Origin of the sequence: Corynebacterium glutamicum ATCC 13032, assembly GCF_000011325.1 — a bacterium.
Taxonomy (GTDB): Bacteria; Actinomycetota; Actinomycetes; order Mycobacteriales; family Mycobacteriaceae; genus Corynebacterium; species Corynebacterium glutamicum.
The window spans coordinates 2,592,891-2,650,561 of the sequence record NC_003450.3; the positions used below are offsets into that span (position 1 = coordinate 2,592,891).

The 57,671-nt window shown below is 55.0% G+C and carries 50 protein-coding genes, 5 tRNA genes and 2 pseudogenes (2 of these 57 cut by a window edge); 25 read left to right on the top strand and 32 right to left on the bottom strand.

From position 1 onward, the window contains the following. A protein-coding gene (gene chrA, locus CGL_RS12125; protein ID WP_011015130.1) for a chromate efflux transporter crosses the window boundary here: on the top strand, nt 1-1,079 show its 3' portion. The gene continues 52 nt to the left of window position 1, outside the view; 1,079 of the gene's 1,131 nt are visible here — the last part of the coding sequence; the start codon falls outside the window, past its left edge; its stop codon occupies nt 1,077-1,079. Here chrA and CGL_RS12130 read toward each other — a convergent pair. The 6 genes from CGL_RS12130 to CGL_RS12160 form a co-directional block, all read right to left on the bottom strand. Beyond that, complete coding sequence (locus CGL_RS12130) at nt 1,076-1,705, bottom strand: hypothetical protein (RefSeq protein ID WP_004567537.1); 630 nt, start codon at nt 1,703-1,705, stop codon at nt 1,076-1,078. The genes chrA and CGL_RS12130 overlap by 4 nt on opposite strands. Then, entirely contained in the window at nt 1,705-2,172 is a 468-nt protein-coding gene (locus tag CGL_RS12135; protein ID WP_004567531.1) for an acyl-CoA thioesterase, read from the bottom strand. The genes CGL_RS12130 and CGL_RS12135 overlap by 1 nt, the downstream gene beginning before the upstream one ends. A gap of 123 nt (nt 2,173-2,295) precedes the next feature. Next, complete coding sequence (locus tag CGL_RS12140; RefSeq protein ID WP_011265941.1) at nt 2,296-2,919, bottom strand: alkaline phosphatase family protein; 624 nt, start codon at nt 2,917-2,919, stop codon at nt 2,296-2,298. A gap of 236 nt (nt 2,920-3,155) precedes the next feature. After that, complete coding sequence (gene ettA / locus CGL_RS12150; RefSeq protein ID WP_011015133.1) at nt 3,156-4,826, bottom strand: energy-dependent translational throttle protein EttA; 1,671 nt, start codon at nt 4,824-4,826, stop codon at nt 3,156-3,158. 150 nt (nt 4,827-4,976) lie between these two features. Then, nucleotides 4,977-5,594 carry a single-stranded DNA-binding protein gene (locus tag CGL_RS12155; protein ID WP_011015134.1) on the bottom strand — a complete coding sequence of 206 codons (618 nt, stop codon included), beginning with the start codon at nt 5,592-5,594 and terminating at the stop codon, nt 4,977-4,979. Between the two features lie 175 nt (nt 5,595-5,769). Beyond that, a complete protein-coding gene (locus tag CGL_RS12160; protein ID WP_011015135.1) occupies nt 5,770-7,923 on the bottom strand; it encodes a cytochrome c oxidase assembly protein in 2,154 nt (717 codons plus the stop codon). A 208-nt stretch (nt 7,924-8,131) separates the two neighbouring features. Between CGL_RS12160 and CGL_RS12165 the strand changes: the two genes are divergently transcribed. The 3 genes from CGL_RS12165 to CGL_RS12175 all read left to right on the top strand — a co-directional run bounded on the left by CGL_RS12165 (nt 8,132) and on the right by CGL_RS12175 (nt 10,141). Then, nucleotides 8,132-8,205: transfer RNA gene (locus tag CGL_RS12165), tRNA-Arg, on the top strand. 366 nt (nt 8,206-8,571) lie between these two features. Then, nucleotides 8,572-9,993 carry an alkaline phosphatase gene (locus CGL_RS12170; protein WP_011015136.1) on the top strand — a complete coding sequence of 474 codons (1,422 nt, stop codon included), beginning with the start codon at nt 8,572-8,574 and terminating at the stop codon, nt 9,991-9,993. A gap of 75 nt (nt 9,994-10,068) precedes the next feature. After that, nucleotides 10,069-10,141: transfer RNA gene (locus CGL_RS12175), tRNA-His, on the top strand. A gap of 911 nt (nt 10,142-11,052) precedes the next feature. Here the strand turns inward: CGL_RS12175 and musI are convergent. From musI to CGL_RS12210, 8 genes and pseudogenes are all read right to left on the bottom strand, one after another. Next, on the bottom strand, nt 11,053-11,694 hold the full coding sequence (musI, locus tag CGL_RS12180; RefSeq protein ID WP_003860887.1) for an ABC transport system MusEFGK2I component MusI: 642 nt from the start codon (nt 11,692-11,694) through the stop codon (nt 11,053-11,055). Nucleotides 11,695-11,716: 22 nt separating this feature from the next. Continuing rightward, nucleotides 11,717-12,631: a carbohydrate ABC transporter permease gene (locus tag CGL_RS12185; RefSeq protein ID WP_011015137.1), complete on the bottom strand. Its 915-nt coding sequence runs from the start codon at nt 12,629-12,631 to the stop codon at nt 11,717-11,719. Nucleotides 12,632-12,634: 3 nt separating this feature from the next. Further along, on the bottom strand, nt 12,635-13,480 hold the full coding sequence (locus CGL_RS12190; RefSeq protein WP_004567523.1) for a carbohydrate ABC transporter permease: 846 nt from the start codon (nt 13,478-13,480) through the stop codon (nt 12,635-12,637). A 188-nt stretch (nt 13,481-13,668) separates the two neighbouring features. After that, nucleotides 13,669-15,000 carry an ABC transporter substrate-binding protein gene (locus tag CGL_RS12195; RefSeq protein WP_011015138.1) on the bottom strand — a complete coding sequence of 444 codons (1,332 nt, stop codon included), beginning with the start codon at nt 14,998-15,000 and terminating at the stop codon, nt 13,669-13,671. A 292-nt stretch (nt 15,001-15,292) separates the two neighbouring features. After that, the gene (locus tag CGL_RS12200; RefSeq protein WP_227747732.1) at nt 15,293-16,492 is read right to left on the bottom strand and encodes a DUF4032 domain-containing protein; all 1,200 of its coding nucleotides are present in this window, start codon (nt 16,490-16,492) and stop codon (nt 15,293-15,295) included. After that, on the bottom strand, nt 16,446-16,589 hold the full coding sequence (locus CGL_RS15730; RefSeq protein WP_227747733.1) for a hypothetical protein: 144 nt from the start codon (nt 16,587-16,589) through the stop codon (nt 16,446-16,448). The genes CGL_RS12200 and CGL_RS15730 overlap by 47 nt, the downstream gene beginning before the upstream one ends. Nucleotides 16,590-16,619: 30 nt before the next feature. Then, on the bottom strand, nt 16,620-17,750 hold the full coding sequence (locus CGL_RS12205) for an ABC transporter ATP-binding protein (RefSeq protein ID WP_011015140.1): 1,131 nt from the start codon (nt 17,748-17,750) through the stop codon (nt 16,620-16,622). A 205-nt stretch (nt 17,751-17,955) separates the two neighbouring features. Further along, nucleotides 17,956-18,705: pseudogene (locus tag CGL_RS12210) on the bottom strand (glycosyltransferase); the annotation flags it as partial. On the opposite strand from CGL_RS12210, the gene CGL_RS12215 reads away from it, so the two are divergent. Continuing rightward, complete coding sequence (locus CGL_RS12215; RefSeq protein WP_227747730.1) at nt 18,634-19,386, top strand: tyrosine-type recombinase/integrase; 753 nt, start codon at nt 18,634-18,636, stop codon at nt 19,384-19,386. The pseudogene CGL_RS12210 and the gene CGL_RS12215 sit on opposite strands and share 72 nt — an antisense overlap. Before the next feature lie 179 nt (nt 19,387-19,565). Here the strand turns inward: CGL_RS12215 and CGL_RS12220 are convergent, their stop codons facing one another. The 3 genes from CGL_RS12220 to CGL_RS12230 form a co-directional block, all read right to left on the bottom strand. Further along, nucleotides 19,566-19,703, bottom strand: a complete 138-nt coding sequence (locus CGL_RS12220) for a hypothetical protein (RefSeq protein WP_158024313.1) — start codon at nt 19,701-19,703, stop codon at nt 19,566-19,568. A gap of 34 nt (nt 19,704-19,737) precedes the next feature. Then, nucleotides 19,738-20,007: a hypothetical protein gene (locus tag CGL_RS12225; RefSeq protein ID WP_003860878.1), complete on the bottom strand. Its 270-nt coding sequence runs from the start codon at nt 20,005-20,007 to the stop codon at nt 19,738-19,740. A 176-nt stretch (nt 20,008-20,183) separates the two neighbouring features. Beyond that, nucleotides 20,184-20,747 carry a helix-turn-helix transcriptional regulator gene (locus CGL_RS12230; protein ID WP_011015143.1) on the bottom strand — a complete coding sequence of 188 codons (564 nt, stop codon included), beginning with the start codon at nt 20,745-20,747 and terminating at the stop codon, nt 20,184-20,186. Nucleotides 20,748-20,990: 243 nt separating this feature from the next. Between CGL_RS12230 and CGL_RS12235 the strand changes: the two are divergent. Then, nucleotides 20,991-21,614, top strand: a pseudogene (locus tag CGL_RS12235) (aldehyde dehydrogenase family protein); the annotation flags it as partial. A gap of 31 nt (nt 21,615-21,645) precedes the next feature. After that, complete coding sequence (gene larB / locus CGL_RS12240; protein ID WP_011015145.1) at nt 21,646-22,524, top strand: nickel pincer cofactor biosynthesis protein LarB; 879 nt, start codon at nt 21,646-21,648, stop codon at nt 22,522-22,524. A gap of 522 nt (nt 22,525-23,046) precedes the next feature. Here the strand turns inward: larB and larC are convergent. Continuing rightward, nucleotides 23,047-24,231 (bottom strand): nickel pincer cofactor biosynthesis protein LarC, encoded by a 1,185-nt coding sequence (larC, locus tag CGL_RS12245; RefSeq protein WP_011015146.1) that lies wholly within the window; start codon nt 24,229-24,231, stop codon nt 23,047-23,049. Nucleotides 24,232-24,356: 125 nt separating this feature from the next. Here larC and CGL_RS12250 point away from each other — a divergent pair, with 125 nt between their 5' ends. The 3 genes from CGL_RS12250 (at nt 24,357) to orn (ending at nt 26,652) form a co-directional block, all read left to right on the top strand. After that, nucleotides 24,357-25,109 carry a hydroxypyruvate isomerase family protein gene (locus CGL_RS12250; protein WP_011015147.1) on the top strand — a complete coding sequence of 251 codons (753 nt, stop codon included), beginning with the start codon at nt 24,357-24,359 and terminating at the stop codon, nt 25,107-25,109. Nucleotides 25,110-25,182: 73 nt separating this feature from the next. Then, nucleotides 25,183-25,983: a mycolate reductase gene (gene cmrA, locus CGL_RS12255; protein ID WP_011015148.1), complete on the top strand. Its 801-nt coding sequence runs from the start codon at nt 25,183-25,185 to the stop codon at nt 25,981-25,983. Nucleotides 25,984-25,992: 9 nt separating this feature from the next. Then, entirely contained in the window at nt 25,993-26,652 is a 660-nt protein-coding gene (gene orn / locus CGL_RS12260) for an oligoribonuclease (RefSeq protein ID WP_011015149.1), read from the top strand. Here orn and CGL_RS12265 read toward each other — a convergent pair. Next, the gene (locus CGL_RS12265) at nt 26,649-27,893 is read right to left on the bottom strand and encodes an alpha/beta hydrolase (RefSeq protein WP_003860847.1); all 1,245 of its coding nucleotides are present in this window, start codon (nt 27,891-27,893) and stop codon (nt 26,649-26,651) included. The genes orn and CGL_RS12265 overlap by 4 nt on opposite strands. Before the next feature lie 187 nt (nt 27,894-28,080). Then, nucleotides 28,081-29,292: a L,D-transpeptidase gene (locus tag CGL_RS12270; protein ID WP_011015151.1), complete on the bottom strand. Its 1,212-nt coding sequence runs from the start codon at nt 29,290-29,292 to the stop codon at nt 28,081-28,083. Between the two features lie 466 nt (nt 29,293-29,758). Here CGL_RS12270 and CGL_RS12275 point away from each other — a divergent pair. The 3 genes from CGL_RS12275 to CGL_RS12285 all read left to right on the top strand — a co-directional run bounded on the left by CGL_RS12275 (nt 29,759) and on the right by CGL_RS12285 (nt 30,719). Further along, nucleotides 29,759-29,834, top strand: a tRNA-Lys gene (locus CGL_RS12275). 87 nt (nt 29,835-29,921) lie between these two features. Continuing rightward, nucleotides 29,922-29,994 (top strand) — tRNA-Lys (locus tag CGL_RS12280). A gap of 77 nt (nt 29,995-30,071) precedes the next feature. Then, nucleotides 30,072-30,719: an ankyrin repeat domain-containing protein gene (locus tag CGL_RS12285; RefSeq protein ID WP_011015152.1), complete on the top strand. Its 648-nt coding sequence runs from the start codon at nt 30,072-30,074 to the stop codon at nt 30,717-30,719. A gap of 9 nt (nt 30,720-30,728) precedes the next feature. Here CGL_RS12285 and CGL_RS12290 read toward each other — a convergent pair whose 3' ends face one another. Then, nucleotides 30,729-30,881, bottom strand: a complete 153-nt coding sequence (locus CGL_RS12290; protein ID WP_011015153.1) for a hypothetical protein — start codon at nt 30,879-30,881, stop codon at nt 30,729-30,731. Between the two features lie 277 nt (nt 30,882-31,158). Then, nucleotides 31,159-32,469 (bottom strand): ISL3-like element IS31831 family transposase, encoded by a 1,311-nt coding sequence (locus CGL_RS12300; RefSeq protein ID WP_011014093.1) that lies wholly within the window; start codon nt 32,467-32,469, stop codon nt 31,159-31,161. 241 nt (nt 32,470-32,710) lie between these two features. Here CGL_RS12300 and CGL_RS12305 point away from each other — a divergent pair, with 241 nt between their 5' ends. After that, on the top strand, nt 32,711-32,920 hold the full coding sequence (locus CGL_RS12305; protein WP_011015155.1) for a hypothetical protein: 210 nt from the start codon (nt 32,711-32,713) through the stop codon (nt 32,918-32,920). Here the strand turns inward: CGL_RS12305 and CGL_RS12310 are convergent. Continuing rightward, nucleotides 32,917-33,558 (bottom strand): hypothetical protein, encoded by a 642-nt coding sequence (locus tag CGL_RS12310; protein WP_011265947.1) that lies wholly within the window; start codon nt 33,556-33,558, stop codon nt 32,917-32,919. The two genes, CGL_RS12305 and CGL_RS12310, sit on opposite strands and share 4 nt — an antisense overlap. 42 nt (nt 33,559-33,600) lie before the next feature. Further along, nucleotides 33,601-34,842, bottom strand: coding sequence for a glutaminase (locus tag CGL_RS12315; protein WP_003860838.1), 1,242 nt, complete (start codon nt 34,840-34,842; stop codon nt 33,601-33,603). Nucleotides 34,843-34,886: 44 nt separating this feature from the next. On the opposite strand from CGL_RS12315, the gene CGL_RS12320 reads away from it, so the two are divergent. From CGL_RS12320 to CGL_RS12350, 7 genes are all read left to right on the top strand, one after another. Continuing rightward, entirely contained in the window at nt 34,887-35,198 is a 312-nt protein-coding gene (locus tag CGL_RS12320; protein WP_080558835.1) for a LacI family DNA-binding transcriptional regulator, read from the top strand. Further along, on the top strand, nt 35,080-35,490 hold the full coding sequence (locus CGL_RS12325) for a substrate-binding domain-containing protein (RefSeq protein ID WP_143340968.1): 411 nt from the start codon (nt 35,080-35,082) through the stop codon (nt 35,488-35,490). Before CGL_RS12320 ends, CGL_RS12325 begins: the two co-directional genes overlap by 119 nt. Nucleotides 35,491-35,549: 59 nt before the next feature. Next, nucleotides 35,550-35,966 (top strand): substrate-binding domain-containing protein, encoded by a 417-nt coding sequence (locus tag CGL_RS12330; protein ID WP_011015158.1) that lies wholly within the window; start codon nt 35,550-35,552, stop codon nt 35,964-35,966. Between the two features lie 70 nt (nt 35,967-36,036). After that, nucleotides 36,037-37,593 carry a glucuronate isomerase gene (gene uxaC / locus CGL_RS12335; protein ID WP_011015159.1) on the top strand — a complete coding sequence of 519 codons (1,557 nt, stop codon included), beginning with the start codon at nt 36,037-36,039 and terminating at the stop codon, nt 37,591-37,593. Nucleotides 37,594-37,746: 153 nt separating this feature from the next. Beyond that, on the top strand, nt 37,747-38,250 hold the full coding sequence (locus tag CGL_RS12340) for a gluconokinase (protein WP_011015160.1): 504 nt from the start codon (nt 37,747-37,749) through the stop codon (nt 38,248-38,250). Nucleotides 38,251-38,413: 163 nt separating this feature from the next. Beyond that, nucleotides 38,414-39,580, top strand: a complete 1,167-nt coding sequence (locus tag CGL_RS12345; protein WP_011015161.1) for an HNH endonuclease signature motif containing protein — start codon at nt 38,414-38,416, stop codon at nt 39,578-39,580. 73 nt (nt 39,581-39,653) lie between these two features. After that, nucleotides 39,654-40,214, top strand: coding sequence for an isochorismatase family protein (locus CGL_RS12350; protein ID WP_011015162.1), 561 nt, complete (start codon nt 39,654-39,656; stop codon nt 40,212-40,214). A gap of 39 nt (nt 40,215-40,253) precedes the next feature. On the opposite strand, the gene CGL_RS12355 is transcribed toward CGL_RS12350, so the two are convergent. Beyond that, entirely contained in the window at nt 40,254-40,529 is a 276-nt protein-coding gene (locus tag CGL_RS12355; protein ID WP_011015163.1) for a DUF3618 domain-containing protein, read from the bottom strand. 172 nt (nt 40,530-40,701) lie between these two features. On the opposite strand from CGL_RS12355, the gene bcp reads away from it, so the two are divergent. Beyond that, entirely contained in the window at nt 40,702-41,178 is a 477-nt protein-coding gene (bcp, locus tag CGL_RS12360) for a thioredoxin-dependent thiol peroxidase (RefSeq protein WP_011015164.1), read from the top strand. A gap of 21 nt (nt 41,179-41,199) precedes the next feature. Then, complete coding sequence (locus CGL_RS12365; protein ID WP_003857691.1) at nt 41,200-41,865, top strand: TetR/AcrR family transcriptional regulator; 666 nt, start codon at nt 41,200-41,202, stop codon at nt 41,863-41,865. Here the strand turns inward: CGL_RS12365 and CGL_RS12370 are convergent. From CGL_RS12370 to CGL_RS12400, 6 genes are all read right to left on the bottom strand, one after another. Beyond that, complete coding sequence (locus tag CGL_RS12370; protein ID WP_011015166.1) at nt 41,855-42,262, bottom strand: holo-ACP synthase AcpS; 408 nt, start codon at nt 42,260-42,262, stop codon at nt 41,855-41,857. The genes CGL_RS12365 and CGL_RS12370 overlap by 11 nt on opposite strands. Nucleotides 42,263-42,272: 10 nt before the next feature. After that, nucleotides 42,273-43,607 (bottom strand): DHA2 family efflux MFS transporter permease subunit, encoded by a 1,335-nt coding sequence (locus tag CGL_RS12375; RefSeq protein ID WP_011015167.1) that lies wholly within the window; start codon nt 43,605-43,607, stop codon nt 42,273-42,275. 740 nt (nt 43,608-44,347) lie between these two features. Continuing rightward, nucleotides 44,348-44,755 (bottom strand): hypothetical protein, encoded by a 408-nt coding sequence (locus CGL_RS12385; protein WP_011265952.1) that lies wholly within the window; start codon nt 44,753-44,755, stop codon nt 44,348-44,350. 1,001 nt (nt 44,756-45,756) lie between these two features. Continuing rightward, nucleotides 45,757-54,747: a type I polyketide synthase gene (locus CGL_RS12390; protein WP_011015170.1), complete on the bottom strand. Its 8,991-nt coding sequence runs from the start codon at nt 54,745-54,747 to the stop codon at nt 45,757-45,759. A 282-nt stretch (nt 54,748-55,029) separates the two neighbouring features. Further along, entirely contained in the window at nt 55,030-55,236 is a 207-nt protein-coding gene (locus tag CGL_RS12395; RefSeq protein ID WP_003857695.1) for a hypothetical protein, read from the bottom strand. A gap of 106 nt (nt 55,237-55,342) precedes the next feature. Continuing rightward, complete coding sequence (locus CGL_RS12400; RefSeq protein ID WP_011015171.1) at nt 55,343-56,527, bottom strand: PucR family transcriptional regulator; 1,185 nt, start codon at nt 56,525-56,527, stop codon at nt 55,343-55,345. Nucleotides 56,528-56,702: 175 nt separating this feature from the next. On the opposite strand from CGL_RS12400, the gene CGL_RS12405 reads away from it, so the two are divergent. Further along, nucleotides 56,703-57,278 carry a M23 family metallopeptidase gene (locus CGL_RS12405; RefSeq protein ID WP_003857696.1) on the top strand — a complete coding sequence of 192 codons (576 nt, stop codon included), beginning with the start codon at nt 56,703-56,705 and terminating at the stop codon, nt 57,276-57,278. Between the two features lie 79 nt (nt 57,279-57,357). On the opposite strand, the gene CGL_RS12410 is transcribed toward CGL_RS12405, so the two are convergent. After that, nucleotides 57,358-57,439, bottom strand: a tRNA-Leu gene (locus tag CGL_RS12410). Between the two features lie 112 nt (nt 57,440-57,551). On the opposite strand from CGL_RS12410, the gene CGL_RS12415 reads away from it, so the two are divergent. Further along, nucleotides 57,552-57,671, top strand: partial view of a hypothetical protein gene (locus CGL_RS12415; RefSeq protein WP_003857998.1) — the 5' portion only. It continues 345 nt past the right edge of the window; only the first 120 of its 465 coding nucleotides appear in the window; it begins with the start codon at nt 57,552-57,554; the stop codon falls past the right edge of the window.

The window sequence follows — 57,671 nt, forward strand, 5'->3', positions numbered from 1 at the left end:
CTTTCGGCGGCCCCACCGCGCACCTCGGATATTTCCGCACGGAATTCGTGGAGCGGCGGCGCTGGCTGGATGATCGCCAATATTCCGAGATCGTAGCGCTCAGCCAACTACTTCCCGGACCTGGATCGTCGCAGGTCGGTATGATGCTGGGCTACCACCGCGCCGGTTTTTCCGGCATGGCGATCGCCTGGCTCATGTTTACCTGGCCCTCATTGGCGCTCATGGCGGCGTTCGCCCTGCTTTTTGATGCGACCTCCGCCAGCTGGACGCTCGGCCTGCTCGCCGCAGCGGTCGCCGTCGTCTTCCACGCAGTCACCGGCATGGCGCGCTCCATGGCCTCCACGCCGCGCGCCGCCACCATCGCGGTCGCCTCCGGCATCGCGGTGCTCGCCCTCCCCAACGCGTTTACACACCTCGGCGTCATCATTCTCGCTGGCCTCATCGGTGCCTTCAGCTTCAATTCGCTTATCGACGCCACCCCACCCCCTTCCCCGCTACGCGCCATACCGGCTTGGGCGGGCATCGGATCACTAGTGGTGTTTTTGGGCGCACTTCTCGGCGCCGTAATCATGGGCGGGTTTTATCCAGCATTCATTCAAGCCGGATCCACAGTGTTCGGCGGCGGCCACGTGGTTTTGCCACTGCTGGAAAAGCTCGTTGTTGCGCCCGGTTTTATTAAAGAAACCGACTTCCTATCCGGCTACTCCGCAGCGCAGGCAGTGCCTGGCCCCATGTTCAGCTTCGCCAGCTACCTCGGCGCAATCTACGGTGGCATCGGTGGTGCAGTGCTGGCCAGCCTGGCGATCTTCTTCCCCGCCGCACTCTTGAGCATCAGCGGAATGTACTTTTGGGGACGCTGGCGAAAAGCACCGCGCATCCAAGCAGCAGTCACCGGCATCAACGCCGGTGTGGTGGGGCTTTTGGGCGCAGCGCTCTACGATCCCGTATTCACCCACGGCATCACCAGCGTTTCCGCATTAGCTATCGCAACGGTGTGTTGGCTGGGGCTAGCCCACTGGAAAATTCCGCCGTGGGCCATCGCCGCGGGTGCGGCCCTTGCAGGCTGGGTCTTGCTTTAGAAAACGCTCAGACCCAAACCTGACGAGTGATAAACACTGCCATAGGGAGCATCAACGCGGGTCCAACGACCATTCACCGATACCCGCAGGTGCCTCGGCACATCATTGGCTGCCTCAAAACCTGGGATCAAACCAAGCGAAGTGCAGGTAAATACCGTGCGCATCGGGATTCCGGCCTTCTTGCCATTGCCTTCTGCTGAAATAACTTCCTGATCCATCAACGAAGCCGGAGGGCCAAGCGGGCCGGAGAACTGGCGAGCCAATGCCTGACCCTGATCAGCCAAAGTGCGCACCACGTGGGTGGGGAGTTCGTCGACAAGCGTAAAGCCCGTGGCTGGCGGCAATGAGCCCGGCCAGCTGGCGTCGCGGGAGGTGCCTACGTCTTCCCGGCCCTCGCTGAGTGCCTGCAGCAAATCCTTCGCGCCAACTGCAGCGCCATCGCGACCCGCCACACCAAATACCCGGCGCGACGCCGTCACGTTGAACGGAGTGGTGACAAAAACATCAACGACCTCTGGCGTGAGCTGGCGGAAACGCGCGCTCGCCAACTCATCCAAACCAACCGCACGCGCAACAAGCGCCTGCAGGCCAGCCGCACCTGAGGTGATAGAAAGAGTCTCAACCACTACTTTTCTAGAGCTTCCTGCGACTGCACCTCATCAGTAGCGACAGCGGTCAGCACCTTGCGCTCCACCTTGCTGATGGAACGGGGCGCAGCAGTCTGCACATTGACAGCCACCTGCACGCACTCAACCACGCAGCACACACGACCGTTACGATCCTTGACCTCTTGACGAGTGCTGAAGGAAGTATTACCGATCTTGGTCACCTGTGTCTCCACGACAGCCTGGGTGGTATCCGGCAAGATCGCACGCAAATAATCAACTTCCAAGTGGCGCACAAACACAGCAGGGATCTCATAGCCACGCTCACGGAACTGATCCTCCGCAAACGCCAATCGAGCTTCCTGCGCGATCTCAATGAACGCCGCGTTGTTGACGTGCCCAAAACGATCGAAATCAGCCCAGCGGAGATCCACCTCCGTCACGTGAAGATTATTTTGGGTGTCGTCGTTGACATTGTTGGCTGCCATGGGGTTCGCCTAGCCTCTTTCTTTGTAGCTGTTTGCTTGGCCGTCTCTTTGCTCACATCTTGCAAATCAAGCGTCTCGCAAGCATTCTACCGATCCCACGAAGCTGAGCACATTTAGTGACAATCACCTCAAGGTTCGGCGCTCCACAAGCATCAGTTCTGCCAGCTCATGCGGCGCAATTTCTTCAGGCCACTCTGGCAGTTCCCGGTGCGGGCTCCACGTGATGATCCAGGATTCTCGCTCCCGATCGGTGGTGCCGCCGTGCCCGCCCTCATCAAGGTGACCATGATCAGTTGTGATCACTACCAGCCAGTCCTCCCCGAGCTCGTCGGAGCGTCGTGACACTTCAGAAAGAACCTTCTTCACGTGGGTGTCGACCCTGCGAATCGCATCTCGGTATTCGTCGCCTGCCAGGCCGAAAATATGGCCAGCATCATCGATTTCACCGAAGTACACAAATCCCGCATCAAACCCCTTCTGCCGGAGCGCAGCTGTAGCGATCGAAGCGATTTCCGCATCGATGCGCTCATATCCCAGGGTTTCACCATCACGCACGATGACGTTATGAAGCCCAGCGAATTGCTGCTCCATCCGAGGATGAATAATTGGGCCTAAACCATGGGGATCCGCTAATACAGGCCAACTTGCTGTGGCAATAGTACGCGTGGATTGGTCCTGATAAAAAGCCCTTGCCAGAAAATCCGGGTAGTTCCACAGACGCTTGCCCACCAGGGAATTATCTGTCACACCATGCTCATCAATATCCTGTAAGGATTGATGACCACCCCGGACCAGAAAGCGTGGGTGGCTCCATCACCATGATTCGGAACGCACCCTGTTGTGCCGTTTCCTGCAAAAACTCACCAACACCATCTTCTGCAATGATGTCCCAACGAACTCCATGCAAACCAAGCAGAAGCATCAGTAAAAACTAAAACCCCTCACAGAACAATCTCTGTGAGGGGTTTAGCGCTGCTTCGACTCTAGCGAGTCAGCTTGCGGTGAGTGACACGGGAAGGACGTGCGGCGTCAGCACCGAGGCGCTCCACCTTGTTCTTCTCGTAGTCTTCGAAGTTGCCTTCGAACCAGTACCACTGGCCTTCCGCGATGTTGCCTTCCCACGCGAGGATGTGGGTACAGGTGCGGTCCAGGAACCAACGGTCGTGGGAAATGACCACTGCACAGCCAGGGAAGTTCTGGAGTGCATTTTCCAGGGAGCCCAGAGTTTCCACGTCGAGGTCGTTTGTAGGCTCATCGAGGAGGATCAGGTTTCCGCCCTGCTTCAAGGTCAGCGCGAGGTTGAGGCGGTTGCGCTCACCACCGGAGAGGACCTTGGATGGCTTCTGCTGATCTGCGCCCTTGAATCCGAAGGCGGACAGGTATGCGCGGGATGGCATTTCGTTCTGTCCGACAATGATGTAGTCGAGTCCGTCGGAAACGGTTTCCCAAACGGTCTTTTCTGGATCAATGTTTTCACGGCCCTGGTCCACGTAGGACAACTGGACGGTGTCGCCGATTTCAACGCTGCCTGCGTCTGGGTTTTCAAGGCCAACGATGGTCTTGAACAGGGTGGACTTACCCACACCGTTAGGTCCGATCACGCCGACGATGCCGTTACGAGGCAAGGTGAAGGACAGGTCCTTGATCAGCACGCGGCCATCGAAGCCCTTCTCCAGGTCCTTGACCTCCACGACCTTGTTGCCCAGGCGTGGTGGGGTTGGGATCTGAATTTCTTCGAAGTCGAGCTTGCGGTACTTCTCAGCTTCCGCAACCATCTCGTCGTAACGCTGCAGACGAGCCTTGTTCTTAGCCTGACGTGCCTTAGCGCCGGAACGAACCCATGCGAGTTCGTCCTTCAGGCGCTTCTGCAGCTTCTGATCCTTCTTGCCAGAAACTTCGAGGCGCTCTGCCTTCTTCTCCAGGTAGGTGGAGTAGTTGCCTTCGTAAGGGTGCAGCTGACCACGGTCAACTTCACAGATCCACTGTGCAACGTGGTCGAGGAAGTAACGGTCGTGTGTGACGGCAAGGACAGCGCCCTTGTAGTCAGCGAGGTGCTTCTCCAGCCACAGGACGGACTCGGCGTCAAGGTGGTTAGTAGGCTCATCGAGCAGCAGCAGATCTGGCTCTGCAAGCAGAAGCTTTGCCAGTGCGACGCGGCGACGCTCACCACCGGAGAGGTGGGTAACTGGCTCATCGCTTGGAGGGCAACGCAATGCATCCATTGCCTGGTCGATCTTGGAGTCGATCTCCCACGCATCAGCTGCGTCGAGAGCCTCCTGCAGAACGCCCATTTCTTCCATGAGCTCGTCGGTGTAGTTGGTTGCCATTTCTTCTGCGATGGCGTCGAAGCGCTGCTTCTTTTCGAAGATCTCACCAAGACCTTCTTCGACGTTCTGGCGAACAGTCTTTTCTTCGTTTAGTGGTGGCTCCTGCAACAGGATGCCCACGGTTGCACCTGGATCCAGGAATGCTTCACCGTTGGAAGGCTGATCCAACCCAGCCATGATCTTCAAGATCGATGACTTACCGGCACCGTTGGGTCCGACGACACCGATCTTGGCGCCTGGGTAGAAGGACATGTAGACATTGTCCAAGATGACCTTGTCACCGATTGCCTTACGCACGTTCTTCATCGTGTAGATGAACTCGCCCAATGTAACCCCTTTAAATGCGAATTTGCGTTTAAGTACTCAACGCACAAGATTACATGAGCAGCGCCAATTTAGGGACCTCGGGCAAGTGGGCCTTACAGCAATCGCAGCGAAGGATCACTCCCCCGCTGCGACCATTTAGATGTTTGGCGATTAAAAAGGCGCTTCCTCGCCTGAATCAGAGCCTGAACCTGCTCCCACACCAGCCATAGCTAATTCGCGTTTTTCCTCAGGAGTCTCAGGAGCCTCGTCAGCTTCCGAAGCCTCTGTCCCCTCCTCCGAAGCATCCGAAGCCGCCACCTGCTTCGCTCCCCGCTTCTGATCTACATCTGGATAGTCTTCCAAGTTTGCATCTGGCATCTCCACGCCCTCGGGGCTGTTGGATGCGTTGGGCTTACTTTCCTTGAAGCCAACGATGTAGTGGTTCATGTCAATGCCGATGGAGGTTGCTCGCATCCTGATTTCTTGGCGCTTTTCTAGCTTTTTAACATTGGGATCAGCGGATTCCACTTCCCATTCATTGGTGTACAGGAAGCCTTGGACGATCACAGAGACGCCTGGTTTGAGGGAAATGTGGGAGTTGACGCCGAGTTTTCCCCAGGCTTCAACGTTGATGAAGACTTTGTCCACGTTGTGCCATTTTTCGCCCTGCTTGTAGGAGCGGGAGCTGGCCACGCGGATTCTTAGGACGCCGTCGAGGTTGTCTTTACGGCCAATATATACGGAGTCACTGACGATGCGGCCGGCGATGGTTACTGGTGTGTTGATCATTTTTCTTCCCTTTTCTGATAGGTGATGAGTGCTTTCACCACGCAGTCTGGCACCGAACGACAAGCGCGTAAAGGAAGAAAAAGCCCGCCTGTGGATAAGTTGTGGCCTGATCGAAAATGAGGCCTAGTTATCCACAGGGGCGGGCTGGAAGGGGTGCGGGGAGACGTCGAAAAGCTTATTCTTTGTCTTTGTCTTTGTCTTTGGGCTCGAAGGTTTCCTGGTAGTAGTCGCCGTGCATGTCGTGGCCCTCGTTCATGCGTGCGAGCATCCTGTTGTATTCCTCGGCGTCAGCGTAACCAGTGGCTTCGGCGCGGGCCTGGTAGTTTTTCTCCACGATTCTTTCCTCACGGAACCAACCACGGAAGAGGTAACCGAACACGACAATCAGCGGGAAGGAACCCGACGCCCAGGCGATGCCGCCGCCAACGAGCTGGTCGTAGGCCAGATCGACCTCCCATGGCAGGTTGAGTTTGGTGTAGAAATCCTCCGCCAAAATGACCTGGAGCTGCATGAGGTACACGCCGAAGAAGAGGTGGAATGGCATCGAGAAAGTCAGCCACGCCAGACGCGACACATGCGTGCGTTCCTCCGGCTTGGGGTCAGGACCGATCATTTCCCAGTAATAGACGTAACCGGAAATCACGAACACGAAGTTCATGATCAGGTGTCCGGCGTGCTCGGACACCATGATGTCATACAGCGGCGTCAGGTAGAGCGCGTAGAAAATGATGATGAACTGAATCGTGTTCACCGCTGGGTGCATGATGAATTTCAGCAGCGGATTATCAGTCATCACCGCAGCCCATTCGTGCAGCCCAGGTCGGCCCGGCTCTCCAGGCGCAACGGCCTCCATGATCAGCGACAACGGCGCGCCCAGCACCAGGAACACCGGCACGACCATGGACAACAGCATGTGCGCGACCATGTGCATGGAGAACGTCGCCGGCATATTCATGCCGATGCCGGAAGAAACGGTGACCACCAGGGTGATACAGCCCAGCACCCACCAGAAGGTGCGCATGTGGTTCCACTTTTTTGCTTGTCGACGCAAAGCCACAAGGCCATACATATAGAAGGCCAATAACATGATGCCGATGGTGCCCAGCATCAAATCAAAACGCCACATGGTGAACACGTTGAGAAGAGTTGGTTCCTTCTCCAGGGAGTAGCCCATTTCCAAAGCCATCACTGAAAGGTCTTGAATCTCTGGTGCAGGTGGCGGGGTGCGTCCCATGGAAATAGCAACGCCGGTGACCGCAGCCATGGCAAGAACTTCCACGATCGCGATGCGAGTAAACAGCGCTGAGTTCTTTGGATCCTTCTCTAGCTTCGGGATGGTGAAAGTGCGGTGGGCCAAACCGAACATGCCCACCACGACAACACCAACAGCCTTAGCAAAGACCAGCAAACCATAATTAGTGGTGAACAGATCTGAGAAGTCCATGCGCAGCAACGCATTCACGACGCCAGAAATCGCCATACCAATAACTGCGTAGGTTGCGATGATGGAATAACGCTTCACTGCCATATCCATGTTGGGACCAATGCGGCGAGCGTGCGCAATCAACGCCATCAGGCCACCCACCCACAGCAGCATCAAAACCAAGTGCCACAACAGGGAGTTCGTGCCGTAATCGTGGTCGCCACCGGCAGCTGAGTGACCTTCCAAACCAAGTGGAACAGTCATGATGATGGAACCCGCAAACAGCAACGGCTGTGCCAACCATGTACGACAAAACAGACCAGCGATACCGGTGATGAAGGCAAAACCAGCAACCCACGCCCACGCCTTAGCCAACGCAACCTGCTCGAATGCGATCGCCCAGTTCTGCAACTTCAGCGCCTCAGTAAACGGTTGCCCCGACAAGTCTGACATCACCATCGGGATCATCACAATCGCCACAAGGCCAAAACAAATAGCCGCAAACGAACCCGTACGCGCCGCGATGGAACCATCCACCGACAAATACGAACGATTCAGATAACTAGCCTTCTGAGGCCCATCTTCCGCGCTGCGCTTAATTTCTCGCGGACTAATAAAGAAGGTCGTCGCCATGAAACTACCCGCTGACAACGCAGCAACAATCCAGCCCACCGCACGCAAAAACGGCAAACCAGCAGTAGTCATCGGGCCCGGATCAGGGATGCCCAATGCAGCAAGAGATTCCGACAGGAAACCCCACGCCAAAATGACACCCACCAAACCAGCCACAAACGCAAACAAAACGTAGAAAGGCCAGGTGATTCTCACCTTGCTGCTCTTTACCTGCGATTTATTCACTGGAGAAGAAACTCCACCAGAACCCTCGGCAACGACCTGCTCATCCATGCCCCTAATCTAACCTCCCCAACACCCAGAACCATAGTTGAGTGATCCATGTGATAGCCGAACACGGGTGTACGGTAAAGTTCCAAGCGCACGCAATAATGTGGGGCTTCACACAATTGGGTATTTCTTGTCAATTGTGGGAGTTTCTATATAAAGTGTTTCGAGAAGCTTTCTAGATTGCCGGTTTGGCACCAGTAGTAGTTTCTACGCCTCCATAGCTCAGTGGATTAGAGCAACCGGCTTCTACCCGGTTGGTCGCGGGTTCGAATCCTGCTGGGGGCACCGCAATTTAAACATGTTTTATCCATGTTTCAGCAGTTCAGGGCACTCTTTCATTTTGAAGGGGTGCCCTTTCTGCTTTCCATAAACATGCTGCGAGCACATTTTGAGCACACTTCATACACACTCTTGGCAAATTTCAGACACTAATTAGTCGGTTTTTTAGGAAAATAGGCGAGCCGAAGATTAGTTGCCAAGACTTCACTTAAAAGTAGCCAGGAATTGACATATAGCCTCTACCTTATGGATTGCCCGGGTGAAAACTCGGAAAACTCTTTGGTTTTCATACCTTTCTTGCTTGATTTTCATGAAAAGCACATTCCCAGTGAAGCCCTGAAGCACACTCTCGAGCCCAACATAAGGAATAAAATGTCTTTCAAGCGTCGTTCGCTTGCAATCACTTGCGCCATCACCTCCAGCATTGTTCTCGCTGGAATCTCCGGCACCGCTGCCGCCCAGTCCTCCTACGTTTCTGGATCCTCAGGACTGCTGTCCTCCAGCGAGCTCCATCCTGAAACTCCAGCACCTCTGGATGCTCCAAAGAACATCATCTACATGATCGGTGACGGCATGGGTTACAACCATGTCTCCGCAACCAACCTGTTTGAAACCGGCCAGACCATGCACCAGGTCGAAGGCGAGCCAGGTTCTGTCACCCCAGTTGAGGGTGGCACTCCAGTTCAGGCATTTGAAGGCGCTGAGTGGACCCAGCTTGCACAGTCCACCTTCCAGGATGGAAACTCCTACGACCCTGAGCGCGCGTGGGCTGATCACAACTATGTCAATGAGAACTTCACCGACTCCGCTGCTGCAGGAACCGCAATGGCAACCGGCGTTAAGACCACCAACGGCATGATCGGCATCAACCCAGCCAACGAGCCTGCGAAGAACACCTCTGAGTACGCAATTGAAAAGGGCAAGGCAGCCGGCGTTGTTTCCTCTGTTCCTTTCAACCACGCAACTCCTGCGGCTTGGGCAGCTCACAACTCCAACCGCAATGATCTGCACGCGATGGCCGAAGAGATGATCAACAGTGATCTCAACGTCATCATGGGTGCTGGCCACCCATTCTTCGACAACAACGGCAACCCAATCACAGAAGCCGACGAAGACTACATGCAGGCTTCCCAGTACGAGCGCCTCGCAAGTGGCGAAACCGACTTCACCTTCGTCGAAGAGGACGCAGACTTCGAGGCTCTCGCAAACGGCCAAGTTGAAAGTGACAAGTACTTCGGTCTCGCGCAGGTCGAAGACCCCCTTCAGCACGACCGCGATGGCGACTCTGTCACTCCTTACGACGTTCCACTCAACGACGTCGTCGACCTTTCCACCATGTCCAAGGCAGCCCTCAACGTTCTTAACCAGGACGAAGACGGATTCCACATCATGATCGAAGGTGGCGCAATCGACTGGGCAGGCCACGCAAATGACATGGCTCGCGACATTGAAGAAGTCCAAGAGTTCAACAAGGCCGTTGAAACTGTCATCGAGTGGGTTGAGACCAACTCCTCTTGGGATGAAACCCTCGTGATCGTCACCGCCGACCACGAAACCGGCTACATGACCGGCCCTAACGATGATCCAAACTGGTCCGCAATGACCGGCGCTGCAGGCATCGTTCCAAACCACGGCTGGCACTCCGGTAACCACATCAACCAGCTCGTCCCAGTGTTCGCTCGTGGCGCAGGTGTCTCCGATATCGTTGCTGCTGCCGATCAAGTTGACCCAATTCGCGGGAATTACATCGACAACATTGAGATCGCGAACCTGACTTTCAACAAGTGGTGGTAACCCCCGCTTGACCAGCCGTTTTGGTTAATACAGCACGGTGAGTTAAAGTTATCCGTGCTGCTTAACGCGGCAATGGTGGCTGTAGTTCAGCTGGTAGAGCACCAGGTTGTGATCCTGGGTGTCGCGGGTTCGAGCCCCGTCAGCCACCCCGAATAATCCCCTTACCTGCACAAACAGGTTGGGGGATTTTTACATTTTCAGCCGCCTACGCTTTAACCTACGCTTAAGGTTCGGTTTTTCACTGTTCCGCCTCGCCCCCAAAGGCCGCAGCAACGCCGCCATGGCCACGCCAGCGCCCCCACGCCGCTAAGCCCATTCTACCGCCTGAGGCAGCCCTACAACACCCTGCCACCCTTCCCCCTGTGCCCCCTTCTCCCCCTTGGTCCCGAACCACAGGCATGGGAGCGAGAAAGTGACAGCAAAAACAACCACACGCTTTTTAGAACACGCGTTCCAATAAGCACCTACAATCCCTAGAGCGCGCCCTTTTGTGACCTGCAACACAATGCTGTAGGTGTCTCTTTCTTAGTTTCGTAATTTACGAAGCAAACTACGAAAAAACTACGAAACGCCTGACCTGCGGTTTCGTAAAATTACGAAAATCGAAAAAACAAATTACGAAACACACGAAAACGCCGTGACCAGCATGTTTCTACTACTTTTCAATAGAGTTTCGTAATTTTGCGTATTTTCACCCCAACTCTTTTTATATAGAGACACATAGACGAATTTAGTGGCGTGGCTCACAGAGGCACAAAACCCTATTTTCGTTACTATGTTCGATATTTTGATGTCACACTAGTTAACTGCTGTCACATTAGTTAACTACCGCAACACCGATGCGGTGGGTGATCCTTGCCTTTCGGATTACGAATCGGAACTGATGCAACTGGCGCGGCTCCCCGCAAACATCCGCATCGGTTTCGATTCAACTCTTCCGCAAATAGCCGACCGAATCGGTAGCCGCTTCTGTTTCCCCTCCGAAGTTAACGCCGATTCGATGATGACGTGGATACCACTACCCTATTTCTCGTTTTAGGCCAGCTGGCGCGCACCGCGTTATGCAGAGGGGCTATCGGGCGTTTGCGAATTGAGTTCGGGCCACTGCAGCACTAGCTCGGCGAGATAGACCGCGAGAGCCGGGCCGAGCACTGCGAGGAAGAACAGGTAGCCTCCCCACTGCGCTGGGAAAAAGACGGGGTACAAAACAAGCACTATGCCAGGCAATATTGCCAAAAGAGTACGCGGTAGGTGCCCTACCGCCTTCATCATGGCCTGTGTGATTCTTTGGCGGAAGCCGAGCCCCGGTGCATCGAGATGGAAGAACCATACGCTGACAGAGCCCAATACGATAAGCCCCGAGATCAAGGCTGCGCGCAGTATCAGGCCCATTGAACCCAGATCTGCCTTGGCAATGATAGCGAATTCATACGCGGCTAAGGCGGCGACGGCGAGGGAAATGAGCCACCATGCGGTGTTGACCCCGGGACGCGTCAAAAGGCCCCGAACGAAGGCCGAGCCGCGGCGAGAACCTTCCTCGCGGACCATCTGGCCGGTCACCGCGTGGGCGGTGCGCAAGGACATTCCCCCGGTGAATACGGGAAAGCACGTTATCACCAAGAGAACATTCACGATGACTAGGTCAGCGAAGAGGCTCAGAGCAGCATAGAACTTCGATTCGGGGCCGAGTATGCGATTCATGGTTTTATCCTATCGCAACCTTCTAACCCTTCACGGCACCGGCAGCCACACCTTCGATGATGTGCCTCTGCGTGGAGAAGTAGAAGATGACGATGGGGATGATGGCCAAGACCAGCATGGCCATCATGGCACCCGTATCGCGGTTACCGTTGGAGCCAACGAAGGATTGGATGACCACCGGGATGGTCTTGTATCGCGTGGACAGGCCAATGACCAAGTATGGCAGCAGGTAGTCGTTCCACACCCACATGGCATTGAGAATGGCCACGGTGATGGCAGTTGGCTTGAGCATAGGCCAGACTACCCGGAAGTAGTTCTGGAGCGGACCACAGCCGTCGATCATCGCAGCTTCCTCAACATCCAGAGGAATGGACTTGACGAAGCCCGCAAACATGAACACCGACAGACCGGAACCGAAACCGAGGTAGAGCACCACGATGCCGATCGGGTTGTTGAGGTGGAGCATGTCTGCAATCTTGACCGTCGGGAACATGACCATCTGGAAGGGGATGATCATGGAGACCACGAAGAGGTAGTACAGAAGGTTTGTCCACCAGGTCTTGACGCGCGTGATGTAGTAGGCGGTCATCGCGGAGAAGAACACGATGACGATGACGGAGAGGATCGTGATGATGAAGGACCACAATGTGGCCTCCAAGAAGCCCTGCTTGGTCAAGCCCACCATGAAGTTCTCGAAGCCGACCCAGGTTTCACCGATGGGAAGGGAGAAAGGATCGGAGGAGATGGCGAACTTGGACTTAAAGGAGTTGATGAAGATGAAGAGGATCGGCCCCAAGAAGACGATGGTGAAGAACGCCAGAATGGCGTAGACCACGAACTTGGCGCTGCCAGACATGTGGGTCTTATTATCCGAGGGAAGCTGGTGATCCTTCTTCTTCGAGGCCGGAGCGGCCTGCGCTGAAGTGCTGGTAGTCATAACTTAAGCCTCGATTTCCTTGGAGCGGGTCGCGCGCAGCTGGAAGTACGCGATGACGACCACAACGACGACGAAGATAACGGCCTTGGCCTGACCGACGCCCTCGACATTCATACGGTTAAACAGCGTGTTGATGATGTTGAGCGCCACCATCTCAGTTTGCCCGCCAGGAGCGCCGTTGGTCAGCGCCAGGTTCTGGTCGAAGAGCTTAAAGGAGTTCGACAAAGTCAAAAAGAGGCAGATGGTGATGGATGGCATGACCATCGGAATAGTGACGTGCCGCAGCATCTCCCACTTGTTGACGCCGTCGAGTTCGGCAGCCTCAATGAGCTCTGGTGGGACGTTTTGCAGGCCGGCGATGTAAATGATCATCATGTAGCCGATGAGCTGCCAGTTAAGTAGCATGATGAGGCCGGCGTAGCCGAATTTCCAGTCCGCGCTAATAGTCGTGGCATAGTGCGAAAGCACGGCGTTGATCATGGTCTGCCAGGTATAACCCAGCACAATGCCGCCGATAAGGTTCGGCATAAAGAAGACTGTGCGGAAAAAGTTGGTACCGCGGAGTTTGCGGGTCAGCAACCACGCCAAGAGGAAGGCGAAGATGTTGACTGTGATCACGGAGACGATGACCACGAGGACGGTGAAACCGAAGGCTGAGATGAAACCTTCGCGTTGGGAGAAAGCTTTGACGTAGTTGTCTATGCCAACCCACTTGGCGTTGGTGATAGTGGTGAACTTCGTAAAGGAGAGGAAGAAACCCACGATGAACGGCACCAAGAAGGCAATCATGAATGCCAGAAGGGTGGGCAAGACAAAGACTGGGAAGTACTTCTTCAGCGTTGCTTGCATGGTGGTGAAACCTTAATTTCAGGTGGTGCCACACGTTTCCCAGCGGGGAAGGCGGTGAGGAGAGGAGGCTGAGGATGTGGAATAACTGCTCGCGCACAAGCTCGCGACGCGGGCCACAACCCTCACCTACTCCCCTCCCCGCCCTCCGCTATTGGAAGGAGTGTGGCGAGGGGGACGGGAATAGAGCTTTAGCCCCAGTTGGATTCCTTCTCAGCAGCCCAGTTGTCATTGAAGTGCTTGACGACGTCCTCCCACTTCAGCTTTCCGGAGGCGTACTGCGACAGATCCTGGCCGAAGTCATCCTTGAACTGCTGGGACGGGAAGTACTGGAAGTTCCACGGGTAGGTGGTCAGATCCTTGTTAGCGATAGCTTCCGCGACTTGCTCAGAAAGGGGGTCATTCGGGGTGTTCTCAGCGGTGTAGCTTTCGAACGGTGCGATGAAGCCAAGGTCCTTCACCACGTGCTCCTTGCCAGCTTCAGAGGTAAACAGCCAATCCACGAAGTCCTTGGTGGCCTGCTGGTCGACCTCGGAGGCCTCAGAGTTCACGCCCAAATAGTTCTCGGTACCGACGTTGATGCCGTGCTTTTCTTCATCTGGCAGACCCATGTACATGGGCAGGAACTTGATCTTGTCTTCCTTGACCACGTTGCCAGAAGTCTCGGAAATCTGGGACCATGCCCAGTTACCGTTCTGAACCATAGCGGCCTTGCCCTGTGCGAACTCAGCCATGGAATCAGACACCGTCTTAGACGGCGCAAGAGACTTTTCTACGGTGGAGTTCTCAAGGTAGAGATCGAAAAGGTTCTTGTACTCCTTGTTGTAGGAGAACTCGATCTCGTTGGTGTCCTCGACTCCCTTGTCCTGGTACTCCTGCCAGATCGGAGCGTTGGCCAGGTGGGTCTGCCAACGCCAGTCCTCACCGGATGTCAGCGAGGTGGAGGCGAAGGCGCCTTCGATACCGAGCTCGTCCTTCTTTGCCTGCATATCCTCGGCGACTTCCTTGAGCTTCTGGTAGCTCGTGATCTCATCCGTGGACTTGATCTTTGCGCCGGACGTGGCGATGTACTTGTCGAAGATCTCGTCGTTGTAGATGATGCCGAAGCCCTCGACGGCGAACGGAACGCCACGTACCTCGCCATCCTCGGTGGTCAGCGGCGGAATGTCGTCGGTCAGCTGCTTAGCTACCTCGGTGTCCGACATATCTGCCATGTAGTCCTGCCAAGTGATGAAGCCGGCTGGGCCATTGACCTGGAAGAGAGTCGGGGCTTCGTCCTTGCCAATCTCGGCCTTGAGGGTCTGCTCATAGGAGCCGGAGGCGGCAGTAACGACCTTGACCTTAACGCCGGTCTCTTCAGTGTAGGCCTTTGCGATTTCCTGGTATGCCACGTCCTGTTCAGGCTTGAAGTTCAGGAAGTAAACATCGCCTTCCTCGTCGGTGGAGCCGGAGCACGCGACGAGACTTGCGGCGGCGAGCATGGAGGCCATGCTGATGGATGCGATGCGAGTAAGACGCTTCAAGAGGTCCTCATCTTTCTTGATAAAAAGCGGGGTGATGAGCCGAGATGGATATCCGGCCCGTATTCGATTGTGTCTGGGAGACCTCCCATAACGAAGGCTTCTTCCCAGCGCCACCAAGTACTTCATAGCGGATTGCAGTCCGACTATGAACTGGTTAGCCTTCCTTCCACCTTAGTGAGGTATTCCACATATTCACAAGTAATCGGGCCTAAAACATACAAATACATATAAAAACAGTTGAGGGAAGCAGGGAGGATTTTTGATCGTAGGAGCCGTTGGGGCACGCGAGAGGTTATGACAAGTCTTCGTCTGAAGGGTTTGTGCTGAGGAGGCGAGCCTCGTCGCGGCGGGCCGGAAGCACGGATTCAAGATAGGATGCCGTGGCCTCTGGGAGGGTGACAGCCCCTCCCCTTTCTTGGGCGAGGAACCAGCGGTGGTCGACGATTTCGTGGAAGATTTGTGCTGGCTCCAGCTTGTCTAACATCTCCACGGGGACGGCGGCGATAGTCGGTTCGTATTCATTCGTCATCCAGAGATGCGCGGCTTGGGTAAGACCTACATGCGGTCCGCATTCGACGGCCTGATAGGCCTGGATCGAGCCCAATAGGCGTTGGGCCTGGTGTTCCTCGACGCTCAGCCCGGTTAAGCTCAATAGCTCTGCACGATAGTGGCCCGGATCCACCACTACAGGGCGAATGCGCACAACCTGCCGCGAATCGTCCTTCGTGACCTTGAGCTCCCCTACGTCAAAGCCCAGTTGATTGAGCCGGTCAATTCTCTCAGAGAGGCGCCAATATTCACTGGCATCGACGGATTCCTCCGCGGTGAGCTCCGTCCACAATTCAAGATAAGAGCTTTCGACAAGGCCTCCTAGGGCGATGACATCGATGGACTTATCTAGGCATTCACCCGCCTGTAGGTCCATGAGTTCGCCAATGATGTTGACGCGGGCGATGTCGACGTCGTAAAGCCTGCGTGATTCAGAGAGGTTGGGCTGGAACTCCCCGGTTTCGGCATCGACGAGATAGGCGGAATAGGTTTCAGCATCGCGACGAAAGAGAGTATTAGACAGTGACACATCTCCCCAGTAGAAGTTGAGCAGATGCATCCGCACCAACAGCACGGACAGGGCGCGGATGAGCTTCTCCGATTCCACGACCGTGAGGTGCCGAGAAAAGATCTCGCGATAGGGCAGGGAAAACTCCAAGTGCTCGGTCACCAAAGCTGCGGTGAGCTCCCCGTAGTCTTCCTCTGCCGGATGGCGTCCGGTGATCACGGCTACGGGGCGCACACTGGGGGCACCAAGGCGCTGCAGTTCACGCAGCATCTTGTACTCGTGGTGGGCGGTACGCGCACCAATTTCTTTGACCGCGACGATGCCACGGTTGATCCCCACGAAACGCACGATGTGCCGGGAAATACCCCTGGGCAGCGCGGCGATGAGATTATCGGGCCACTGTTCCAGGGGTGTACCCCAGGGCAGTGTCAGCAGTGCCGACGCGTACGTCGACGAGGTGATGCTCATGGACTCTTTCATGGCGAATCACTCCACCTTTTCTGCTGATTATGGCTAGAACTGCCCTACTCATTACGTGCCTCGGGGTAGCCGGTACGCGGGCTTAAGGGAGGCGCTTGCCAGTCGACGCCGAGAAGTTGTGCTGGCCGCCCTCCACGATGCGTGCGTGGAAAACACTGCCCGGAGCAGGCGCGGCGTTCGGAGCAGCGCGGACGACGATTTGGCCGGACTCGGGGACATCCTCGCTGGAGGATCCAAGGTCGCCCTCGCCTACCAGCTTGCCGTAGAGGAAGGAATCGGAACCGAGTTCCTCCACGAAGTCGAGCTTGATTGGGATGGAAAGATCGGTGGACTCGCCTTCCGGAATGATCTCCAGTGCCTCCGGGCGGAAACCAATGGTGATGCGGCCATTATCCTCCGGCGTCATGGCGGCGAGGGTTTCCGGGGAAAGCTTGATGCGAGCGTGACCAGAGGTAGCGTCACCATCCTTGACCGAGAAGGTGCCCAAGTTCATGGCTGGGGAGCCGATGAAGCCGGCGACGAAGACGTTGGCGGGGCGGTCATAAAGCTCTCGGGGCGCGCCAACCTGCTGCAGGTAGCCATCCTTCAGCACCGCGATGCGGTCACCCATGGTCAAGGCCTCCGTCTGGTCGTGGGTGACGTAAACGGTGGTAACCCCAAGCTTGCGCTGCAGGGCTGCAATCTGGGTACGGGTCTGAACACGCAGCTTGGCATCGAGGTTAGACAGCGGCTCATCCATGAGAAAGACCTGCGGGTTGCGAACAATGGCGCGGCCCATGGCCACACGCTGACGCTGACCACCGGACAGGGCCTTCGGCTTGCGCTCCAAGAATTCGGTCAGGCCCAAAGTGGCGGCGGCTTCGTCGACGCGCTTATTGATCTCGTCTTGGGACTTGCCGGCGATCTTCAGTGCGAAGCCCATGTTCTCGCCCACGGTCATGTGGGGGTAGAGAGCATAGTTCTGGAAAACCATGGCGATGTCACGGTCACGCGGTGCAACGTGGGTAACGTCCTTGTCTCCGATGAAAATGGCACCGTCAGTAACGTTTTCCAAACCGGCCAGCATGCGCAGCGTGGTGGATTTACCACAGCCGGAAGGGCCGACGAGGACGAGGAACTCGCCATCGGCGATTTCCAGGTTGAATTTCTTGACGGTGGGTTCCTTTGCTCCCGGGTAGCTTAGGGAAGCATCTTTGAACGTTACGGTTGCCATTGCAGAATCTCCTCCATCGGCAGGTACGTGCCGAACGATCCGTAGTGTGAGAAACAGTGAAGTGAGTCACTGTGCGCCATCTAGAGTGCTGCCTATGACATTAGCACTAGTTTGGACCCTATGACAAAGCCCGGAAGCCATGCCGTGGCTTCCGGGCTTAGTTCTTCTAATTCATGGGCGTGGATGAGACGCCGCGGGCATCGAGTTACTTCTTGAAGGTGCCTTTAGCTAGGTTAGAGACTTCGGAAACGAAGTCCGGTACAGCGTTCTTGGCCGTGGTGGCCTTAGGGCCAAGCTCCATGTCCTTGACCGTGCGGGAGGCGATCTTGGATACTTCCGATGTGAAATCGCTGATCTGCTCGGAGCGGTGAGCCACTCCCCACTTGGTTACTTCGAGCAGGGAATCCTTGACAAAGGAGCCGTCCAGCTTGGATTCACCAAGCTCGCGCTCGGTGAAGGTGATCGGAACCTCGCGGACATCGAAGCCATCCTTGATGGCGCGGAAGGCAACGTCCACCTGGAAGATGTATCCGGCGTTGGAAAGCTCCTCAAAGTCGAGGTGCTCAAGCAGCTCACGCCGGAAAGCACGGTAGCCGGCAGTCATGTCATTGATGCCGGCACCCAGGGCAACAGAAATGTACTTGTTGCCCAAGCGGGACAGCAGTTCGCGGTTGGCAGGCCAGTTCACTGTCTCTCCACCCGGTACGTAGCGGGAGCCAATGACCAGATCTGCGCCCTTTTCAATTTCCTCAAGCAAGAGGTGGAGCTGTTCTGGTGCGTGGGAGCCGTCGGCATCCATTTCGCACAGAACATGGTAATCCTTCTCTAGGCCCCACTCGAAGCCGGCGATATAAGCGCCAAGAAGGCCACCCTTGCCTTCGCGGTGCAGCACGTGCAGGTGAGAATCCTCAGCAGCGAGCTTGTCTGCAGCCTCTCCGGTGCCATCCGGGGCGTGAACCTAGATATTGCAGCACCGAAGCCCAAGAAGTCAGGCCGCCGCACACTCACAAAACCCGAATGGGATGCCGTCATTAAGCATCTGTTAACGCGGGATACCGAGCCACTGTTAACCCCCACCAAGCACAAGAACATCCGACAAAGCACCAAGAACATCCATGCCCGCATTGTGCGGCTCACTCTCCTCCAAGCCGTTTCAGGGCTGAGAATTGCCGAAGCCAATCAATTGCAGTGGAAGCACATCATCGACGGTGACGATGGCATGCTCATTAATGCCAGCGCCGATATTGTCAAGGGGCGAAAAGGCAAGGAAAGAGGGCGGTATATCCCTATCCTGAGGGCCGACGTAGCGGAATACCTGCGTACACACCGCGAGGACGACGAGCATTTCATCGTAGGCTCACCGACGACGACCGCGAGGCCCTGGGACGCGACGAACGCAGATGACAAGGTGCCCGAGCTATACCGGCAAATTGCAGAAGCTACAGGCGTGAAGACTCTTCAAGACCTCCGAAGCCACTCCTGGCGTGCGACGCTGCACGGTGTGTACGCGGACGTGATGGACCCAGCTACACGCGCCGCCATTTTCGGCCACACCGAGCAGGTAGCTGAGGAGTACTACAACGACCGCCAAAATATTGAATCACTCATGAGACAAGTCAAGCGCGCCTACGCGTAACTACGCTTAAGACTACGCGTAAGGCTCGGGATTTTGCGGGAATCACACGGAACACCAAGGAACATAAAACGCCCACACACTGCATGTTCCCTACCATTCCCGCATGTGCCCTAAGTTCATACCGAGACCCTGGGTGTCGCGGGTTCGAGCCCCGTCAGCCACCCCTAATAACTAGCAGGTCAGGACATGTTTTTAATTAAACGTCCTGGCCTGCTTTGTTGTCTGTGGCCGGTTTTTGGCCACATTTGGGCCACAACTGCGGTGCGCTCCGCGATAGCCATGAAGTCGCTGATCATCTTGTTCGAAGCGCTCATCATTGGCCTTTCTGACCTGCCACTGCCAAGAGGTCGTTCATTCATCCAGTGGCGTCAAAACAGCGATCTTCCAGTCATCCCCAGTGCGGATGAGTTGGTACATGTTCCGCTCGTTCGGTGCTCCGCCCTGATGATTCCAAGTGACATCAGCCCAGATACTATGACTGGTTGCTGCGACGACCTCCACGACTGCCCGTGTAACCCTGACTCCCTCGTACTGGTCAAAAGCACCGGCAAAGAACTCTTCGGTCTGGTTGGCATCGGATACCGCGATAGCCAGTTCAGGAAACTCGATCAGCGCAGGCACCGCGTAGAAATCAGAGATAGCCTTCGCATCACGATCGAGCAGGGCACGGGTATATCCGTCAAAAACTCTCGGGCAATGTTGTACGCGCTCATAAACTCAACGTTATGCCCGCAACGTCAGGTCAAAAGATTCTTCGCTTATCGACGCCCACCTCCAGCGCCACGCTTGCGGTGCCCTCAAGCAGCGCTATTAATATACCCTCGGCGAAACTCTGCCGGCGGTACCCCATATTTAGCGCGAAACAGTCTTGTTAAATGAGCTTGGCTGGAAATGCCGTGGCGCATGCCGATAGCCAAAATGGTCAGGTTCTGGAGGCGAGGATCCCGAAGGTCTTCATATACTGCCTCTAATCGGAGGTGTCGGATTAATTCCGCTACTCCGTATGCTTCGCCTTCAAATAATCGATGCAACGTACGAACCGCGATTCTATGCGCCCCGGCTACAGCTGCGACCGTAAGTTGTGAGGATCCAAGGTTCTCCCGAATATAGCCATAAACTGCCACTCTAAGTGCTTCATCTGGAGCATAGGGAGTGGCTTTTTCATAGACAAGGCCAGCAAGTAGATCGATGGCAGCATGGCCGAGAAATTCAGAGGACTCCCTGCTCGCAACGTTGTCGAAAATCGATGATTCAATCAATTGAGTCAGCACTGACCCTACATCGGGAATTGGAAAATACTTCCGGAAGGCATTGTTCAGAGTTCGGCTCGGCAGGGACACTTCTTCGCGGGATACAGTCATGACAGTGCAATCTCACTGTCCATAGAAATGTAACTCATATGGAATCGCAGTATCATAAATTGCAATCTCCCCGGGTTGCAGTCGCAAATCTGGCTCTCCATCCCGGGTGAGCACCATGGTCTCGGATTTCAGTGCACATACTTTAACAGAGTGCGTTTCAATGCCTGTAGTGTTCCGGCAATTTTGAATGTCGTTACGTTACCCAAGGCTGAATTCCTGAGCTCACCTTGTACAAGATCAGTGGAAGCCCAGTTCACCTCTCCCCTGCTCAACAATGGGCAAACCTGTTTCCTTGGTACCCGAATCCTTGCTCCAAAATCACGTTACGCGGAAGTAGTCGATGCATTCACCGCTTTCGCTGGCAGCCTGCAGGTTGGAGTCACGTCCTCCCCTGACACTCAGATCGGACCGATGGCGACTGCCCGGCAGCGTGAGCGCGTGGAATCCTACATTTCCCAAGGCAAAAATGCTGGAGCCCGCATCACTGTCGGTGGCAGCCGTCCACGAGATCTTGACGCCGGATTCTTCGTTGAGCCAACAGTGTTCGCCGATGTAGACAATCGCGCAGCCATTGCCCAAGATGAAATCTTCGGACCGGTGCCCTCTGTTGTTTCCTACCAAGACGATGAACACGCCATCCAACTAGCCAACGATTCCGAATTCGGTCTCGGCGGAACTGTCTGGACGAGCGATCCCGAGCGCGGCGCTGCATTGGCCCGCCGAGTTCACACAGGAACCATTGGCATCAACCGCTATATCCCTGATCCCGCCGCACCATTTGGAGGTGTGAAAAACAGTGGCCTTGGCAGAGAACTCGGCCCCGAAGGTCTTGCTTCCTACCAAGAAACCCAAACCATTTATCTCTAATCCAAACTGCACCTATATATAAGGAGTAAAAATGCAAACCCTTGCTGCTATTGTTCGTGCCACGAAGCAACCTTTTGAGATCACCACCATTGATCTGGATGCACCACGACCAGATGAAGTTCAAATCCGTGTTATTGCTGCCGGAGTGCGCCACACTGACGCAATTGTTCGTGATCAGATTTACCCAACTTTTCTTCCCGCAGTTTTCGGCCACGAAGGCGCCGGAGTAGTTGTCGCCGTGGGTTCTGCAGTCACCTCGGTGAAACCAGATGACAAGGTAGTGCTGGGATTCAACTCTTGTGGCCAGTGCTTGAAGTGTTTGGGCGGTAAGCCTGCGTACTGTGAGAAATTCTATGACCGCAACTTCGCATGCACCCGCGATGCCGGGCACACTACTTTGTTTACCCGTGCAACAAAAGAGCAGGCAGAGGCCATCATCGACACCCTTGATGATGTTTTCTACGATGCGGATGCGGGTTTCCTGGCATACCCAGCAACTCCCCCAGAGGCTTCGGGAGTAAGCGTGTTGGTTGTCGCGGCTGGTACCTCTGATCTCCCCCAAGCAAAGGAAGCACTACACACTGCCTCCTACTTGGGGCGCTCCACCTCACTGATTGTTGATTTTGGAGTGGCTGGCATCCACCGCCTGCTTTCATACGAAGAAGAACTCCGCGCTGCGGGCGTGCTCATCGTTGCCGCTGGAATGGATGGTGCGCTACCCGGAGTTGTCGCAGGCTTAGTGTCCGCACCTGTCGTCGCACTGCCAACCTCCGTGGGATACGGCGCAGGTGCTGGAGGAATCGCACCACTTCTGACCATGCTTAACGCCTGCGCGCCGGGAGTTGGAGTGGTCAACATTGATAACGGCTATGGAGCAGGACACCTGGCTGCGCAGATTGCGGCGAGGTAAGGGTTTCGCAGGAGACGAACTCAGCGCATCATGGAATTTGTCATTGACAACATGCTCCGATCAAGGTGACACGCACAGGGCCCGTCGACTGTTGGAACCCGAACCTCAAACCGAGAGTGGAGACCGGAAGGCGTTTACTGCATCGCATCCACCACAAGTTGCCCGAAGCTTCCTTAACTCCACTGCGGAGGTCGTCGTCCTCATTCTTGCGGACAGGCTCTTGGAGAACGGACGCTCCTGCCTTAATAGCCCGTGTGGAAGCGGATCGGGCGTCCTGAACATACGGTGTATATGTGCAGCAGTCGATACTGCAGCGGTAGCGCCACCACCACTCATAACAACACTGTCATCGATGCTGAACTCGGCATGCATCAACGTTCCGTAAGGACGGTCGATTCGTCGCAATAGAATCCCATCGAAGGCTATACCACCAAAAGCACAGGTCCCTCAGCCTTGATTGTGGAGAAATCGTCTGCCCAGTCCAGCGTAACCACAAATTAGAAGCAGTCGACCTTTTGGTTGTTACTCGGTGGTGCCTTGCGGAATTCTTGCCACAACTTCCCGCTCTGAAATTCCCAAGGCCACCGCTGCAGACCGAATATCTTCAAACTCGGACTGTGCACTGATTACTTGATCATCACGGGAACCGATTTTGATGTTGATGGTGTGTCCGTCCACCTCGACTTGTTCGAAACGACGGTCCAAGCCTTCTCGTTCGACTTCCCATGATCTGATCCCAAAAGTCGTGGTGGCTGCAAATAATGCGGTTTTCACTGCTTCCACCTCGGAGCTATCCACCAATGCTGACACCCTATGTGCAGGACGGCCCTTCTTCATCAAAATTGGAGTCAGCCATGCATCTACTGCGCCAGCGGCAAAGAGGATCTCTATTACTCCTGGCCACAGCCGTGGGTCTTGATCATCAACATTGGCTTCTAATTGCACCAGTGTGCGGGTATCTGGGTTACTCCTAGAGGTGTTGAACAAAATTGCGCGCACTATATTTGGACGGCCTTCTGTATCTTTTGTTCCTGCACCAATGCCAACTTCATTGATGATGCCACCTGGGAAAGGGCCATCTTGGGTGGCAAAGTGACGGATCAACGCAACACCAGTTGGGGTGGCTAATTCACCAACAGGTTCGGTGCTCTCCATAAGAGCTCCGGTTTGGGTGGGCCAGCCTTTCACCAGCTCTGCCACGGCTGGAACTGGCACTGGAATATCTCCGTGAGCTGCCTTGATGCGTCCGAATCCTAAAGCAATCGGAGATGCAGCAATCAAACCTGGGTTAAGCTGCCTGATCGCTTCGCACACACCCACAATGTCTGCGATGGAATCCCAAGCTCCTACCTCATGGAAGTGGATTTTCTCCGGCTCGATGCCGTGGACTTTTCCTTCAGCGATAGCGATGAGTTCAAAAACGCCTAAGGCATCCTGCTTGGTTTGTTCAGGGATGTCAGCATTGACAAGCAGTTCTTTAATGGTGCTTAAGTGGCGGTGATGATGGTGTTCATGTTGTGCGTCCACATGCAGCTTGATGCCTCGTTGGCCTTGGCGCACTACCTCTTCGGTGCGCAAGAGCACGTCACCGGGGATGACTGCTTCCACAACCTGTTGGATTTTTTCTAGTTCTGCACCTGCATCAATGAGTGCTCCCAGCAACATATCCCCTGCAACGCCAGCGGTTGCATCGATCCACAGTCCCATTATTCTCGCTTCTTCAAATCAGTTAAAAAATTCGGTTCACAAAAGGTTTATCAGTCCAGCTTAAACCCATCGCAGGGGCGGAAGAATTAGACTCAAGGCACATCACATTGAAGGAGCTTCTTATCTTGTCTCGATTTGCTGCCAACCTGTCATTGACTTTTACTGAGCTAGATTTCCTGGATCGTTTTGATGCCGCTTCGAAGCATGCTTTCAGTGCCGTGGAGTTTCAGTACCCTTACGATTTCGATGTTCAAGAGATTAAACAGCGTGCTGATTCCGCAGGTCTGCCCATTGAACTGTTCAATGCCCCACCTGGGGATACTTTTGGTCTTGCGGCACTGGCTTCCCCTGAAGACTTTCAACAATCCATCGAGCAGGCCATCACGTACGCCACAGTGTTGAAGCCAAAGAAGATGCATGTCATGGCTGGCATCGCGGACGTAACCTCAGAAACCACGGCGCGCTATGTGGAGAATATTCGCTGGGCTGCGCAGCAACTAGACAAGCTCGACGTTGTCGTTGTTATTGAACCAATTAATCACTATTCGGTTCCCGGTTATTTCCTGCACACTTTAGAGCAGGCGTATTGGCTTATCGACAGCATTGCCCACCCCAATGTGAAGATCTTATTCGATACTTTCCACCTTCAGCAGATTCATGGCAATCTCACCCGCCGCCTGCGCGAGGTTCATGGCGCAGGTCTTTTGGGACACGTGCAAGTGGCCTCAGTTCCTGATCGACACGAACCTGGCACTGGCGAAGTCAATGCGGCGTATATCTTCCAACTCCTAAGCGAACTGGGATATGACGGTGTCATCGCTGGCGAATACCACCCTGCTGGTGAAACTACAGCCGGTTTGGGCTGGTTGGAGCTCTAGATCGTAAGTGGTGTCGTACCCATGACGTACCATTAACCACGAACGTTTTAAAGAAGCCACGAAGGAGCCTGACATGGCGTTACCACTACCCAGCAAGAGCGCTCGAGCACTTGTTACTGGGGCAAGCCAAGGCATTGGCCTCGCCATCGCCAAAGATTTGGCGCGGTATGGGCACAACCTCATTTTGGTTGCTCGCCGCGAGGATGTCCTCAAAGAGATCGCCGCAGATCTAGAGAAGAAGCACGGCGTGATCGTTGAGGTCCGCCCGGTGGATTTGAGTGATGAGCCAGCCCGCAAGGTGTTGATCGATGAGATCAAGACAAGGGAAATCAACATCATCATTAACTCTGCTGGCATCGCAAGCTTTGGGCCGTTCAAGGACCAGGATTGGTCTTATGAGACTGCCCAGTTCTCACTTAATGCCACAGCCGTTTTTGAGCTCACCCACGCGGTGTTGGGTGGCATGATTGACCGTGGCACGGGCGCTATTTGCAATGTGGGATCTGCGGCTGGCAATGTGCCAATCCCCAACAACGCCACGTATGTGCTCACCAAGGCTGGCGTGAACGCGTTCACCGAGGCAATGCATTATGAGCTGCGCGGAACTGGTGTGGCGTGTACTTTGCTCGCACCGGGACCTGTCCGTGAGGCGGAGATCCCTGAGTCTGAGAAGTCGATCGTGGACAAGGTTGTCCCTGATTTCTTGTGGACCACCTATGAGTCCTGCTCCGCAGAGACCTTGCGTGCGCTGTCTAAGAATCAGCGTCGCGTTGTTCCAGGTCCGCTGTCCAAGGCCATGAATTTTGTGTCCTCTGTTGCTCCAACCGCTGTGCTCTCCCCTGTTATGGGCTGGGTTTATAAGAAGATGGGTTAGTTTTTAAAAGTGTCTGAATCTGAAAACAACACAACACCAGCAGTCGCAGCTCGCGATGACCGTCTGGTCTGGGTCGATCTGGAAATGACTGGTCTAGATTTGAAGCGCCACGTGATCGTGGAGGTTGCGGCGTTGGTCACTGACGCTAACCTCAACGTTTTGGGCGAGGGCGTGGACTTGGTTGTTCACGCAACTGAAGAAGAGCTCGCGCAGATGGATGATTTTGTCACCAACATGCACGAATCCTCTGGGCTGACTGAGCAGATCCGGGAATCCGCGGTCACGTTGAAGGAAGCCGAAGATGCTGTGCTCGCATTGATTGAAAAGCACTGCGATCCAGCCCATCCTGCACCGCTAGCTGGTAACTCCATTGCCACTGACCGCGCGTTTATCCGCGAACATATGCCACGTCTTGATGAGGCCCTGCATTACCGCATGGTGGATGTGTCCTCGGTGAAGGAATTGGCGCGTCGCTGGTACCCACGCGTGTACTACAAGCAGCCGGAGAAGGGTTTGGCGCACCGCGCGTTGGCGGACATTGTGGAGTCGATTCGGGAGTTGGATTACTACCGTCGCTCATTTTTTGTTGCAGAGCCTGGTCCTACCTCTGAGCAGTGCGCAGATGATGCGCAGGCAGCGGTGGACCGTTTTGCACCCTACTTTGATTAGAGGGTTTTAAGCAGCCTGGTGAGTTCGGTGAGCATATGCACCCGCCACCAGGCCCAATCGTGGCCGCCATGCACGCCGCGCACACGAACCTCGCGGATGTCGCCGGAGAGATCTTCGGCGAGCTGATGCGACAGGCGCAGCATTTCACCTTCGTATTTTCCAGCTTGCAGGTGGATTGAGCTCCACTGCTCTGCTGCAGAAAGCGCGTCGGCAACGTTGAAGCGCCACAGGCTTGGCGATTGCGCGATTGCGTGGCCGACTTCGCCGTCGGAAAGCGCAAGAGCCCACAGGGACGCCAGGCCGCCGAAGCTTGCACCGGTGACAATGGTGTCTTCGCCGCGCGCGGAAACGTTGTAGGTTTCGCGGACGTGCGGGAGGAGGGCGTCGATAAGCACATCAACCTGCCCACCTGGCACGCCGACACTATCCCAGCGGCGTTCGGTGTTGACGGAATCGATCATGAGCAGGCTGACCGGCGGCAGCAAGCCGATGGCGATGGCCGCATCGACCTGCGCAGGCAGATTCATGCTGTTGTTCCAGTGTTGGCCATCAAACAGCACCAGCAGCGGCGCCTTGACCGGCGCCTCATAGAACCAGAAATGCTCGCCGGCGACGGTTTCTTCCACGACTTTTACGCTTGTCGACGCCGCAACCCAGCAGTCCGGCAACGCATCAGGGCCTTCAACGAGCGAGGAATCCATGATATGACCCATCGCGCGGGAATCCGGACGCCCACCCGACATCGCGGCTTTGCGGATATGCATCCGATCGCCCGCCTCACGCCATGGCGCAACCCCGTCGCCAGACCAGGCGTTGACGGTGTAGCTGGCTCGCCAATCGGAAGGCATACGCAAGCTGAGAATCCACAGATCAGAGCCCTCGAGGCGGGTCATTTCAGATTCTTCAATGCGCTCGTGATCAAAAACCCCATTGATCCATAGCAGCACTGCGGTAGCGCCGGGACACTCAACGATCCAGGTATACATGCAAACATCGGGGTTGCCTTCCGGATCATCGTCAATGATGGGATTCGGCTTAGCCAACGCGGACACAGCCATGTCACCACAGCGGCGAGCGGAATGCTCCCCGCCTTCGCGCACCGCTTCACTCCAGGAAATTTCCATGGGGCTTTGGATGCGCATGTGACGTTTGGGGGTTTGCGGTGGCACGGTTGGCGACAACTCCACATGAGCGGACCCATTGCGGTCCACCCACGTTTTTGTCTGCCTCAACGGTGGCATCTAGTTTCCCCTTGGCCTGGTCATTACATGTATTTCGCTTTAAACGTGCGCAACCGGCAGGCATACTCCGCGCTTTCTTGCCACGAAGACGACCGCCGGTTTTAAAAACAGGTTGTTAGTCTAGTTCAGACGATTAATGCAGGCAATATTAATATCTACCCACTGATTTTACCTGCGACTTCCGCAGTTACCACGCCGAAGTTTGATCCGCGTTCCCCTTGCTCCATTCAGACCATGGAATGTTCCAGTCCCCCAGTCCGTCGTAGCCACTCAAAGTCTCACCGATGGTGTTTTTCACGGTCACAATGTCACCGCGCTTCACGGCCTCCTGGAACCACTGAGCATTTTCGGTGGATACATTGATGCAACCATGTGAGGTGTTGTAGCTACCTTGCGCACCTACAGACCACGGTGCTGCGTGCACGTAAATTCCAGAATAGGACATCTGGGTCGCGTACTTCACCGGAGTGCGGTAGCCACCCTCCTCATATCCCAGACCGAAGGTGGTGGAGTCCATGATCATCGACTCATTGCGATCACCAATGATGTAGGTACCGTTTGGCGTTGCCCACTCAGAGGTGTCACGACCAAAGGATACCGGCATAGTGCGCAGCAACTCACCGTTCTTGTACACACTCATGGTCTTGGTGGCATCATCTGCCACAGCCTCAACCTTGTCACCAATGGTGAAGTTGGTGGCGTTATCAGTTTCGCCCCAGACACCGCCGCCGAGATCCTTGCCGTAAATGTCAGCCTCGACCGTAACTTCAGTACCTGGCTCCCAGTACTCCGCTGGACGCCAGCGCAACTCACTGTTGTTCAACCAGTAAAAGCCACCCTCCACCTTTGGTGAAGTTGTCACAGTAATAGCATCCTGAGCCGCCTTGCGATCCTTCACAGGGGAACCAAAACGGAAACCGATAGTCTGGCCAACACCAACGACAGAATCAGCCAGCGGAGAAAGCGCCACGTTTGTGGTAGCTGCAGGGGTTGCAGTACTAAAAGACGCAGTAGCGGTCTCGCCGTTCTTATCGGTTGCCTTAATGGTGTACGTGCGGTTGTAGCCAAGGGTTTCCGCAGTGGTCCAGCTACGGCCATCGTCAGAAAGCTCTGACTCAACCTCATAGCCTTCTTCATTAGTCATGGTGACCTTGCTCAGACCGTCACCCATCGACTTTACGATGACAGATTCCGAAGGGTCCACATCCTCATCACCATCATCAACAGAAATCACAGGAGCTTGAGCTTCTTCAGCTTCAACTTCTGTACTTTGCTGCGAGGATTGCTCCTGCGCATCGCTTCGTTCAATTGTGCAACCCGTAAGCGCCAGTGAACCAATTGCCAGCACTGCAAGAAAAGATCCTGCTACTGCTCCGCGCCTACCACGAAAAACCCGCACCTGTTACGCCCTTCTGGCAAAATTGCCACAACTTAAAAAGCGCCAGTTCTGTAAGCCCCCTCCGTGCGGTGAAAACCAAGGCGGAGAACTGCTAGAAACCTAAGAAACTGACAAAAACTAAAACAACACGCTACTAGCGAAAACGATGGAAACTAAACGAACATTCCCTGAGTAATCAAATCGTTAGAAGAACGACACCAATACACAACATTTCCTCATGTAGCTATTTTGATCATCCCTTGTAGATGCCGGAGCGTTACGTCCAGAATGCCTTTTCAATGGTTTTGTGAGCAAATCGTTATCATTAGATTTGGCTACTACAACTCCCTAATTGCGTTTTCTTCGAAGTATTTGCAGTGCCAGCCCCCAAAGAACTGCTTTGACGTGCAGATTTTACTTTGAATCCATTTACCTGTTATATTTTTCTTCGTTGCAAACGAGGAACGCACCTCCACTAAGCAACAATGCGTCATTAGCTCAATTGGTAGAGCATCTGACTCTTAATCAGAGGGTTCGGGGTTCGATTCCCTGATGACGCACCAAGCAAGCATCCCATCAAATAAGCATTTGAGATCACGGTTTGCTTCTTGACCGCCTATGAGAGTATCTTAATTAGGCAGAACAACAATGCGTCATTAGCTCAATTGGCAGAGCATCTGACTCTTAATCAGAGGGTTCGGGGTTCGATTCCCTGATGACGCACAGTTAAAAAGAACAAGTTACATTTTCTCAAGAGAATGTAACTTGTTATTTTTTGTATTTCAATAAAGTAGTGGATCATGAACAGCCACTGGTCCGGAATAACAGACCCAGAAAAACTACACTCAGGTTTCGTTGACCTGGTCGATCAGCTTGCAGACCAGTCAAGAGATGGAAATTGGGATGCAATACTTCAACTTTTGGGCACACACGCCAACCTCTCCCCCAATCAATGGCGGATTGGAGGCACATCCTGGTTTACGCCACTGCACCAAACTGCATGGTTGGGTGCACCAGTAGAAGTTGTTGATGAGCTAATCAATCAGGGCGCCTGGTGCTCACTCCGAAATGCCGACGGTGACCGTGCAATTGATATCGCACGAAGCCGTGGCCATTCCCACCTGCTCGATGCACTTCACGTGCGTGACCTCAATGAACCAGAACGCGAAAAATTCCAAGCTTGGGATCAACATCTCGCCGATCTCATAGTGCAGAGAACCAAGAGTCTCGGCCCAGTTAACTTCCGTCCAGTGCCCACCGAAGTGATTACCTTGGAAGAGCTGGAAAGCCTCTGGTTTGGGTATCCCGGCATGTATGGCGGGTTCCTCATATCCATCCACAGAGACCGACTATTTATTGAAAGCTGGTCTCGTGTGGTTGGAGGATCCGGGCAAGCACACGTCATCACCAAAGGTGGATGTGTGCTTGTGGAAGAAGGCTTTGTTTAAGACCCAGGTCTAAGTTCTGTCGGATTCACCAGTTTCTAACTGCTGTTGTTCCGTCACGATTTCTTCCTCTTGCTCTGCCAATGCTGGTTCTGCGACGGGTGGCTGCGGAGGAGTCAAAAATGATGGATTATCCAGGTTGAAAGTCAACGTCAGGAAGGTCATGTGGGTTTCATAGCGGTCAACGTGCAGTAGTTTTGTTGAAACGGCAACAATTTAGTTACATCTATATTTTTCTCACGATATGGCACTATTGGGGGCACTATGAAACCCTTGATCCGCACGAAAATTACATGCGTTTGAGACTTTTCCAAGAAGACGTCATCACAGAGTGCAGTATTTATGAATTCCTGTGGTTCTTTGGCATCAAAGACGCGCTGACTCTTCGGGAACAGTTCAGGGTGTGGAGCACAACTGGAGCTCTTAAGTGGCTCTTCCTGTTTTAGAGTGCATTGATCTTATGGACCAACTGCCCTGAATGGATAAGGCACCGCAGAATGTAGTGGTTCAAATTACGGAAACCTAGAGCAATCCCACGCAAATGCTCCAACCGTCCGTTGATCGCTTCGACCGGACCGTTGGAGACACCAACATCGAAATACGCCAACACATCACCAAGTCGTTTAAACAAACTACGACCCAACTGCGCGAGTTCCTTATTCGGCCCCTTCAACACCCGAAGCTGATCAATAATGGTCCGCATTTTCTTCTTCGCTTCACGCTTATTACCCATCTGATAACAATCAATAATCGCCTGATACGCAAGCCACGCAAGCTTTAACGCCCCGTAGTCTTTGTCATACGCCCACAACTGCTCCAAGCTTTCTTGCTGACGAGGACTCAACCACTTGTGCGTGGTCAACAAGGTCTTCCGGTTTTTATACAACGGATCCTGGCTTAAACCACGACGCTGGTATTTCTCCCGCTGGAGGCGTTGCCGGCAGGCGGTGAGCTTGTCACCAGCAAGCCGCACAACATGGAATGGATCCATCACGCGACGAGCAGAAGGAATGAGTTCTTTACTTGCTGTGGCGTAGCCTTGGAATCCATCCATGGACACGATCCGTATCTGATTGCGGAACTGTTCACCGCGGGAGCCAAGCCAGGACCGTAAAGCATCAGCACTACGACCTGGGACGACATCTAATAACCGGGCAGGACACCGTGAGTCATACCGATGCCCGGTCATATCGACAATCACGGTGACAAACCCATCACCATGCTTAGCCCTATTATGTGACCACTTATGCTCATCCACCCCAATGACATACACTCCATCAAGATGGTGAGGATCGTTATAGACCAGCTCACGGCACATATCGAGGGCTAGTTGGCAGGTTAAATCCCACCCTAGCCCAAGTGCTTTCGCGGTTGCGTGAACACTCATCCGGTCAATAGCAAGGCGTTGTAAAATCCAGCGGGTGACCCGGTGGGTGACCTTTTTACCGTGGTCAGCGCAGCTTAGTTCTGCTTGGAAATACTTTTGCTTACATGTGGGGTTGGTGCAGCGGTAGCGAGGTAGACGGATAAACAGTTTGGTGGGAAACCCGACGATGGGTAAATCAATGAGCATCCGGTGGGTGTGATGACGAAACACCCCAGGTTGGGAGCATTCTGGGCAGGTGGAGGTGTAGTCGAGTGCGTCTGCTTCGATCAGGGTGTAATCACCTGCATCGGAAGCGCCGGTGATGGTGAGTCCTAGTTCCGCAGTGCGGCAGATGGTGTCAGCGATGATGTTGCCGGTAGACTTCATGGGTAGAGCCTTTTGTTGGTGTTTGGTTAGCTTAGATACCTAAACCTTAACCCTGACAAAAGGCTCGTTTATTTTCGGGTCTACACCGCTAGCCCAGGTTCTGTGATGTACCCCAAAACCGGAAGGGCCTCTTAAGTGGCTCAAGGAAGACAAGCATCCAACAAGAACGAACCCTGCATCCCATTCCTAAAATAGTGGATGGTGTCTATATTTTTAGGTCGGGATCAGAACAGCCGCGCTTATGAAATCAGATGAGGCATGGATCGCTGGGTATAAGGCGGCGGCGCCGTTTCTATTGATTGCAGCAATCGGGATTGTTGCGTCTGGGGTGGCCTCAATTTTTGTGCCGTTTGATGCGGTCGCAACTGTATCAATGATTGGCACAGCCTGGATGGCTATTTTCTTAGGGTTGGGCGCATTTAAAGCCACCCAAGCTGCCAAATCTGTTTAAGCTGCGAGGCCTTCTTCGAGTTTGGTGCGTTGTGCTTCGAAGACAGTGGCGGTTTCTTCTGGGGTGGTTTCAAGTCCTGCGACGATGATGTGGTGGTTTCCTAATTCTTGGATCATCATCACGGTGGAGCCTTGATTGTCAGGGGTGACTTCAATGTCGAGGGTGAATCCAACGGCGCCGTCGGGAGCATCATCGAGTTTGCCGAAGGTGTAGGTGGTGTCGGAAGAATCGACGACGGGGTCTTCGCAAGCATTCGCGATGTCTGCGTAGAGGTCCATTGGTGAGATGTCGTTGTCTTCGGCGGTTGAGTACATGGCGATGCCTACTTGTTTGTCGCCGGATGCCAGTGCCCTGGATGCGCTAGCTACGCTGTCCAGATTGACGTCCTCTACAGCTTGGAGGGCTTTTCCGCAGGAGCCATCGATATCTAAGGCACCGTTGACCACTGTAAGATTGATGGGTTGGCCACTTAATGAGGTGTCGTTTCCTTCAGTGGCATTGTCCAAGCCGGACTCTGAACCATCAATGAGCAGGTTATGTAATGGCTCTGCTTCGAGTGGGGCTGCTGCAGGTTCGGAGCTGCAGGCACTTAACCCCAAAGCTGCAACAATCAAAGGCAACATAAGCTTCTTTTTCACGGATAATTCTCCTTAGAATTGTTCAGCCCATAAAGCTACCGGTCACACTCGTTCTTTGCAGATGGTGCCGTCGGAAAACATGAAATCGGGCAGTACGTCATCTGGGTCGAGGATGAACACCTCAAAGCCTGCGTCGCGGATGCGTTTGAGGCCTTCTTTGATCATGCGGATGGCTACGGGGTGGAAGCTAAGTACTCGGGTGAGATCAAGAACAACTTCGGTGCCTTCAAAGTTGTGTTCCACGATGGCGTGGAGGAAGCTTTCGCTGGCGGAGAAGTTCATGGCGCCCTGCATTTGGATGAAGGTGGTGTCGCCGTCCCGCGTGATGGATCGTACTGCGTGGCCGGATACCTGCTCGGTGGACATGAGGTGGAGGCCCATGTCGTCGGAAAGCTGTTTGAATATTTTTACGCCGCGCACGCTGTTGCCTTTGGGGTTCAGGCGTGGGGAAAATGTGGCGATGCCCAGCTGACCTGGCAGAATGCCGATGAGTCCGCCGGCGACTCCTGATTTCGCGGGGATGCCTACGGTGGAGAGCCACTGCCCTGCCTCGTCGTACATGCCTGCTGAAGCCATGACGGAGAGGGTGAGGCGGCAGACGCGGGCGTCGAGAAGCTTCTTGCCGGTAATTGGGTGTGTGCCGCCGGCGGCGAGCGTGGCGGTCATGACTGCGAGGTCGCGCGTGGTTACTTTGATGGCGCATTGCAGCGTGTAGCTGAGGACGGCGTCGTGGGCTTCGTCTTCGATGACGCCGTAATTGCGCAGCATGTGGGCGATGGAGAGGTTGCGGTCGGCGCCGGCGAGTTCGGATTCGGCAAGCACGCGGTCGATGGTGAGTTCGCGTCCAGCAAGTTCAGAGAAGTAGTGTCGGATTTTTTCCACGCGGTCTTCCACGGTGGAATCGGAGCCGTTGATCAGCTGGTTGATGGCGATCGCGCCGGCGTTGATCATGGGGTTCATGGGGCGGTTTTCGCCGTCGAGGGAAAGTTCGTTGAAGGCCTCACCGGAGGGCTCCAAGGCCACGGATGCAGAGACCTCATCAAAGCCGCATTCTTGGAGTGCGAGTGCGTAGGCAAATGGCTTGGAAATACTTTGCATGGTGAATTCGATGTCGTCATCGCCTGCGCTGTAGATGTGTCCGTTAACGGTGCACAGGGCTACTGCCAGCGGGTTTGGGTCCGCAGATTTTAGTTCCGGGATGTAATCGGCCAACTCGCCGGAGGTGGTGTCGCGGACATCATCTAAAATTTCGTGCAGGTACTCGGGTATCGGCATCGTCAACATAGAATCAAGACTAGTGATTTCTTTTGCGCTATATACTCTTGTGCATGACAGATTCTGGGGCTCACAGCGACTCAAAAGCCACCATTTATGATGTCGCAAAAGTCGCTGGCGTCTCCCCTTCCACTGTGTCGCGGGCGTTTTCGCAGCCTGGGCGAGTGAGTTTTTCCACTGCGGAGAAAATCCGCAACGCGTGTGGAAACTCAGGCTTTTCAGCGCCAAAACACCGGCCTCATCGCTATGGTTGCCGCCGATGCGTCGAATCCCTTCTTCTTGGAAATTTTCCGGGGCGCGCAGCACGCCGCAAGCACTCAGGGCTATACGGTTGCGCTTGTCGACGCCCGGGAGTCGGCGATTAAGTCCAGGGAGGTGCTGGACAAGATCGTCCCCCACGCCGATGGCTTATTGCTCGCTGCTTCAAGGATGGATTCTGGTGAGATCCACAAAGTCGCGCGGGAAATTCCCACTGTATTAATGAGCCGTGAAGTGCAAGGTATTCCCAGCGTGATGGTGGATAACTACGACGGTGCGCCGAAGGCTGTGGTGCATTTGGTGGATCAGGGGTGCCGCTCCATTACCTATATCGCCGGTCCTAATAAATCCTGGGCTGATGCCACGCGCTGGCACAGGCTCGCTGGCGGCTGCCGTTGAGGGTGGCGTCGACAAGCGCTATTTCAATTTCTCGAAGCGTGACGGTGCAGCCGGGCCGAATGAGGCATTTGATCAAGCCAAAGATGAAGACGATTTCGGTGGATTCGCCGGATTTTGTGGGCGGGCGGCGTGCGTTTGAGGCGTGGTCGAAGGATCGGACCGATGCGGTGATTTGTTTCAACGACATGGTGGCGCTTGGTTTCATACAACAGGCGAGGCTTTCTGGGGTACGTGTGCCGCATGATGTTGCAGTTGTCGGTTTTGATAATACGGAGAATTCGGTGCTCAGTACCCCGTCTCTGACCACGGTTGCGGGGCCGCTTCGGGCAGTGGGTCGAGTGGCGACAGCGAACCTGATTGCCCTGTTAAAAGGCATGAAAGCACCTCTGATGGCGAAGCCCCGCGAACTGCCCACGCGTCTCATTGTTCGGGAATCTTCACTGAAAACAGCGGTGGATTTGAAACGCAGCTCGTAGTAAAAGCGCCCTGGTTGCAACAATTGGCAACAAGTAGATATCGCTGAGTGTGACGGGCGATCATGAAGTCATGACTACTTCACATGCATCACACCCCGATCGGTTGCTGCCAGCTGATCCTGGTACCCGTGACATCGCCCGTCGCCTACTCGCGCACGTTGAAGATTTACCCATCATCTCCCCTCACGGACACTTGGAAGCTTCCATGTTTGTCAAGGATGAGGCTTTCCCTGATCCAACTAGCTTGCTGATCAGCCCTGACCACTACCTCACCCGCATGATGCACTCCGCTGGCGTTGACCTGGCAGATCTGCGTGTTGGCGGACATGAGGGTAAGAGTGCTCGTGAGGCATGGCGCATTTTCATGTCCCACTGGGATCTCTACGCAGGAACCGCAACTGGCTACTGGGTGGAGCAGGAATTTGAGCACGTTTTCGGCATCAACGCGGAGCGCCTGAATGTTGGCACCCCAGAACATGCTGACGCCATCTTTGATGAGCTGACCGATATTCTTGCCAAGCCAGATTTCCGACCACGCGCACTGGCTGAGCAGTTCAACTTGGAAGTTCTAGCCACCACCGACGATCCGCTCGATGACCTGGCAGATCACAAGGCACTGGCAGATGATCCAACCTTCTCCCCTCGTGTGCTCCCTACCTTCCGCCCAGACGCATACACCAAGATGTACAACGCTGGTTGGGCAGAAAAAACCACCAAGCTTATCGATACCGCAGGTGACGGCAAGGCAGGCTGGGAGGGTTACCTCCAGGCAATGCGCAACCGCCGCCAGTACTTCATCAATCACGGTGCAACCTCCGCGGACCACGGTCTCCACGACACCGACACCACCCCACTGAGCCACAAAGATGCCCAGAAGATCTTGGACAAGGGTCTCGCTGGCACAGCAACCTTGGCTGAAATGCATGCCTTCGAAGCCAACACCACCTACCGTTTCGCGGAAATGTCCCAAGAAGACGGCCTGGTCATGACCATCCACCCAGGTGTGTACCGCAACCACTCCGCATCCGCGCAGAAGAAGTTCGGGGCTGACATCGGAGCGGACATCCCATTCCAGATGGAATTCACCAACGGTCTGCGCCCACTGCTCAGCGATTTCGGTGAGAACAAAGATCTCATCTCTGACAGCAGTTTCAACCGCTGGCTGCGTACGGTTTCCCTCGGATCGACCCAGGATGCCGATATGGCTGCAGCTTCCAACTTGGCAGCCAATTCTAAAATGGCCCGCCAGAACACCCGCGATATCCTCGACGCAGTCTCTGATGGTGGCGTCATGCTCGGCCGAAACGGTGCCCTAGTGTTGGGACCTGTGGTTGGAACTCTCCACATTAAATTCATTGCGCCTTTGAACAAGCGTGTGGAAAGAGTCATGTACAAAACTGGACTCTCAGAAGCTGCTGCAGCTGAGCAATGTGCTTTGGAGGATCGTCTCCGCGAAGAGATGGCCCACGCTTTGTATCAATGGAATCCGGGACGCGATGAAAACTATGACCTCGTGATCAACACCGGTTCGATGACATACGAACAAATCGTTGATCTAGTTGTGGAAACTTACGCCAGGAAGTATCCGCTCCACGTGAGAATCATTCCGAACGGAAAAGACCAATAAACATACAGTCCCCGTGATGTGACCATACACACCACGGGGACTGTGGCGTAGGTCTTACAAAATTCCCCAAAAAGAGTTATGATAGTACCAATAAGTTTTTGTGGCAGCCTCCTGCATTCGGCAGTCGAGACGCCACCAAAGAAAGGATAAGACATGTCAGCAGCCGAAGGCTTACATATTGTCGTCATGGGCGTTTCTGGCTGCGGCAAATCCTCCGTCGGTAAAGCCCTAGCAGCGGAGCTCGGAATCGAATACAAAGACGGCGACGAACTTCACCCCCAGGAAAACATCGACAAGATGGCCTCCGGCCAGGCACTTGACGACGACGACCGTGCATGGTGGCTAGTCCAGGTTGGCAAGTGGCTCCGCGACCGACCAAGCGGCGTCATCGCATGCTCCGCCCTCAAGCGCTCCTACCGCGATCTCCTGCGCACCAAATGCCCAGGAACCGTCTTCGTCCACCTCCACGGCGACTACGATCTCCTACTTTCCCGCATGAAGGCCCGCGAAGATCACTTCATGCCATCCACCTTGCTAGATTCCCAATTTGCAACCCTCGAGCCGCTCGAAGATGACGAAGATGGCAAGGTTTTCGACGTTGCCCACACCATCAGCGAACTGGCCGCCCAATCTGCAGAGTGGGTTCGCAACAAATAAACCCCTAACCCATATTAGAACAAGGATTTGTGCGCTTTTTCCTGTTCTGGTGTGGCTTTTCCTCACATCTAACAATCGAATAACTGTTCGAATAAAAGGTTGAAGGTGTCCCACCCCCACGGCACAATGGATGGCAAGAACACATGAATCCAGGGGGATACTCATGACCACTGACATCTACTTCAGCCACAACAACCCACACGACCCATACGCCCACCACACCACCGAACTCAACCGCGACACCCACCACCTCTGGGTCACCCTCACCACCGACTCCAACGACTTCGACGCAGACTCCTTCACCACCGAAGTCATCCGGATCACCGGCTACTCCCGCCACGAAGTCAACAACGGCCTTAACGCCATGGCTGCGATGACCAACCTCCCACACCTACGCGCCATCCAAGAACGCTACTACTTCCTGAGCATCCGCTACCTCGCCTCCATCATGATCGCCGTGGCCAAAGCAGACCCCACCCTGTGGGAAGAACTCGACCTGCGCATCACCGACGCCTTAACACCAGTCACCGCAGGGGAAGTCATGATCCAATCCTCCACCCTGTCCAAACGCATCGCCGCCTGGATCAAAGAACTCGACCCCGAACCCACACCAGAGCCCACACCGAAAGAGGACTATGTTCACGTCCACACCACTGATGAGGCGACCTATGTCCGCATCAAAATCAGCGGCCCCAACCGCCTGATCCTCAATGACATCATCACCCAACTCAAAGACACAGACACCGAGGACAGCCTGCCTGAAGCGCTCATGGCGTTCCTGACAGAGAAAATCCAGTTAAAGATCACCAAATACCTCTTCACCCCACATAAGCACCCTGAGCAGGTGTGGTCACCGGACTACGGTGACATTGATCCCGAAGCCTATGCCAACGCCACCCTCGTGTGCGCCAAGGACTTAGATGAGCTCGCTGGAGCCACGGAGAAGAGCTACACCCCGAGTGAGAAGATGAAAGCCCTGATCAGAGCTCGGGATGGGCATTGCCGCTTCCCAGGGTGTTGCGTTCCGGCGAGTAAGTGCCAGGTCGATCACATTATCCCGTGGGCGGAGGGCGGCCCGACAGCGGCGTGGAACCTGCAGTTGTTGTGCCAGCGGCATCACAATATGAAAACCGATGGTCGCTTTACTGCTGATGCTAATGGATTGGCGGAGATTAGATGGATTGGGCCGATGGATGTACCAGCGGTGACCAGGCCGACGGGTCCGTTGGTGAAAGCGATGCCGCGGGGGATTTGGGGTCAGGTGTTGAGGGATCGGATCCAGGCTAGGTTTGAGCGGATCCGCGACCGCGCCCTCAACAAAGAAGACTAGAAGCGCACAGGTTTTTGCATGGCTAGACTTTGAATGAGTAAGCACCAACACATTTCAAAGGAAGGGTTTCACCATGGCACGCGCACTCATTCTGGTTGATGTTCAAAAAGACTTCTGCCCCGGTGGCAGCCTAGCCACCGAACGAGGCGATGAAGTGGCGGGAAAAATCGGTGCCTATCAGCTGTCCCACGGCTCAGAGTACGACGTCGTTGTGGCGACCCAAGATTGGCACATCGATCCAGGCGAGCACTTTTCAGAAACCCCAGACTTTAAAAACTCCTGGCCAATCCACTGCGTCGCGGATTCCGATGGTGCCGCCATGCATGACCGCATCAACACCGATTCAATCGATGAGTTCTTCCGCAAAGGCCATTACACCGCGGCGTATTCCGGGTTCGAGGGAACTGCAGTCAGTGAAGAACTCCTCATGTCTCCATGGCTGAAGAACAAGGGAGTCACTGATGTAGACATCGTAGGGATCGCTACGGATCACTGCGTTCGAGCCACAGCACTTGATGCTCTCAAGGAGGGCTTCAACGTCTCCATTTTGACGTCGATGTGTTCTGCGGTGGATTTCCATGCGGGAGACCACGCTTTGGAGGAACTACATGAAGCCGGGGCGATTCTGATTTAAAGAAACCTTAAACCACGAAACGCCCCGTCGAAAAGCAATTTAACGCTCGGAGAGCAGGCGCTGGATTTCCTTCAGATCGTTTGCCTTCTTACGGCCACGCACAACGCTGAATACAACAGCACCGACGACGACAGCAGCGACGCCCAGGAGCACCTTCTGTACGTTTGATTCCTGCAGCTTCGCGGTTGCCTGGTTCTTGGCGTCATCGACCAAGTTGGAAGGCTTGCTGCGGTCTGCCAGCTCGTCGAGGGTGGAAGCCAACTGACGGCGGGTGCGCTCAATATCGCGCTGGATGTCTTCAATGTTGCGTGCCACTGCGCTACTCCTGATTGGTGTATCTGTGATCAACTAAAAAATTTAACGCGTCATGAAAACCCGTTACTGGGAGTCCATATTACTGAACACTTGCGCGCGAGGTGCACCAGTCCCCGAATTCACCCCATATGCAAGGTATCTACATCGAAGAGCACCGGCTATTGTGGAGTGCATGACTGAAGTGAAGCGCCTTGACGTTGGAGATACCCCACCCGCATTTTCATTGCCTAATGATTCGGGTTCGACCACCTCACTTAGTGATTTCGCCGGAAAGCAAGTTCTGGTGTACTTCTACCCCAAAGCCAACACCCCAGGTTGCACCAAGGAAGCATGCGATTTCCGTGATTCTTTGAGCAACCTCAACGATCTCGACATTGCTGTTGTTGGCATTTCCCCGGATCCGGTGGACAAGCTGGTGAAGTTCCGTGAGGACCATGAGCTGAACTTCCCTCTTCTTTCCGATGAGGACAAGTCTGTGATGACTGCGTGGGGTGCGTTTGGTGAGAAGAAGAATTACGGCAAGATTGTTCAGGGTGTAATTCGTTCCACATTCCTCATCAATGCTGACGGAACTGTTGGCATGGCGAAGTACAATGTTCGTGCAACTGGTCACGTGGAGCGCATCGTCCGCGAAATCACCGCGGCGTAATAGCACCAGCTTAAAAACCTTATGACATCAGACAAAGACACTGAACAATTGGAAGCGGCAGGCACTGAAATTTTAATGCCTCGCCGCCGTCCGGCACAGCAGCGCAGTCGTGAACGATTCAATCGAATCCTCACCGCTGCGCGTTCAGTGCTTGTCGATCTAGGTTTTGAATCGTTCACGTTTGATGAAGTCGCTAAGCGTGCAGAGGTACCGATCGGCACGCTGTACCAATTCTTTGCCAATAAGTATGTATTGATCTGCGAATTGGATCGTGTGGATACCGCAGAAGCTGTCGCGGAGTTGAAGAAATTCTCCGATCAGGTTCCTGCGTTGCAGTGGCCGGATATCCTTGATGAATTCATTGAGCACTTGGCTAGGCTCTGGCGCGATGATCCGTCTCGGCGGGCCGTGTGGCATGCCATCCAGTCCACGCCGGCAACTCGTGCGACAGCTGCGGCGACGGAAAAAGAGATGCTGGAAATCATCGCGGAAGTTATGCGCCCGCTTGCCCGCGGTGCCGGCTACGAGGAGCGCATGTCACTGGCGGGATTGCTGGTGCACACGGTAAGTTCCCTGCTTAACTATGCCGTGCGTGATGTCAATAGTTCCGAAGAGGATTTCGACAGCATCGTGGAAGAAATCAAACGAATGCTGATTTCTTACCTCTTCTCCGTGGCTACTGGATAGTCAACACGCACGTCGCCACCGCGTAGTCGCCGTCGTGGCTGATGCTCAAGCTGCTGGAAAACTCCCCGATGGATTCCCGGACCACTGCGGCCAATTCGGGCGCCAATTCGATCGCGACGCGCCCCCACGCGTCTGCGCGAACTTCGATGTCCCGCCACACCACGGCTTCTTCGGCGATCACGGGTGGCTGGCCATAAATGGCCTGTGACCAGGCCTTAATAAAGGATTCTTTTGCCGCCCACCGCCCCGCCAAATGCTCGGCGTAGCGGCTTGCCTGGCGTTCATTTGCTTTACGACGCTCCCCTGCGGAAAACACCTCCATGAAGGAACTTCCCGGCTGTGCAAGCTGCTCTGCGAACGCCGAAATGTGAACGAGGTCGGTTCCAATGCTGATCATGCGACCTAGCTTAGCGGGCTGGCCTCTTTACAAAGAAGCCCACGATCAGTGCAAACACTGCCACGCACGCTGAGGCGAAGAATGCAGAGTTGGCGCCGTCGGCGAGGGCGGTTTGTTGGGTTGCGCCGTCGATAAGCGCGTTGTTGCTGACGGTGGAATAAACCGCAATCATGACCGCGGTGCCTGCGGCGCCGGCGAGCTGTTGGAGGGTGTTGAGGATCGCGGAGCCGTGGCCGTACATGTTGTCGGGGACGGATGCGAGCGCGACTGTCATCAGTGGGGTGAACAGCAGCGCAAGGCCGATGGAGAACACGATGTGTACGCCGATGATGAACCACACGTTGGCGAACTCATCGACGGTGGACAGTGCAAACAGGGAGATCACAACGAGTGACATACCGCCGATCACGAGTCCGCGTGGACCATGACGATCATAAATTCGACCCACAAATGGCGACAGCACACCTTCCAAAAGACCACCTGGCAACAGCACTAGACCCGCGACCAAGGCGGTGACCATCAAGGATCCCTGCAGGTAGAGCGGCAGTGTATTCATGACACCGAGCAGCGCACCGAACAGCGTCAAAAGCACAACCAGCGGAATGGTGTACTCACGAATCGCCAACGGACGCAGATCCAACAGCGCCTTATCCTGCTTACCCATGGCAATCTGGCGCCACACAAACACCACCAACGCAATGATGCCGACAGCCAACACGACCAAAGCGCTTCTGTCACCTTCCAAAATGATGCCAATCGAGCTCAAGGCGTACACAAGGCCACCGAAAGCCACTGCGGAAATCAGGAAGGAAATAACATCCAAAGGAGTCTTTTTAGGCTCACTGACGTTGGTCAGACGCAGGGTACCGATCAGGCTTGCCACAAACACCAACGGAACCATGACCCAGAAAATCGCGTGCCACGAAGACAAGCTGAGTACGAAACCAGCCACACTAGGTCCAAGAGCAGGACCAACGGCCATCACGACCGCAATCAAACCCATGACGGCGCCACGGCGCTCTGGAGGAACAACGGTCATCGCGACAGTCATCAGCAGCGGCATGATCACAGCGGTACCAATCGCCTGAGCGACGCGGGCTGCAAGCATAATCGCAAAAGTAGGAGACAACGCAGCCGTCACAGTACCGATCAGGAAGACCACCGTGGCGAAAATAAACACACTACGAGTGGTAAAACGTTCCAACATCCAACCAGTAGCTGGAAGAACCACAGCCATGGTCAACATAAAACCAGTGAGCAACCACTGCGCAGTATTCGCCTCAATGTCAAAGTCCGCCATGATCGACGGCAACGCGACTGCCAGAGTAGTCTCATTCAACATCATGACAAAGGCTGTAAAAACTAATACAGCCAAGATGATGACAACATTTCTCGGGATCCCAACCTGCTCCGTTGTGGGATTGCTGGAGGAAGACAAGGCTCCAGCTCCTTTCTCGAATCAAAGGGCGCTATCGCGAGGTAAATGCATACCGCCCCAGTTCCTGCATCGTGCAGAAAACGGGGCGGATACTTGCTTAGGAAACATTATCAACAATTAGTGCATGCACACATTCTTGTGTGTGATTTCACTGGCAATAGTGTTTGTGAGGTTTTGTGGGCTTAGCAAAGCCCTGAATGCTCGCATGACTGAGGCACCCCAAGATGAGCTGCTTGAATTTGGTAATTTTGAGAAGTGACCTCAACTAACAAGCAGATGCGAAAAGCAGTCATTTTCCTACTTTTCCTGCTTGGATTAGTTATCGGATTTTTTCTTCGCTATAGTCTGGTCCCACTCGAATCAGTTCTTGAACAGAAATTGTTGTGGCTTTTAGGATTCTTCATCCACCAGGCAATCTTGTTCAGCGTTGTAGTTGGCACAGCTATAGTTCTGTACCGTTATCGTCGGGGGCATTATGCTATCCGTGCTCTGGGATGGGGAATTTGGGCAGGGTTCCTGATTTCTAACCTCTTTTTTATGGCGTTGATTCTAGCTGTGGCTTTAGGTGGACTTACTCCCTGATAAAAAGAAAATGTAATTAGTCCCCGGAAGCACGATTCTTTCTGCTCACACGGGAATTGCGCACGCTAGTTTAAAACTCCTGACACCTGATCCAATGAGATAGCTCTGCTACCCGGGTTGTGAGTTGGGGATACTCGACCTGCAGTCATACCTAGCAGCGCAGCTTGGGTGAGAGCGGAAATAGCGGATCGAACTTTGGGCTCTAAGTCTTGTTGGGCTTGCACTAGATAGCGACGCTGTTGAGCAATTTGAATTGCAGTGTCCAGTTCGGGGTGGGAATCTGTAGGAACCGACCAAGAGATGGTCAGTGAGCTTTCCGCACCTTCGGGGAGATCTTCAGCTAGAGCAATGGCTTCCCGGCCGTTGCGATCAAGGTTGGCGAAGGTTGTCGCCCACGTGGATACGCCTTCGAGATTGGTGACGGTGGCGAGCCAGTCCTCGCTTTCACGAGAGACATCGACGTTGTATTTCATCGCAACCATCCTTTTCCCAATACTGGTTCCATCCGTTTTTCTATCTGGATCAAGGTGCCGGTGGGAATGTCACCTCGTTACGAATAGCACTCCATCGTTGGTTAGCTTCTTAGTAACTTCACTGACCCTCATAGAATATTGTATGACCAGGTGAAGAGCCCAAAACCTGACTTGGCTCATTTTGGCCTTCAGAAATTCCTATTGACACACCGACCAGCATGGTTTTGATGTCGAGCCAGAAGTTTTCCGCACTAAGTGGGAAATGGTGGGGGTAAGGAGTGACAAACTATGCAAACACACCCAGAATGAAGGAAATTATTCCGCAAAGGCCCTTTTCTCGCTTATAGAAGTCAAGAGTCGGGGTCAATAGTTCGATCTGGCTCGTGTCTGTGCTGCGAATTATCTGCCCATCTAATCAATCGCTATGAGTTCAGGATGTTGATCGATGAATCTCTTCTCTTCAGCACTAATTTGAGCCAACTCATATTTCGAACCAAGATTGCTAATGCCGACCCCGTATTTGGCCTTAAATGAACACTTTCCGGCGCCGATACTGCAATATCAAACCAAGATCTCCATTCTCCAACCGCGGTTTGGCCTCAATATGCAGCCCCGCCAAATCTGGCCGAAAATTCCCATTGGGACGCCCAGAAAGTGCCCTCTCAGAATCGCGTTTAAGAGCCTGTGACCCACTAATCCATACAAATACCCATTCTGCGATCCCAACTGTTTAAACCGCAGTGTAATGACTTTGCTCTTTTTGTTTTGTGGAAGATCACATTGGTAAGTGTGTTTGGGCTGCTAAATCGTAGGTTTTCCGCACTAAGTTACCCTCGGTGTGAAGGACATCGTTTCGTCAAGACCTTTGTCTCATCTGTAGACGTGGAGGATTGGGGTCGTTGACTCGCCTTCGGCACTAATTTGAGCCAAGTCAGGCAAAAAGCCCCTCACACGGCATCCCAACAAGGGACACCGCATGAGGGGCTCAACGCAATAACCAACTAGCCTTCGGCGCGGAGGACACCGTCAACTAGGCGGGCGCGGGAATCCAGGAGGACTGCAGCTTCAACTTCCTTAGCTGCGTCTCCGTGGACACCGAGGTTGCGCTCGACTGGGCGTTCGTACAGTACGCCACCGTGCATACCGGCGACGATGGTACGAAGGCCTGCTTCTTCGCGAGCGATCGCGGATGCGCGCCATACGTCAGCTGCCTCAGCACCACGTGCCACACGAACTGCCTCATAGAAGGCGTCTGGGTGAACAATCGCAACCAGAGCGGAGACGTGTCCGAAGCCAAGGGAGGTAACAAGACCTGCCTTTGGTGCCTTCGCACGAAGGTCTAGTGGCTTGCGCAGCCAGACGAGGTGGGAATGCTTGGACAGTACTGGGTCAACGCAGTCGAGTGCGCGGTTGGCTGGCACCAGTCCGGATCGGAGGACCTGGGTGAGACCGATCATCTGGAATGCTGCTGCACCACCCTTGGCGTGTCCGGTGAGTGACTTCTGGGAAATCACGTACATCGGGTTGCCGTCTGCACGACCGATAGCGGATGCGATGCGCTCGTGCAGGTCGGACTCGTTTGGATCATTCGCGTTGGTGGAGGTGTCGTGCTTGGAGATAATGGAGATCTCATCAGCAGAGACACCGACGGAACGCAGTGCTACTGCAAGGCGAGATTCCACACCATCGCGAGCAGCACCAAGGGCACCGAGGCCTGGGGCTGGGATGGAGGTGTGGGCACCATCTGCAAAGGACTCTGCGAATCCGATGACACCGAGTACTGGAAGGCCCAGGTCAGCTGCGAGTGATCCGCGTGCCAGAAGGACGGTTCCGCCACCTTCGGATTCGATGAATCCACCGCGGCGGCGGTCGTTGGCGCGGGAGAAGAAGCGGTGCTCAATTCCCTTGCCTTCCATCTCTGCGGAGTCGGCGGTTGCTGCCATGTCGCCGAAGCCGGTGATGCCTTCAACGGACAGGGCATCGAAGCCACCTGCGACAACGAAGTCGGACTTGCCGATGCGGATCTTGTCCAGTGCTTCTTCCACAGAAACAGCTGCGGTTGCACAAGCTGCGACTGGGTGGATCATCTGTCCGTAGCCACCGACGTAGGACTGCATGACGTGAGCTGCAACAACGTTGGGCAGTGCTTCCTGCAGAACGTCGTTGGCGCGTGGCTCTGCCAGAATGCGGTCGACGTAGATGCCACGGAGGGATTCCATGCCGCCCATGCCGGTGCCTTGGGTAGAGGACACGCGTGCTGGGTGAACGGAAGCAAGCAGCTCTGCTGGGGTGAATCCAGCGGACAGGAAGGCGTCGACAGTACAGACAATGTTCCACAGCGCGACGGTGTCCAGGTTGTCCACCATGTCAGCTGGAATGCCCCACACAGCTGGGTCGAAGTCCTTAGGAACCTGTCCACCAACGAAGCGGGTCATCGCCATGCGGCGAGGTACGCGGATTGCGGAGCCTGCCTTGCGAGTGACCTTCCACTCCCCTGCTGCTTCGTCGAAAGAAGCAAAGGTGAGTTCTGGCTCGGAGTCGACGTAGGTCAGTGCCTCTTCGCGGGATCCCACGTTGAAGGTGAGGTCCTGGTCGAGGTAGACGGTGGTCAGCTCTGGTGCAAAGTTGTCGATCATGCCGTACTCAGGCATGTCATTGTACTTGCGGACACCAACGCGTGCCATGACTTCGTCGTGGTAGCGGTCGAAGATGTCTTCTTCGGCCACTGCGTCGTCGGAGTCGTCGTACCAGCCTGGCTTTGGATCTTCATCCCAGTGGATAAGTCCCATCGTCCATGCAAGTTCGATGACACCCGCGGCGGAGAGGGAACCGTTGAGTTCGGCGTCGAAACGCGTACGTGCAGAACCCAGTGGGCCGAGCTCGCCGGCGCCAACGATGACGACCATCTCGTCAAGGTTTTGGGTGACTTGACCTGCGAAATCAGGGGTGGTTTGAACCACTGGTCGGTAAGGAGTTGGCAGTGCTGCCACTGTGCGTGGAGCCTCAACCACTGGTGCGTTAGCTGCCTTAGCTGCTTCTGCACGTGCCATTTCCGCCAGGTTCAGATCAGATTCACCAAGTCCGCCAGTGAAGTCGACGGTGATTGGCGCGGATGCTGCCTGCTCGCGAACAGTGGAAGTTGCCTGGGACAGCAGTTTCTCTGCAATTTCTTGGGTGGAGTAGGTTTCCACGCCTGCTTCTTCAGCTGCCTTGACCAAAGGATCGTTGCCGCCCATGAGGCCGGTGCCGCGAACCCAACCGATGTGAGCGTGCACGAGGGAGGTGTGTGCTCCCCATGCAGCTTGCTCTGCGTTCCAACGGGTAACCACGGCGTCGAGAGCTGCCTTGGATTCACCGTATGCACCATCGCCACCGAAGCGTCCACGGTTTGGTGAACCTGGGATGACCACGTGCAGGCGGTGACCCACGTTGATGGAGGAGCCCAATGGCGCAAGACCTGCGATGAGGCGCTCAACAGACCAGAGCAGAAGTCGCATCTGGGATTCTGCCTGTGGGCCTGCATCTGCCATGGATCCGGACACGCGAGGTGCCGCGAATGGGAACAGCAAGGTAGGGACCAAAGCTGGCTTGACCAGCTTGGATGCGCCGTTGACGGTGGTGGTCTGCTCGGATCCGACCCAGTTGATGATGGCGTCGATGTCTGAGTAGGAGCTCAAGTTAGCCGCCACGATCCACAGTGCTGCCGTGCCGCGTGCGGAACGTGCGTAGAGATCCTTGTAGAACTCCAGGCGGTCATGGCCGAGGTTGGAGGTCGTAGCAATGACAGTTGCACCGCCAGCAAGAAGCTTTTCGACGACTGCCGCCGCGATCGAGTTCGGCGATCCGCCGGTTACGACCGCAACATCGTCGGCGTAGTCCAAGGAGCTTTGGTCGCGAGCCTGAGCTGCGAGATCATCAAGTCCAAAGAATTCAGCCTGTGCTGCAACAGCTTCGCCTGCGCCTGTGACATCGATATCAGTTGCTGCGAGTTCGCCAAGAGCAACGCGGGAGAGATCCTCACGCGCAGAAGCCCAACGGTCATCAAGCAGAACAACCTTTTCTTCATCGAAGCTTGGTGCAACCTGACGTGGCCAATCAGAACCGAGTTCCTTGGAGACCAACTCGTAGAGGTCTTCCTCTGCGGTGTCTTCCACGGAAACGGTTGCTGGCTTATCAAGACCCAACTGGGTCAAGATGGTGCGGGCTGCCTGAGCAAGCACACCATCGTGTCCGGTGACCTGCTCTGCAAACTCGCCAAGAGCTGCGGAATCAACCACGCCACCGGCAGCGCCGCCTGCTGAAGGCAGGGAGACCGCAACGCCGCGGCGGGAGGCTACGGCCTGGACGGCTGCGTCGATAAGCGAATCAAGATCTGATGCAGACGCTGGGCTTGCAGGAGACAGTGACGCCAGGTCGCCGCCGCGCAGGGATGCGCCTTCGCGGGCGCCGATCACAACTTCAGCGACCACGTGGTCAGCCCAGCCCTGGCCCAATTCCCACGTGCCGGTGACGCGCTCTGCGATGTATCCCGGGCGCTTACCGGTAGGACCAGTGAGGCGACGCAGGGCATCAGCTGCAGCATCGGAGAGCACAGGGCCAAACGCCTTGTAGCCCTTAGCCATCTTGGACACGGTGACCTTTAGATCACCGAGCTCAGCATCGGCTGCTCCGTCAATTGCGCCGAGGCCGAACTCCACACCAAGATCCAGCAGGAGCTGGTTACGGCGAGAGGACACGCCCTCAACCAGGGTCTCGATGGAATCAGTGGCACCCATCTGATCTGGGCGAACCTTGGTCCAGATAGCGATGAGCATTTCAGTGGCATCAGAAGGAGTGAAGCTGATGTCATCTGGGCGAGGGCCGCCGGTGGCAGGGGCTGCAGCTGCAACAGGGGCTGGGGTTGCTGGGGTTGCTGGGGTTTCAGTGGTTTCTGCAGGAGCTGCTGGGGTCTCTTCAACCGCCACTTCACGCACAACCTCATCGGTAGCGAACACAACTGGGCGATCGCGCTCAATGTTTAACACCTCAATGGTGGCGTCCGCGTACTGAGGAAGGCGCAGGGTCTGGCCCATCATGTTGGCAAGCGTTGGAGCAGAGCCAACACCGACCTCCACGAAACGCTCAGCTTGAAGGCCCTTGATCAACAGATCCTGAGTCTCGATCCAGCGCACAGGTGATGCGAACTGCCATGCAAGCAGCTCAATAAGCAACGTGCGGGCAAGCTTCTGCTTATCGGCGGAAGCAGCCTTGAAATCAGCCAAGATCTCATTGACATAGGTGGACTCCACCACTTCTGCCATGGATGCCACGAACTCTTCAGTGAGTTCGAATGGGCGAGCCACCAAGTTTGGAATGTAGCGGCCAACCAGCACATCCAGATCCAGCTCAGCTGGGATCAGGGAATCAAGGTGCTCACGGAACGCGCCCACACCGTCGCGCAGCTTGGAGGAGTGGAATGGCACGTCAATGCCAGGGATCAAAATGAAGGCACGCTGACCTGGTGCACGGTTCTCAACATCGGCACGAAGGGCGGCAAGACCAGCCTGGGTTCCAGCAACTGCGTACTGCAGGCCAGCCAAGTTGTAGTTAACGATCTCCAGGAATTCACCGGAAGCTTCGGAAACAGACGCAACGTAATCGAAAACGTTGTCTGCGGTCAGACCCATCTTGTTGGGGCGAAGAGCTGCGAGCGCGTAGTTGGACAGACCGTTTTCATCGCGATCCACCAAGCGGTGCATGGTCAAGCCACGACGGTAAACGATCTCCAGAACGGATTCCAGGGACAGCACACCAGCATATGCAGCAAGCGCGTTGTACTCACCAACGGAGTGTCCAGCAAAGTATGCACGCTGGTTCAAGGCATGTGCTTCACGCATTTCAGCGATCTGAGCAACGCCCAGAGTTGCCATGCCCACCTGGGTGAACTGGGTGAGGTACAAAACGCCGTCTGGGTGGAAGAACTTCTCCCCTGCCACGGTTACTTCGCGTGGGTTGTTTTCCACGATTTCCACGATGGAGAAGCCCAGCTTATTGCGGGTGTGTGCATCGGCGCGGTCCCAGATAGCGCGAGCTGCCTGAGAGTTACGGCGTGCTTCCATACCCATGCCCTGGGACTGAATGCCCTGGCCTGGGAATGCGTAGAAAGTAGATGGAGCTGCCACAACAGCGGTGGCGGTAAGCACTAAGTTGCCGTTGACGGTTGCGGTAACGGTGCGGACCTCTCCCATTCCTGGGCGGTTGTCCACTGCGGAGCGCTCAACGCTGAACTCAATTTCTTCACCTGGAAGAACTGGTGCCAGCATGGTTGCGGTGTATTCCACGACCTTGGCTGCGGGAGTTTGGATCTGCTCATCGTTGAATGCTGCACCGGCGATCAGTTCACCGATGGCAGAGGTCCACATGCCGTGCACGATCACACCTGGCAGACCAGCCAGGGAAGCCGCAACATCAGAGACGTGAATTGGGTTGCGGTCACCGGAGATCACAGCGAATGGGCGCATGGATTCAGGTGCAACAACGGTTGCCACTGCGCGAGCTGAGCGTGGGGTGTCCACGGTGGTTGGCAGTGCGGAGGTGTTGGTGCGTGCGACAGCGTTGCCCTTGCGTCCGCGGATCGCGAAACGCTCAGCCAACGTAGCAATCAGGTTGCCTTCTGCGTCGGCGATTTCTGCGCGCACGATCACGAGGCGACCCAGGTCGGTATCGACTACCTCATCGGCAGTCGCGGAAACCTTCAGCGCGCCGTCGGTTGGGACATCGGACTTGAGCACAATGTGGTGCTCCAGGTGAACCAGGGACAGCATGCCTTCCACAACGGATGCGGAATCGGTGCCTGGGATGACTGCGGACTTTACGGCAGCGAAAACTGCTGGCCATGCGCGGCCAACCAGCACGTCAGGTGCGGTGTGTGCAGGAACAACGGATGCTGGCAGGTAGCCTGCGGTGACGTTGTTGTAGTCAGCGATGACGCCGGCATCGACGGAGGTTTCCCAGGTAGCGGTGCCATTGTTCACAGTTGCCAGGGTGCCGCCAGCTGCGATGCGGGTCAGTTCACCCATCGCGGCTTCAGCGTCTTCCTGGGTGACCAGTGGGACAGCGCTTGGCAGAGCGTCGATGGGGCTGGTGAAACGGATTTTCAGCTCAGCGGTGGTGCCGAATGCGGTGGAACCCGCCAAAGGCACAGTCAGCATCGCGTGCTCGGCGTCTTCGTACACCAAGTTGGCGCCGGTTGGGCTATGGAATGCTTCGAATTCGGAGCGGGACCACTTGTCAGCATGCCCAAGGCTGTGGATCACCGATGGGATGTTGCGGCCAGCCCAGAATGTGCCAGGTGAGGAAAGCACTTTGCCCATGATGTCGCGGGAGCGGGAATCGTGCTCATCGATGCGCTCGATGGTGGCGTCGACAAAGCGATCAAGCAGGTCAGCGACAGGTTCGTTGGCCTTGGTGATGCCAGCAACGGCGACGACACCAGGGATAATAGCCACCTGATCAGCGGTGTAGCGATCATCGTGGGACTGCCACAGGGAGTCCGAGCGCCACCAGCGACGCACGTCCTTATCAATGACGGGCACAAAGTTCACAGGCTTGCCCGGCGTGCGGCACAGGCCCAAGAACCAGGCGACATCAGCCGGGGTGAGCAGGTCGGTTGCGGCATGCGGGTAAGCAGCAACAAGCTTGTCGACGCCATCCTCCACCGTCAGGCTTGGCTCAAATTGGCCATGATCCTGCTCGATCAAACGCGCCTCGGCACGCTCCAGCATCTGGGCAAAACGTGCAGCCCAGGAAGCATCAATCCACTGACCATCAACAGGGCCAGACAGCTCGAGGTAGCGGTTGAGCCACTGCTCGTAAGTCATGGATCCGATGTCACCGAAGTACACCTTGGCGGTCTTGCCAATCGCTTCAATGATCTCATCCCGGCGCGCCTGCACAGCCGTCTCATCGCCTGCAACCTCATCAAGAAGGCGTCCAGCCTTAGCAAAGGAGTTGTCGATCTCGTGGATGTCTGCGCCAAGCTGGGAACGGCCAGATGCCATTCCGTTCTTTGCGCCACCAGCAGGAACCCATTCATCAGAGCCCTGGGTGGAAACAAGAAGTTCCTTGACGGCCTGGGAGGTGGTTGCTTCCTTGGTTGCCATCGCAGCGGTACCCACCAAGATGCCATCAACAGGCATAGCTGGCAGGCCGTAGGAAGTGGACCAGGAACCGGTGACGTAATCAGCAGCGCGCTCAGGTGAGCCAATGCCACCGCCGACACACAGCACCACGTTATCCAGTGCGCGGACCTTGCCGTAGGTGGCGATCAGCAGCTCATCGAGGTCTTCCCAAGAGTGGTGTCCACCTGCAACGCCACCCTCAATCTGAATGATGATGGGGAGTTCTGGAACTTCCTTAGCGATAGCCAACACAGAGTTAACCTGCTTGATGGCACCTGGCTTGAATGCGATCCAAGGGAAACCATCACGCATCAGTTCCTTGACCAATGCAACAGCTTCATCCTTTTCAGGAATGCCGGCGGTGATGACGATGCCGTCGATGGATGCACCATTAGCGCGGGCCTTAGGAACAAGGCGCTTGCCACCAATCTGCATCTTCCACAGGTATGGATCCAAGAACATGGAGTTGAACTGGGCGTTGATACCTGGCTCAAGCATGTCGGTGAGCTGTGCGATGTGGGTTTCCAGCAGCTCTGGGGTAACCTGTCCGCCACCAGCGAGCTCAGCCCAGTGTCCACCGTTTGCAGCGGCTGCAACAATGGCAGGGTCAACGGTGGTTGGGGTCATGCCAGCCAGCATCATTGGGGTGCGGCCGGTCAGCTCAGTGAACTTGGTAACCAGGCGTGGGGTTCCATCAACGTGCTCAACGCGTGGTGCGAACTCCTGGTAATCCACTGGAAGTTCAGGTGCCATGCCAGCATCAAATATCTTGGCCTGGCCTGCGGCGTCACCAACATAGAAGGAATCCGCGCCGCGGCCCTCAAGGATGTTGGCAGTCAGCTTAACGATGCCACCATCTGGTCCAACGTCGAGGAACCAGCGAGCGCCAGCCTCATACGCTTCGTTGACGCGTGCTACCCAATCGACAGGGTTAACCAAAACATCAGCGGCGATCTCGCGGGTGAGTTCCACATCCAAACCAGCAGTGGTTGCCCACGCCACGGTCTGCTCCACAGCCATGTTCATAGCTGGGTGATGGAAAGCAGCCTGCACCTTCAGCGGAGTAATACGGGGGCTGAACGCGGAACCGCCGCGCAGCTTATCTTCAATGGCCTTCTTATCCTTGGCAGCCATTGCCTCAATGACCTTAACAACGCGAGCGTTGTCGTCTGGGCGGCCAACCAAAACATAAGAATCGCGTGAGTTGCGCAGACCGATAACCGGGCGGATCTCCGCAGGGACTTCGGCGCAGGCCGCGTCGATAGCTTGCTGAAGCTGTTCGCGGGAAATTCCGGCGATCGACAGCATCGGCATGTTGTCGCCCTGCGCGATCAGGCCCGTCATGCGTGCGGTGCGGGTGATCGCTGCACCGATCAACTGCGCAATGGCAACGAGTTCATCAGCACGAGTCGCATCATTGAGCAGGTGCACGCCCAATACGCCCTGGGAATGACCAATGCTGGACACAGCCTGATCCACATCAAGGCGCTGCGCCTCAAGGGAATCCAGGGTTGCGATCTGGGAGACAAAGATACCCGGCACGCTCACTGCAGATTGTGCAGTATCGAAAGCTGGATCTTCGGAGTTGTTAGCCCAAGCCACTGGATCGAAACCAAATGGAAGGGTGCCAATGAGATCATCTGCAACTAGTGCAAGCAGCGCATTTGCGCGCTCGACGATGTCACTAACATTGGTGCCTGCACCTGCGGCAACCGCGGCACGAAGGGTCTTCAACCAGTCATATCCTTGGCCGGCGAAAGCGAAGGCAAAAGGCTCCTGGCCAAAGCGGTTAATCAGTCGGCTGGCCCCGAAGTTCCTGCTCAATTCGGTCACGTGAGAACTCGCTCCTTGTATAACTTAGCCGGGATGAACGCAGGGCGTGGATCCTGACCTGAAGTTTCGGTTAATACTCTTTTGTAAAGAAAATGGCACGCCTGTAAACCACCAGGGTGACATTGGATAGAAAACAATATGCCACAAATCATGAGGAAAACGTCATCTTTTGCGGGCGTGGCATTTTCCGCTCCTCTTATCGTGCCATTTAACCTCTTCCAAACAAAACTTTCATGGACGAAAAGGTCCTTCCAACAAGTGAGGGAAACCTGCAGGTAATCACTAACCCAGGAGGTCTGTTAACAAGTTTCGCGCAGCCTCTAGCTCGTCGGAATTGTTGTGGCCTTGTTCACCTTCCATTTGCTTGAGGGAAATTCTCACACCCTCCACAGGTAGGAACACTTGGCACGCATGATCCGGTATAACCTCAGCTTCAGCAACAATGCCCCGATCTTCCATCCAGGCATCGAAATCGCGCGAAATACTCATGCCTTCAAAGTGTAGCCAGTTGCCCCTCAAATGAGATTCCTAATTGAGATATAGGACAACAAAGATGATCACTTTCGTTTTGCACCATATATATAGGTGCAATTTTCTACAGCTCCCGGCCAAAGACTTCCAGCACCCACGACACTTCAATGACCGTGGATGTATCCTCCAAATAGCAGCCCGTTAACTCCTCAAACCGGCGCAACCGATAGCGAAGCGTATTCACATGCACAGGAATACTGCGCGCAGCAGCAGGAATATTCATCTGGTTGTCCACATATGCCCGCAAAGATTCCACGATCTCATGAGCAAACTCGCCAGATTCCCTTAGTGGCTTCACATATTTCTGCGCAAGAATCTCCGTCACCCGTGGGCTTGCATGGATAGCCAACTTCCATGACAAATCTTGTGCCCGCTGCACCTCATTAAGTTTCAGATTATCGGCAGCCTTCAATACAAGGGATGCATCCTTATATGAGTCCGCCAGCTTTGAGAGCACCTCTGCCCTACCCAAACCCACAGCAAAACCAGGGCCGTCCACGTTTCGCTTCGGCTCCCCAATCACGATCCCCACGATCACGCTTGGCTGCACCGATGCCAGCACCCGCACTCCGGCGCGCTGAGTCCACTTCTGGATCTGTGTTTCAGCTTTCGCATGATCAGGTGAGGTGGCTGCCAATGCTCTTAGAGGAGTGTCGGCGGGAACGTCATACATCGCAGCACCCCATAAAAGCTCTGACAGTTCAGAGCCTTCCGAGACCGCTTTGCCGATCCATTCTGACCTTCGCACCGAATCGGCGATCGCCGTGGCGACCTCGTGATCGCGGTACACCCTTGTGGCACGCGTAGAAAAGGCATCATTGACCGCCCACATCAGTGTGGACCAGCGCAGCATTCTGCCGGGATCAATATTGTATTCCGGGCCCAACTGCACCAAATGCTCCAGAATTTCCCCCAGAGACATCCGAAAACCGTGCAGCACACTTCCCAGCGGCACATTTTGCGCTATACGTTCGTCGGCAAGCCTTAAAGCCTCAGGCAAGTCCTCGGCCTTTGGCTCGGTGCCCGCGTTAATCACGCGAATAATCAAGGCCGTATTGCGTATCGACGACTCCCTGATCGGCCCCGCGTCAACGAGCTCATAGCCCGGGATCGTAGCGAGCAACTTTGCGGCGGTGCCCTCCGCAATATCCGGCGCATCGGCATCCAAACGTGCGAGCAATTCTTGCCACCGTTCGGCATGCACATCCGCTACCGAACCATCCGACGTGACGGAACTAACATTCTCCATGGAATCCCAGGTTAGCGGGGATCATTGCACCATGCGACACCCCTAGCACGGCGTGTTTGGTAGCACGAAAACTTGTACAGGGGTGGGGTTACCCCCTAAGGTGGTCACAACTTGATAACGGACTGGTTAATAAATGGCCAATCTGACCATTTTAACCTCCATAAAAAGGATTCTCATGCTAAACATCGCACGCAACCGCAACATGAAGCGTCGACTAGCAATTGCTGCTTTCGTCGCCACCGCAACCGCTACCGCCACCATGGCACCAGCATCCGCGCAAACCGACTACGCAGGCCTTTCCTCCGGCGTTGCCGACACCGTCGCAGAAGCTGCAGGAGTCGCAACCACCGCCGTCGCACCAGCCGCCACCGTAGCGCGCCCAGCAAACGGCACCTTCACCTCAGGATTCGGACCACGTTGGGGAACCTTCCACAACGGCATCGACATCGCAAACTCAATCGGCACCCCAATCTACGCCGTCATGGCCGGCACTGTCATCAGCTCTGGCCCAGCATCCGGCTATGGACAGTGGATCCGCATCCAGCACGACGACGGATCCATCTCCATCTACGGACACATGGAATACCTCTACGTCTCCGTCGGCGAACGCGTCGCAGCAGGCCAGGAAATCGCAGGAATGGGCAGCCAAGGATTCTCCACCGGCTCCCACCTCCACTTCGAGATCCACCCAGACGGCGTCACCCCAGTCGACCCACAGGCATGGCTCGCAAACCACGGCATCTACGTTTAAGCGCTAGCCGTTCGTGGGATACGGGTGAAATAAAAGAAACTGCAGGTCATCTTAGTTGATGACCTGCAGTTTCTGTTTGTGCGCCTGGAGAGACTTGAACTCTCACGTCCTAGGACACTGGAACCTAAATCCAGCGCGTCTGCCAATTCCGCCACAAGCGCTTAATGCGGGTTTTACTATACATGGTGTAGTCCCAAATTAACTAATGCGGGTGACCAACTGCACCGTAAAAAAAATTCGCTTATCGTAAATCAGCAGGTAGAATAACACTCTATGAGCGAGCCAGGGCCATCCGGGGTTAAAGAAAAGAAGAAAGTAAAGGCAAGTCACATTGTCTTTCTTCTCATTTGTTTTATCGCAGCCTGCGCGTTGGCGTGGTGGCAGTGGTCAAGA

Bases quoted from the DNA above. Each gene is read 5' to 3' on its own strand.
- CGL_RS12135 (WP_004567531.1), bottom strand. From the start codon at position 2,172: ATGGCAGCCAACAATGTCAACGACGACACCCAAAATAATCTTCACGTG.
- CGL_RS12155 (WP_011015134.1), bottom strand. From the start codon at position 5,594: ATGATCAACACACCAGTAACCATCGCCGGCCGCATCGTCAGTGACTCC.
- CGL_RS12160 (WP_011015135.1), bottom strand. From the start codon at position 7,923: ATGGATGAGCAGGTCGTTGCCGAGGGTTCTGGTGGAGTTTCTTCTCCA.
- CGL_RS12170 (WP_011015136.1), top strand. From the start codon at position 8,572: ATGTCTTTCAAGCGTCGTTCGCTTGCAATCACTTGCGCCATCACCTCC.
- musI (WP_003860887.1), bottom strand. From the start codon at position 11,694: ATGAATCGCATACTCGGCCCCGAATCGAAGTTCTATGCTGCTCTGAGC.
- CGL_RS12185 (WP_011015137.1), bottom strand. From the start codon at position 12,631: ATGACTACCAGCACTTCAGCGCAGGCCGCTCCGGCCTCGAAGAAGAAG.
- CGL_RS12190 (WP_004567523.1), bottom strand. From the start codon at position 13,480: ATGCAAGCAACGCTGAAGAAGTACTTCCCAGTCTTTGTCTTGCCCACC.
- CGL_RS15730 (WP_227747733.1), bottom strand. From the start codon at position 16,589: ATGAGTAGGGCAGTTCTAGCCATAATCAGCAGAAAAGGTGGAGTGATT.
- CGL_RS12205 (WP_011015140.1), bottom strand. From the start codon at position 17,750: ATGGCAACCGTAACGTTCAAAGATGCTTCCCTAAGCTACCCGGGAGCA.
- CGL_RS12220 (WP_158024313.1), bottom strand. From the start codon at position 19,703: ATGATGAGCGCTTCGAACAAGATGATCAGCGACTTCATGGCTATCGCG.
- CGL_RS12230 (WP_011015143.1), bottom strand. From the start codon at position 20,747: ATGACTGTATCCCGCGAAGAAGTGTCCCTGCCGAGCCGAACTCTGAAC.
- larB (WP_011015145.1), top strand. From the start codon at position 21,646: ATGCAAACCCTTGCTGCTATTGTTCGTGCCACGAAGCAACCTTTTGAG.
- larC (WP_011015146.1), bottom strand. From the start codon at position 24,231: ATGGGACTGTGGATCGATGCAACCGCTGGCGTTGCAGGGGATATGTTG.
- cmrA (WP_011015148.1), top strand. From the start codon at position 25,183: ATGGCGTTACCACTACCCAGCAAGAGCGCTCGAGCACTTGTTACTGGG.
- CGL_RS12265 (WP_003860847.1), bottom strand. From the start codon at position 27,893: ATGCCACCGTTGAGGCAGACAAAAACGTGGGTGGACCGCAATGGGTCC.
- CGL_RS12285 (WP_011015152.1), top strand. From the start codon at position 30,072: ATGAACAGCCACTGGTCCGGAATAACAGACCCAGAAAAACTACACTCA.
- CGL_RS12290 (WP_011015153.1), bottom strand. From the start codon at position 30,881: ATGACCTTCCTGACGTTGACTTTCAACCTGGATAATCCATCATTTTTG.
- CGL_RS12300 (WP_011014093.1), bottom strand. From the start codon at position 32,469: ATGAAGTCTACCGGCAACATCATCGCTGACACCATCTGCCGCACTGCG.
- CGL_RS12305 (WP_011015155.1), top strand. From the start codon at position 32,711: ATGAAATCAGATGAGGCATGGATCGCTGGGTATAAGGCGGCGGCGCCG.
- CGL_RS12315 (WP_003860838.1), bottom strand. From the start codon at position 34,842: ATGTTGACGATGCCGATACCCGAGTACCTGCACGAAATTTTAGATGAT.
- CGL_RS12320 (WP_080558835.1), top strand. From the start codon at position 34,887: ATGACAGATTCTGGGGCTCACAGCGACTCAAAAGCCACCATTTATGAT.
- CGL_RS12325 (WP_143340968.1), top strand. From the start codon at position 35,080: ATGGTTGCCGCCGATGCGTCGAATCCCTTCTTCTTGGAAATTTTCCGG.
- CGL_RS12330 (WP_011015158.1), top strand. From the start codon at position 35,550: ATGAGGCATTTGATCAAGCCAAAGATGAAGACGATTTCGGTGGATTCG.
- uxaC (WP_011015159.1), top strand. From the start codon at position 36,037: ATGACTACTTCACATGCATCACACCCCGATCGGTTGCTGCCAGCTGAT.
- CGL_RS12340 (WP_011015160.1), top strand. From the start codon at position 37,747: ATGTCAGCAGCCGAAGGCTTACATATTGTCGTCATGGGCGTTTCTGGC.
- CGL_RS12345 (WP_011015161.1), top strand. From the start codon at position 38,414: ATGACCACTGACATCTACTTCAGCCACAACAACCCACACGACCCATAC.
- CGL_RS12350 (WP_011015162.1), top strand. From the start codon at position 39,654: ATGGCACGCGCACTCATTCTGGTTGATGTTCAAAAAGACTTCTGCCCC.
- bcp (WP_011015164.1), top strand. From the start codon at position 40,702: ATGACTGAAGTGAAGCGCCTTGACGTTGGAGATACCCCACCCGCATTT.
- CGL_RS12365 (WP_003857691.1), top strand. From the start codon at position 41,200: ATGACATCAGACAAAGACACTGAACAATTGGAAGCGGCAGGCACTGAA.
- CGL_RS12370 (WP_011015166.1), bottom strand. From the start codon at position 42,262: ATGATCAGCATTGGAACCGACCTCGTTCACATTTCGGCGTTCGCAGAG.
- CGL_RS12375 (WP_011015167.1), bottom strand. From the start codon at position 43,607: ATGATGTTGAATGAGACTACTCTGGCAGTCGCGTTGCCGTCGATCATG.
- CGL_RS12385 (WP_011265952.1), bottom strand. From the start codon at position 44,755: ATGAAATACAACGTCGATGTCTCTCGTGAAAGCGAGGACTGGCTCGCC.
- CGL_RS12395 (WP_003857695.1), bottom strand. From the start codon at position 55,236: ATGAGTATTTCGCGCGATTTCGATGCCTGGATGGAAGATCGGGGCATT.
- CGL_RS12400 (WP_011015171.1), bottom strand. From the start codon at position 56,527: ATGGAGAATGTTAGTTCCGTCACGTCGGATGGTTCGGTAGCGGATGTG.
- CGL_RS12405 (WP_003857696.1), top strand. From the start codon at position 56,703: ATGCTAAACATCGCACGCAACCGCAACATGAAGCGTCGACTAGCAATT.